53 protein-coding genes and 1 pseudogene (1 of these 54 cut by a window edge) are annotated in these 56,905 nt (G+C 61.9%); 22 read left to right on the plus strand and 32 right to left on the minus strand.

What is annotated here, in order from left to right:
• The 4 genes from VGM61_RS04350 to VGM61_RS04365 form a co-directional block, all read right to left on the minus strand.
• On the minus strand, positions 1 to 877 hold an 877-nt coding region (locus tag VGM61_RS04350; protein WP_331521508.1), incomplete at its 3' end, for a glycosyl hydrolase 115 family protein.
• A gap of 69 nt (positions 878 to 946) precedes the next feature.
• Positions 947 to 2,788 (minus strand): M61 family peptidase, encoded by a 1,842-nt coding sequence (locus VGM61_RS04355; RefSeq protein WP_331521580.1) that lies wholly within the window; start codon positions 2,786 to 2,788, stop codon positions 947 to 949.
• 184 nt (positions 2,789 to 2,972) lie between these two features.
• Positions 2,973 to 4,427, minus strand: coding sequence for a glycosyltransferase family 2 protein (locus VGM61_RS04360; RefSeq protein ID WP_331521509.1), 1,455 nt, complete (start codon positions 4,425 to 4,427; stop codon positions 2,973 to 2,975).
• Between the two features lie 9 nt (positions 4,428 to 4,436).
• The gene (locus VGM61_RS04365; RefSeq protein WP_331521510.1) at positions 4,437 to 5,009 is read right to left on the minus strand and encodes a cytochrome b; all 573 of its coding nucleotides are present in this window, start codon (positions 5,007 to 5,009) and stop codon (positions 4,437 to 4,439) included.
• A 660-nt stretch (positions 5,010 to 5,669) separates the two neighbouring features.
• Between VGM61_RS04365 and VGM61_RS04370 the strand changes: the two genes are divergently transcribed.
• Together VGM61_RS04370 and VGM61_RS04375 are read left to right on the plus strand one after the other, a co-directional pair.
• Positions 5,670 to 6,890, plus strand: a complete 1,221-nt coding sequence (locus VGM61_RS04370) for a PQQ-dependent sugar dehydrogenase (protein WP_331521511.1) — start codon at positions 5,670 to 5,672, stop codon at positions 6,888 to 6,890.
• 108 nt (positions 6,891 to 6,998) lie between these two features.
• Positions 6,999 to 7,853 (plus strand): PA4780 family RIO1-like protein kinase, encoded by an 855-nt coding sequence (locus VGM61_RS04375; protein WP_331521512.1) that lies wholly within the window; start codon positions 6,999 to 7,001, stop codon positions 7,851 to 7,853.
• Between the two features lie 27 nt (positions 7,854 to 7,880).
• On the opposite strand, the gene VGM61_RS04380 is transcribed toward VGM61_RS04375, so the two are convergent.
• The 3 genes from VGM61_RS04380 to VGM61_RS04390 form a co-directional block, all read right to left on the minus strand.
• Positions 7,881 to 8,351, minus strand: a complete 471-nt coding sequence (locus tag VGM61_RS04380; protein WP_331521513.1) for a group II truncated hemoglobin — start codon at positions 8,349 to 8,351, stop codon at positions 7,881 to 7,883.
• Positions 8,352 to 8,727: 376 nt separating this feature from the next.
• Positions 8,728 to 9,498 carry a DUF72 domain-containing protein gene (locus VGM61_RS04385; protein ID WP_331521514.1) on the minus strand — a complete coding sequence of 257 codons (771 nt, stop codon included), beginning with the start codon at positions 9,496 to 9,498 and terminating at the stop codon, positions 8,728 to 8,730.
• A gap of 27 nt (positions 9,499 to 9,525) precedes the next feature.
• Positions 9,526 to 11,094, minus strand: a complete 1,569-nt coding sequence (locus tag VGM61_RS04390) for an SDR family oxidoreductase (protein WP_331521515.1) — start codon at positions 11,092 to 11,094, stop codon at positions 9,526 to 9,528.
• A 168-nt stretch (positions 11,095 to 11,262) separates the two neighbouring features.
• On the opposite strand from VGM61_RS04390, the gene VGM61_RS04395 reads away from it, so the two are divergent.
• Genes VGM61_RS04395 through arsC form a run of 4 tightly spaced genes read left to right on the plus strand, consistent with a single transcriptional unit; the run spans position 11,263 to position 13,212 of the window.
• Positions 11,263 to 11,625 (plus strand): metalloregulator ArsR/SmtB family transcription factor, encoded by a 363-nt coding sequence (locus VGM61_RS04395; protein ID WP_331521516.1) that lies wholly within the window; start codon positions 11,263 to 11,265, stop codon positions 11,623 to 11,625.
• The gene (locus tag VGM61_RS04400) at positions 11,622 to 12,095 is read left to right on the plus strand and encodes an ArsI/CadI family heavy metal resistance metalloenzyme (RefSeq protein WP_331521517.1); all 474 of its coding nucleotides are present in this window, start codon (positions 11,622 to 11,624) and stop codon (positions 12,093 to 12,095) included. The genes VGM61_RS04395 and VGM61_RS04400 overlap by 4 nt, the downstream gene beginning before the upstream one ends.
• Complete coding sequence (locus VGM61_RS04405; RefSeq protein ID WP_331521518.1) at positions 12,038 to 12,796, plus strand: MIP/aquaporin family protein; 759 nt, start codon at positions 12,038 to 12,040, stop codon at positions 12,794 to 12,796. Before VGM61_RS04400 ends, VGM61_RS04405 begins: the two co-directional genes overlap by 58 nt.
• Positions 12,793 to 13,212, plus strand: a complete 420-nt coding sequence (gene arsC / locus VGM61_RS04410; RefSeq protein WP_331521519.1) for an arsenate reductase (glutaredoxin) — start codon at positions 12,793 to 12,795, stop codon at positions 13,210 to 13,212. The genes VGM61_RS04405 and arsC overlap by 4 nt, the downstream gene beginning before the upstream one ends.
• 48 nt (positions 13,213 to 13,260) lie before the next feature.
• On the opposite strand, the gene VGM61_RS04415 is transcribed toward arsC, so the two are convergent.
• Both VGM61_RS04415 and VGM61_RS04420 read right to left on the minus strand, forming a co-directional pair.
• The gene (locus VGM61_RS04415) at positions 13,261 to 15,006 is read right to left on the minus strand and encodes an FAD-dependent oxidoreductase (protein ID WP_331521520.1); all 1,746 of its coding nucleotides are present in this window, start codon (positions 15,004 to 15,006) and stop codon (positions 13,261 to 13,263) included.
• Between the two features lie 204 nt (positions 15,007 to 15,210).
• Positions 15,211 to 16,110, minus strand: a complete 900-nt coding sequence (locus VGM61_RS04420; RefSeq protein ID WP_331521521.1) for a LysR substrate-binding domain-containing protein — start codon at positions 16,108 to 16,110, stop codon at positions 15,211 to 15,213.
• Positions 16,111 to 16,247: 137 nt separating this feature from the next.
• Between VGM61_RS04420 and VGM61_RS04425 the strand changes: the two genes are divergently transcribed.
• From VGM61_RS04425 to VGM61_RS04435, 3 genes are all read left to right on the plus strand, one after another.
• Complete coding sequence (locus tag VGM61_RS04425; RefSeq protein WP_331521522.1) at positions 16,248 to 16,988, plus strand: 3-oxoacyl-ACP reductase family protein; 741 nt, start codon at positions 16,248 to 16,250, stop codon at positions 16,986 to 16,988.
• Between the two features lie 192 nt (positions 16,989 to 17,180).
• Positions 17,181 to 17,927: an SDR family NAD(P)-dependent oxidoreductase gene (locus VGM61_RS04430; RefSeq protein WP_331521523.1), complete on the plus strand. Its 747-nt coding sequence runs from the start codon at positions 17,181 to 17,183 to the stop codon at positions 17,925 to 17,927.
• Positions 17,928 to 18,528: 601 nt separating this feature from the next.
• Entirely contained in the window at positions 18,529 to 18,762 is a 234-nt protein-coding gene (locus VGM61_RS04435) for a hypothetical protein (RefSeq protein WP_331521524.1), read from the plus strand.
• A gap of 99 nt (positions 18,763 to 18,861) precedes the next feature.
• Here VGM61_RS04435 and VGM61_RS04440 read toward each other — a convergent pair whose 3' ends face one another.
• From VGM61_RS04440 to VGM61_RS04450, 3 genes are all read right to left on the minus strand, one after another.
• Positions 18,862 to 20,187: an alginate export family protein gene (locus VGM61_RS04440; protein WP_331521525.1), complete on the minus strand. Its 1,326-nt coding sequence runs from the start codon at positions 20,185 to 20,187 to the stop codon at positions 18,862 to 18,864.
• Positions 20,188 to 20,308: 121 nt separating this feature from the next.
• Positions 20,309 to 21,064: an Ig-like domain-containing protein gene (locus VGM61_RS04445; RefSeq protein ID WP_331521526.1), complete on the minus strand. Its 756-nt coding sequence runs from the start codon at positions 21,062 to 21,064 to the stop codon at positions 20,309 to 20,311.
• A gap of 10 nt (positions 21,065 to 21,074) precedes the next feature.
• Positions 21,075 to 22,307 carry a hypothetical protein gene (locus VGM61_RS04450; protein ID WP_331521527.1) on the minus strand — a complete coding sequence of 411 codons (1,233 nt, stop codon included), beginning with the start codon at positions 22,305 to 22,307 and terminating at the stop codon, positions 21,075 to 21,077.
• Positions 22,308 to 22,414: 107 nt separating this feature from the next.
• On the opposite strand from VGM61_RS04450, the gene VGM61_RS04455 reads away from it, so the two are divergent.
• A complete protein-coding gene (locus VGM61_RS04455) occupies positions 22,415 to 23,311 on the plus strand; it encodes a LysR family transcriptional regulator (RefSeq protein ID WP_331521528.1) in 897 nt (298 codons plus the stop codon).
• Between the two features lie 20 nt (positions 23,312 to 23,331).
• Here the strand turns inward: VGM61_RS04455 and VGM61_RS04460 are convergent, their stop codons facing one another.
• Positions 23,332 to 24,120 (minus strand): pirin family protein, encoded by a 789-nt coding sequence (locus tag VGM61_RS04460; RefSeq protein ID WP_331521529.1) that lies wholly within the window; start codon positions 24,118 to 24,120, stop codon positions 23,332 to 23,334.
• Between the two features lie 304 nt (positions 24,121 to 24,424).
• On the opposite strand from VGM61_RS04460, the gene VGM61_RS04465 reads away from it, so the two are divergent.
• Positions 24,425 to 25,033: a MarR family winged helix-turn-helix transcriptional regulator gene (locus VGM61_RS04465; protein WP_331521530.1), complete on the plus strand. Its 609-nt coding sequence runs from the start codon at positions 24,425 to 24,427 to the stop codon at positions 25,031 to 25,033.
• Between the two features lie 95 nt (positions 25,034 to 25,128).
• Positions 25,129 to 26,046: an NAD(P)H-binding protein gene (locus tag VGM61_RS04470; protein WP_331521531.1), complete on the plus strand. Its 918-nt coding sequence runs from the start codon at positions 25,129 to 25,131 to the stop codon at positions 26,044 to 26,046.
• 27 nt (positions 26,047 to 26,073) lie between these two features.
• Here the strand turns inward: VGM61_RS04470 and VGM61_RS04475 are convergent, their stop codons facing one another.
• Positions 26,074 to 26,364, minus strand: coding sequence for a hypothetical protein (locus VGM61_RS04475; RefSeq protein WP_331521532.1), 291 nt, complete (start codon positions 26,362 to 26,364; stop codon positions 26,074 to 26,076).
• Here VGM61_RS04475 and VGM61_RS04480 point away from each other — a divergent pair.
• The gene (locus VGM61_RS04480; protein WP_331521533.1) at positions 26,363 to 26,518 is read left to right on the plus strand and encodes a hypothetical protein; all 156 of its coding nucleotides are present in this window, start codon (positions 26,363 to 26,365) and stop codon (positions 26,516 to 26,518) included. The genes VGM61_RS04475 and VGM61_RS04480 overlap by 2 nt on opposite strands.
• On the opposite strand, the gene VGM61_RS04485 is transcribed toward VGM61_RS04480, so the two are convergent.
• Together VGM61_RS04485 and VGM61_RS19510 are read right to left on the minus strand one after the other, a co-directional pair.
• Complete coding sequence (locus VGM61_RS04485) at positions 26,515 to 26,931, minus strand: cupin domain-containing protein (RefSeq protein ID WP_331521534.1); 417 nt, start codon at positions 26,929 to 26,931, stop codon at positions 26,515 to 26,517. The genes VGM61_RS04480 and VGM61_RS04485 overlap by 4 nt on opposite strands.
• 161 nt (positions 26,932 to 27,092) lie before the next feature.
• Positions 27,093 to 27,365, minus strand: coding sequence for a LysR substrate-binding domain-containing protein (locus tag VGM61_RS19510; protein WP_414694797.1), 273 nt, complete (start codon positions 27,363 to 27,365; stop codon positions 27,093 to 27,095).
• A 23-nt stretch (positions 27,366 to 27,388) separates the two neighbouring features.
• On the opposite strand from VGM61_RS19510, the pseudogene VGM61_RS04490 reads away from it, so the two are divergent.
• A pseudogene (locus VGM61_RS04490) lies at positions 27,389 to 28,840 on the plus strand (aldehyde dehydrogenase (NADP(+))); the annotation flags it as partial.
• Between the two features lie 136 nt (positions 28,841 to 28,976).
• On the opposite strand, the gene VGM61_RS04495 reads toward VGM61_RS04490, so the two are convergent.
• Positions 28,977 to 30,281 (minus strand): epoxide hydrolase family protein, encoded by a 1,305-nt coding sequence (locus tag VGM61_RS04495; RefSeq protein WP_331521535.1) that lies wholly within the window; start codon positions 30,279 to 30,281, stop codon positions 28,977 to 28,979.
• A 29-nt stretch (positions 30,282 to 30,310) separates the two neighbouring features.
• The gene (locus VGM61_RS04500) at positions 30,311 to 30,727 is read right to left on the minus strand and encodes an organic hydroperoxide resistance protein (protein WP_331521536.1); all 417 of its coding nucleotides are present in this window, start codon (positions 30,725 to 30,727) and stop codon (positions 30,311 to 30,313) included.
• Between the two features lie 264 nt (positions 30,728 to 30,991).
• Here VGM61_RS04500 and VGM61_RS04505 point away from each other — a divergent pair, with 264 nt between their 5' ends.
• The gene (locus VGM61_RS04505; RefSeq protein WP_331521537.1) at positions 30,992 to 31,732 is read left to right on the plus strand and encodes an alpha/beta hydrolase; all 741 of its coding nucleotides are present in this window, start codon (positions 30,992 to 30,994) and stop codon (positions 31,730 to 31,732) included.
• 39 nt (positions 31,733 to 31,771) lie between these two features.
• Positions 31,772 to 32,581, plus strand: a complete 810-nt coding sequence (locus VGM61_RS04510) for an SDR family oxidoreductase (RefSeq protein WP_331521538.1) — start codon at positions 31,772 to 31,774, stop codon at positions 32,579 to 32,581.
• A gap of 12 nt (positions 32,582 to 32,593) precedes the next feature.
• On the opposite strand, the gene VGM61_RS04515 is transcribed toward VGM61_RS04510, so the two are convergent.
• From VGM61_RS04515 to VGM61_RS04525, 3 genes are all read right to left on the minus strand, one after another.
• Positions 32,594 to 33,550, minus strand: a complete 957-nt coding sequence (locus VGM61_RS04515; RefSeq protein WP_331521539.1) for a GlxA family transcriptional regulator — start codon at positions 33,548 to 33,550, stop codon at positions 32,594 to 32,596.
• Positions 33,551 to 33,659: 109 nt separating this feature from the next.
• The gene (locus tag VGM61_RS04520) at positions 33,660 to 34,457 is read right to left on the minus strand and encodes a hypothetical protein (protein ID WP_331521540.1); all 798 of its coding nucleotides are present in this window, start codon (positions 34,455 to 34,457) and stop codon (positions 33,660 to 33,662) included.
• A 3-nt stretch (positions 34,458 to 34,460) separates the two neighbouring features.
• On the minus strand, positions 34,461 to 35,627 hold the full coding sequence (locus tag VGM61_RS04525; protein ID WP_331521541.1) for a hypothetical protein: 1,167 nt from the start codon (positions 35,625 to 35,627) through the stop codon (positions 34,461 to 34,463).
• A gap of 242 nt (positions 35,628 to 35,869) precedes the next feature.
• Between VGM61_RS04525 and VGM61_RS04530 the strand changes: the two genes are divergently transcribed.
• The 4 genes from VGM61_RS04530 to VGM61_RS04545 all read left to right on the plus strand — a co-directional run bounded on the left by VGM61_RS04530 (position 35,870) and on the right by VGM61_RS04545 (position 41,203).
• Positions 35,870 to 37,063 (plus strand): permease, encoded by a 1,194-nt coding sequence (locus VGM61_RS04530; protein ID WP_331521542.1) that lies wholly within the window; start codon positions 35,870 to 35,872, stop codon positions 37,061 to 37,063.
• Positions 37,064 to 37,379: 316 nt separating this feature from the next.
• Positions 37,380 to 37,934 carry a (2Fe-2S)-binding protein gene (locus VGM61_RS04535; RefSeq protein ID WP_414694798.1) on the plus strand — a complete coding sequence of 185 codons (555 nt, stop codon included), beginning with the start codon at positions 37,380 to 37,382 and terminating at the stop codon, positions 37,932 to 37,934.
• Positions 37,935 to 37,944: 10 nt separating this feature from the next.
• Positions 37,945 to 38,943, plus strand: a complete 999-nt coding sequence (locus VGM61_RS04540) for a xanthine dehydrogenase family protein subunit M (RefSeq protein ID WP_331521544.1) — start codon at positions 37,945 to 37,947, stop codon at positions 38,941 to 38,943.
• A 22-nt stretch (positions 38,944 to 38,965) separates the two neighbouring features.
• Positions 38,966 to 41,203, plus strand: coding sequence for a xanthine dehydrogenase family protein molybdopterin-binding subunit (locus VGM61_RS04545; protein ID WP_331521545.1), 2,238 nt, complete (start codon positions 38,966 to 38,968; stop codon positions 41,201 to 41,203).
• Between the two features lie 6 nt (positions 41,204 to 41,209).
• Here the strand turns inward: VGM61_RS04545 and VGM61_RS04550 are convergent, their stop codons facing one another.
• The 8 genes from VGM61_RS04550 to VGM61_RS04585 form a co-directional block, all read right to left on the minus strand.
• A complete protein-coding gene (locus tag VGM61_RS04550; RefSeq protein WP_331521546.1) occupies positions 41,210 to 42,073 on the minus strand; it encodes a MurR/RpiR family transcriptional regulator in 864 nt (287 codons plus the stop codon).
• A gap of 10 nt (positions 42,074 to 42,083) precedes the next feature.
• Complete coding sequence (locus tag VGM61_RS04555; RefSeq protein WP_331521547.1) at positions 42,084 to 43,406, minus strand: peptide MFS transporter; 1,323 nt, start codon at positions 43,404 to 43,406, stop codon at positions 42,084 to 42,086.
• 24 nt (positions 43,407 to 43,430) lie between these two features.
• Positions 43,431 to 44,450 carry a dipeptide epimerase gene (locus VGM61_RS04560; protein WP_331521548.1) on the minus strand — a complete coding sequence of 340 codons (1,020 nt, stop codon included), beginning with the start codon at positions 44,448 to 44,450 and terminating at the stop codon, positions 43,431 to 43,433.
• Between the two features lie 4 nt (positions 44,451 to 44,454).
• On the minus strand, positions 44,455 to 46,581 hold the full coding sequence (locus VGM61_RS04565; RefSeq protein WP_331521549.1) for a TonB-dependent receptor: 2,127 nt from the start codon (positions 46,579 to 46,581) through the stop codon (positions 44,455 to 44,457).
• A 261-nt stretch (positions 46,582 to 46,842) separates the two neighbouring features.
• Entirely contained in the window at positions 46,843 to 47,670 is an 828-nt protein-coding gene (locus VGM61_RS04570) for an SMP-30/gluconolactonase/LRE family protein (protein ID WP_331521550.1), read from the minus strand.
• Complete coding sequence (locus VGM61_RS04575; protein ID WP_331521551.1) at positions 47,667 to 48,590, minus strand: 2-dehydro-3-deoxygalactonokinase; 924 nt, start codon at positions 48,588 to 48,590, stop codon at positions 47,667 to 47,669. The genes VGM61_RS04570 and VGM61_RS04575 overlap by 4 nt, the downstream gene beginning before the upstream one ends.
• Before the next feature lie 6 nt (positions 48,591 to 48,596).
• Positions 48,597 to 49,337: an SDR family NAD(P)-dependent oxidoreductase gene (locus tag VGM61_RS04580; RefSeq protein WP_331521552.1), complete on the minus strand. Its 741-nt coding sequence runs from the start codon at positions 49,335 to 49,337 to the stop codon at positions 48,597 to 48,599.
• Between the two features lie 34 nt (positions 49,338 to 49,371).
• Positions 49,372 to 52,086, minus strand: coding sequence for a TonB-dependent receptor (locus VGM61_RS04585; RefSeq protein ID WP_331521553.1), 2,715 nt, complete (start codon positions 52,084 to 52,086; stop codon positions 49,372 to 49,374).
• 213 nt (positions 52,087 to 52,299) lie between these two features.
• On the opposite strand from VGM61_RS04585, the gene VGM61_RS04590 reads away from it, so the two are divergent.
• A complete protein-coding gene (locus VGM61_RS04590) occupies positions 52,300 to 53,232 on the plus strand; it encodes a dihydrodipicolinate synthase family protein (RefSeq protein ID WP_331521554.1) in 933 nt (310 codons plus the stop codon).
• Entirely contained in the window at positions 53,229 to 54,401 is a 1,173-nt protein-coding gene (locus tag VGM61_RS04595) for a mandelate racemase/muconate lactonizing enzyme family protein (RefSeq protein WP_331521555.1), read from the plus strand. The genes VGM61_RS04590 and VGM61_RS04595 overlap by 4 nt, the downstream gene beginning before the upstream one ends.
• Here VGM61_RS04595 and VGM61_RS04600 read toward each other — a convergent pair.
• The 3 genes from VGM61_RS04600 to VGM61_RS04610 all read right to left on the minus strand — a co-directional run.
• Positions 54,380 to 55,648 (minus strand): MFS transporter, encoded by a 1,269-nt coding sequence (locus VGM61_RS04600; protein WP_331521556.1) that lies wholly within the window; start codon positions 55,646 to 55,648, stop codon positions 54,380 to 54,382. The two genes, VGM61_RS04595 and VGM61_RS04600, sit on opposite strands and share 22 nt — an antisense overlap.
• Positions 55,649 to 55,723: 75 nt before the next feature.
• A complete protein-coding gene (locus VGM61_RS04605; protein ID WP_331521557.1) occupies positions 55,724 to 56,443 on the minus strand; it encodes an IclR family transcriptional regulator in 720 nt (239 codons plus the stop codon).
• 168 nt (positions 56,444 to 56,611) lie between these two features.
• Positions 56,612 to 56,905, minus strand: the end of a protein-coding gene (locus VGM61_RS04610; protein ID WP_331521558.1) for a YkgJ family cysteine cluster protein. Its footprint extends 468 nt past the window's final position; 294 of the gene's 762 nt are visible here — the last part of the coding sequence; its start codon lies beyond the right edge, outside the window; it ends in the stop codon at positions 56,612 to 56,614.

Consider the following 56,905-nt stretch of genomic DNA (forward strand, 5'->3'; position numbering starts at 1 on the left):
ACAGTCCACGAAGGCCAACCTCCCACAGGATCTGCTGGTCCACCGGATAGGCGGCGACGGCGTTTTTCCAGGCGTTCTCGATGTATTGGGGATCGTTTGTCAGGTTGTAAGGGACATCCGCAGGCCAGCGCGAAAAGTTAACGCCGACGGGCGTCGCGTGGTGTTGATTCAAAAGCAAACCCCGCTCCGCGACGAGCCGATCCTGCGGTTCGTTGGCGAATGGCCATGTGCCCGCCACCACCATATTCCCCTTAAGGCGAAGAATGGTCTCGAAGATCTTGTTCCAGACCTCGAGCGAGATGCCGGTGTGATCCGTCGCCTCCCCGGGAGCCCATCCGGTAAGCAGATCCTCGTCATTGATAAAGAAGCCGCGATAACGGAAGACGGGTGGTGCAAAGCGCCTGTCGAGTCTCGCTGGCAGATGGATAGCGGTCTGGTGCGCAGGCTCGTGATCGGTCCAGTAGTACATCGGGTCGACGCCGAGCACGTCCTGCGAGAACTGATAGATCGCATAGAGCGTGCCGCGCATGTCGGCGCCGGCGAGGCGAATGACCTGGACCGTACGCGCGTTGTCGAGGGTAACCGGCCCACTGGTGATCGAGAAGGCCTCCGGGGTCGAGTCATGATCCGCCGGCGCTCCGGTCGCCTCATTCCCGAGTGCGATAACGACCGGTCCGCCGTCCTGTGCTCGTGCGACGATTTGGGGCGCTTTGCCGAAGACCTTGCGCATGTCTGACGCGAGGTCCTCGGCAGCGTGACGAACGGGCGCCGGCTGGTCGGCCTCGACCAGGATCGTCGCGTTGCCATTGAAGAGAATGTCATTGCTGACGGGTTGTGCCCGCAGGGTCGTGACACCAGCAACGAGCAACGCAACCATCGCAAGAATTCGGCACTTAGGCATGCCGACTCCAAGCATTCCCCGCCATATATGCGCCCACATCGGCGATCAGCGAGCCTTGATGAGCTGTGCGAGCGTGTCGGGCTTGCTCGTGTCTCGTTCCAGATGCGGGTACTTCAGGCCGTCGTGGTAGTCCACGCGAAGGGTCTGGAACTCGTTGAAGTTCTTCACCAGCAGCTCCACCGGCTGGCTCTTGTCCTTGGCCGCGGCGGTGATGGCGTCTTTGATGGCATCGCCGGAGAACTCCTTGCCGTTGACCGCGACGATCTTCATGCCGGGCGAGAGGCCGGCCTTGAAGGCGGGCCCATCCCACAATACGTCGCTGATGTCGCCGCCCTTACCGATCAATACACCCAGCGAGTAAGTGAGCTCGGAGACGCCGCGCTGCTTCTCCATGGCATCGATCGCGGCAGAAGGCTTGTCGTTGTAGACCAGCTTCCAGCCGTGCGAGGCCAGTCCGCCGATCAGCGGGCCATGCCCGTCCAGGCGCTCACGCAGGTACTTCGCCCAGTCGAACGGTTCGATGGTGTTGAGCGTCTTGACCACGTCTTCAAAGGTGTAGGGATTGACGTCCCACTTGCCGTTCTCCATGCCGAAGAACGCCTTGGCGAAGTTGTCGATGGTCTTCTTGTTGCCGCTGAGTTCGCGCAGCTTGCCGTCGACGTCCAGCCAGATCATCTGGCCGGCGGAGTAGTACTCCTGGCGGCCCTGATAGTTGTGGTACGGCTGTCCGCCGCGCCCGCCGATGATCGGATCGTTGGTGGTGTCCTGTACATTGCGCCAGCTGGCGAGGCCCGGACGGCCCTTGTCATAGACCGAGGCGGTATAAGCCCACATGTCACGCGCCTGCTCGTCGGTCCACAAGCCCGAACGCGCCGCCATCACGTGACCCCAGAACTGGGTCTGGCCCTCGTACACCCACAGCAGGGTGTCGCTCATCGGCACGTTAAAGCTCGGCGTGGCCAGATCCGCACCCCGGCGGTACTTGCCGTCCCAGGAATGGTTGAACTCGTGCGAGAACAGGTCGCGGCTCATCGCGCTCTTGTTCCATTCGGTGAAGAAGTCCGCGCCGGTGCCGTCTTCGCTGGAGCGGTGGTGCTCCAGGCCATTGCCGCTCATCTTGTCACTGAGCGAGACAAGGAAATCGTAGTGATCGTAGTGATGCGCGCCGTACAGCTTGTACATCTGCTGCACCAGGTCGCGGAACGGCTTGATCTGCTCGGGTTTCATTTCCAGGTATTTCGGATCGTCGGCGACGAAGTCCATGTGCACCGGGGTTTGCGCACCGGGATCAAGGTCCACGCGCTTGAAGTACTTGCCGGCATAGATGGGTGAATCGACCAGGTCGTCGTAGTCAATCGGCTTGTAGGTCACCGTGTTGCCACTGGTGGATGCCACTTCCAGCGCGGTACCGGCCTGCCAGCCGGCTGGGTAGGTCACGCTGGCCTGGGACATGATGCGGTTGGCGTTGTACCCGGCCGGGTACAAGGTGACAGCGTTCCACTGCAGGTTGAGCATCTCCGGCGTCATCACCACGCGGCCCTGCTTGGTGTCTTGCGGCGAGAGGTACTCGAAGTAAGCCTGCACTTCGGTCGCGCCCTGCGGCACGTCAACATGGAAGGCGTAGACGTTGAGCGGATCGCGCGTCCACGGCAGTACCTTGCCGTTGGCCTTGACCACCAGCCCGGCGAGCTTGTCGATCGGGCCGCCTGGCGAATGCGCGCCGGGCAACCATTGCGGGTACAGCAGGGTCAACGGGCCGGCCTGGGCCGGAATCGTTTCGTTGATGCGGAACACGCGATGGGCGATATCAGTGGCGTCCACGGCTATCTTGAGGCTGCCGTTGAACGGGACATCCTGCGGCGGCGCAACGTCGGCGAAGGCGGGCATGGCGGCGAGCGCCAGTAAGGTGCAAGCGAAGGATGTGGTTTTCAACGAAGGCTCTCCGGGCAGGTCTGCGCTCAGGGTGAAGGATCCCGGTCAGATGAACGGAGCCCCTACCCGACATGACAGCCATCCTATGGTAGGCCGAAGGTCATGCCCCTCCTCCTGCCATAGGTCACGTCGCCGTGAACTAATGTCCTTCCTCGGCCGAATTGAGCCCTTCCCGGTGCTGGGTGCCCCACTCGCTACGCCTGAGTAAAAAGTATAGCCAGCCAAGTGCCGCACCGCCGTGACGCATCAACTGGAATGAAAATGGCTCCAGGACCGACGCGAGCAATGCCATGCCGAAACTTGAGGTTGTACTGTCGCCAGTCCAGCGTCGGTACAAATGCACGGACCAGGACTGAAACGTCAGATCGATGGTGATCTTGCCGAGGATGATGAACAACACCGGCAGCACGATCGCGACGTGGCCGCCAAAGAGAAAGGCGAGCAGCAAGAAGAAGGCAGTCAATCCATAGAGCGGCTGCACCGTGTCAAAAGCCTTCACCGGCAGCATCAGCGTACCGAGCAGACCGTACCGCCGGTTGCCGATCATGCTGCGATACCAATACTGCGTCTGCAAAAAGCCTGCGAACCAGCGCCGCCGCTGACGCAGAAAACTGGGCAATGTGCTTGGTGCATCAGTGCGCGCCCTGGCGCCGCCGATCACGCGTACGTCCCAGTCCAGACCGCAGTCGAGGGCATAGCGACGCAGCCGGTGAATCAGCTCATAATCCTCCACCAGACAATCCGGATCGAAACCACCGACAGTCAACAAGGGCTCGCGTCGAAAGCACGCAAACGCGCCGGATATCAGCAGAAGGCTATGCGCTCGCATCCACGCATAGCGGGAAATAAAGTTGCGGATATATTCATAGGTCTGGAACCACTGAAAGAAGCGACCGCTGGCCGTGCGGCTGCAGACTGGCGACAGCAGCCCTGCCGCGACCACCAGGTTTGGCGATACGGCGAACGCGTGGGATATCGCCGCACATGCTTCTGGTTCGAGCAGCGTATCCGCATCGACGGTCATCACCGTCTCGGTATTTATCAAGACGATCGCCGCATTCAAGGCGCGCGCCTTGCCACCGTGTGGCATGCGCAACCAGCGCAACGTGGGAAAGGACGGACTCGGTTCGCTCAACCTGCCCTCACCGGGGTCGACCAGGCCGTAGCGCTCAGCCAGCAGTGCGCCGGTACCATCGGTCGATCCATCATCGGCGATCACGATCTGGGTTGGCACGAAGGTCTGGCCGAGCAACGCATTGAGTGTGATCGGCAATACCGCCGCTTCGTTATGCGCGGCAACGACCACGCCCAGCGTCGGTGCGGGGTGACTGGCCGCAACCGGTGACAGCGGCCTCACCAGCGAGAGTGATTGCCACGCTACGAAGACCAGCAGCAGCGTGTCGTATGTGGCATACGCAATACCGGTGGACCAGGCAGCAACGCCATTCAGAAAAAACGCCCGCACGAACAACACCAGCCACAGCGCCATCACGCCACCGTGGATCAGTACGCTGATCGGCGGAGTACGCACGGGCGAGATGCGTGGCGAGGTCATCGCCCGCGCACGATCGAGAGCAGAAAGGGACGCTTCCATCAACATCCTTTACAGCATCCGCCCCAGCACCGGGTGGCGGTCAATCCACTGGTGTTTGAGCGCGCCCAGAATATGCAGCGACAGCACCGCGTAAAGCGCATAACCGCACGCCGTATGCAACGTCCCCAACTGCGTATGCAGCTGATCTTTCAGGGCAGGATCCAGATGCAGCAAAAAGCCGATACGCGGCCATGGCACCAGACCGAACAAGTACATCGGATGCGATTGGGCGGCTATCCACGCCGAGTCGTGCATCCAGCCGCTAAGGGGCAGTGCGAATATCAGCACATAAAGCGCGACGTGCGCGGCGTGCGCCATAGCCTTTTCCCAGCCAGCAAATACGCTCGGAAGCGGCGGCGGCCGATGCGTCAACCGCCACAGCACGCGCAAGATGGCCAGCCCCAGCACCGTGATGCCGATGGACTTGTGCGTGTCGATCACCATGCGCGCACCCCTATCGGACAATATCGATGGTGGCAGCAGTGCAGCACTCAGGCCGAGGGCGATATTGGCGATGATCAACAGTGCAATCGCCCAGTGCAGCAGCATCGCAACACGCGTATATCGAACCCTGTTTTCCATCAACGCTCACCTGGTGACACTGCAAGCAATCAACACCGGGGGCGCGATAAGTTACAGTCGAAGACGGGTAGTGCCCGAATAAACACAAATGGTTGCATCCACGCTCCGAGGATCACCGCCACCCCTTGAACGTGTAGGTAAGGTCAGCCCGGAATATCGATTCGAACCCCCGGTACGGAAGAGGCGAGGCGTCAAATACGGCCTTCCGAGCGGCTTCTAACCGCTCGCTGGTAAACGTACAGCCCGGGTCCGCATGGACGCTCAACACCTCGCCACCCAGAGCCTGCTTGATGTATACCCTGCAGTGTCCACGGTCGCTATCGGTAGGTACCCAGTGCCGCATGACGCTCGACTGGAGCGCATCCGCGTACCTGCCCTCAAGGGTTTTGCGGTCCTCCCCCGAACTGGCACGCTGCAGGCCCGCAGCGGCGGCAGCGATAGGCGTCGCGGCAAGGATGGTCGCGAGCGTGACCGCCAGGTATGCATTTGCACGGACGCGGATGGCGCGTCGTTGAACATCGTTGGCTTCCATATTCCCCTCGACTAGGAATGTCCCTCGGCCCCTGACGAGTATGCGCGCTTTCCAAGAAACCATCACACCGAGGCGGCATCCAGAACGCTATGATGTCCCGGGTCATTCGTTCGCAAGGAAAGATGCAAATGATGAAGCTGGCAAGCGGGTTTTTTCTTGCGGTTCTGCTAACAGGCGCCGCCCATGCGCAGACCAATGCGGGCGAACAGAAATCCGACCCCGACCTTCCCTTCACCATCACGAAAGTGGCGAGCTTCAATCTGCCTTGGCGCATCGCGTTCCTGCCCGATGGCCGCATGCTTGTGACCGAGAAGGTCGGCCGCGTCGATCTGGTGACTCCGCAGGGCGCCAAGACCGAAATCAAGGGCGTCCCATCCAGCTATTTTGAAGGCCAGGACGGCATGCACGGCGTCTTCCTTTCACCCCATTACGCCACGGACCACCATGTGTATCTCACCTATGTCGAACCGGGTGCCTATGGTGGGGGCCTGGCGTTGGGCCGGGGTCGGCTCGTGCTCGATGGCGAGCAGCCGCGGCTGGATGGCTTCGAAGTGCTGTGGCACCAGATGCCCCCGGGCAAGGGTGGTCAACCCGGCGCCCAGGTCGCCTTTTCACCGGACGGCAAGTATCTGTTCCTGACGGTGGGCGACCGCCAGCGCTTCAAGCCCGCGCAGGATCCGGACCAACCGGTAGGCAAGATCTTGCGGCTGACGCTGGACGGCAAACCCGCGCCAGGCAATCCGTGGGCAGGAAAGGTCGGTGCCCGCACCATTCCGCTGATCGATCCGCCAGCCAATACCGAGGCAGCCAAGACTGCGCCGGTGGTCAGCACCTATACGTTCCCCGGTCCAAACCTGACGCCGGCGGAAACCTGGAGTACCGGCCACCGTACACCTTATGGCCTCGCCTTCGGTCCCGATGGTCGACTGTGGGAACTCGAGCATGGGCCGCGCGGCGGCGACGAACTGAACCTGATCCAGCGTGGCAAGAACTACGGCTGGCCGCTGGTCTCCTATGGCGTCAACTATGACGGCGTACCCATTCCCAGCCCTGATACGCGGCCAGACCTGGTCAAGCCAGTGATCTATTGGACGCCGGTGATCGCGCCGGGCAACCTGATGTTCTACAAGGGCAGCCTGTTCCCTCACTGGAAGGGCAGCGCCTTGATCAGCGGCCTTGCCAGCCTCGGAATCGTTCGCGTCACGTTTGACGGCAAGGGCGGCGCCACCGCGGTCCAGCGCTGGAGCATCGGAAAACGCATCCGCGATATCGAAGAAGCGCCGGACGGCTCGCTCTGGCTACTGGAAGACGCCAGTTCCGGCGGCCTGTACCACCTCACACCGAAATAATTCGACGAATCAGGCGCCGCCCATCTCACGATGGCAACTCGCACCCGAAAATGCGAAACTTGGCGGTTAATGGCCGCCCTCGCGGCGCCAATCGCTCCCAGAGACACCGTGAAGACCCCCCAAGGCTTGCAGGCGCTGATAGAAGACGGCGTCATCGATGAAGTGCTGCGACCACTCAAGAGTGGCAAGGAAGCGGCGGTATACATTGTCCGCAGCGGCGACGACATACGCTGCGCGAAGGTTTACAAAGACCTGGCCCAACGCAGCTTCCAGCAGCGCGTGCAGTATCAGGAAGGTCGCAAGGTACGAGGCAGCCGGGAGGCGCGTGCGATCGGCAAGGCCAGCAAGTACGGTCGCAAGCAGCAGGAAGTAGCCTGGAAGAACACCGAGGTCGATGCGCTCTACCAATTGCGCCTCGCTGGTGTACGTGTGCCTGAGCCGTATGGCTACTTCCACGGTGTACTAGTGATGGAACTGGTTACCGACGCCGAAGGTTTCTCCGCACCACGCCTGGGTGAGGTTGAACTCAGTGCGCAGACGGCGCGTGAATACCATCGTGTGCTGGTGCGGCAGGTGGTACGGATGCTGTGTATCGGGCTGATTCATGGGGATCTGTCCGCGTACAACGTATTGGTCGGCCCGGATGGGCCGGTAGTAATCGATTTTCCCCAAGTGGTCAGTGCCGCGGGCAACAATGCGGCGCGCGCGATGCTGTTGCGTGACGTCAACAACCTCACGGCGCATCTTGGACGTTGGGCACCGGACCTATTTGAGACGTGGTACGGCGAAGAGATGTGGGCGTTGTTCGAAGCGGGTGAGCTGCGACCGGATTCGGAACTGACCGGCGAGTTCGAGCCAGACGAATCCGAGGTGGATCTCGACAGTATCCGGCAGTCCATCAACGATGCCCGTGAAGAAGCGCTGATCCGACAGCAGGGTCGCGAAGCGGCGGCGGAAGAATAACCTGACCCTGGCGCCCGCGGCCTGGCATCACCCCTGGTAAGGGCCGCCCACGGGTCCCCAGCCCCAGGCGGGCATGGCGGAATCGACGTCAGGCAGTGAATCCAGCTGGGAATTGATCACTGCCAGCCGTGTGCCCCATTCGAGATAACCCACGAAGGCCGAGCGGAACTCCGGGTCGTCCGGCAACCCAATGGCATCCGCACACTCCAGCATCAACGACATCCATCGCGTGCGCTGGCTTTCCGTCAGATGCTTGCCCAGATGTTGCAGGATCATCGCGTGGTGTCCGCCCCGCTCCTGACTGTAGAACGCCGGGCCACCGAGCACCTCGGCGATGAAAGCAGCCACCAGCCGCGGATGATCGGCCGCCATATGGGCGAACAGCGGAGCCAGCAAGGGCTCCGTGGTGACACGCTCGTAGAACACTGTTGTCAGCCGCTCGAAGGCCTCGTTGCCGCCGGCCCATTCATAAAGGGTTGGCACTGATGGCTGAGTCATGCTTCGGCGTCCTGTGCAGGGGTGTGGTAGCGGATATATTCCACAATCATGCGGCACACTCGTGTCGATGGCGGAAGTTTGCCGCCGAAGCTTACGCACCAACGGACCGGCCAGCGCACGTCCAGATGAGGGTTCTCCACCCCGTCCGGCACGAAGAACCCGAGATGCCCATCGTTGAAGCTGGCGGTGTAGTCACGCAACGCGTAGAGGTAGCCGGCGTAGTTCGTGGTGGTCTTCGCCCTTTCCAGCGCCAGCGCCAGGCCCTTGTCATTCCTGGCCGCGAAACCGGGGTTCTCAGGATCATTGGGTGCCGGGGAGCATCCGGGCTATTCGGCCACCGCTTCGGCACATAGCCTGGCATGAAACGCGAACCATCTCACGATGGGAACACGCTCTCGTCAAGTAGCTCCAGCAAGGTCAACGCATTGGGCACGGCTTCACCGCGGGCCGTATTATCGAAGATGCACCAGACGTCACGTTTCATCTTCCGGGCCAGACGTATCTGCGCAGCTACGCCCTCGAGAAATGCTTTGTCGTAAGCTGAGTAATATACGTGTGGCGACCCGTGCAGGCGGATGTAGAGCAGCCCTGGATCTCCTTCGCAGTCGCCACCGGGTACTGGCGAAGGATCCGCTTGTACGCATGCAACGCCCCCGTCTTTTAACACGGAGCTGCCAAGGGATGTGAACCAGCTCGAGTGGCGCGGTTCGCAAACGATGGGGACTGAAGTGAAGTCACGTAGCAAGGAGAAAAAGACCGTAGCGTCATTTTCATCCATCGCAAGGCTGGGGGGCAGTTGAACGAGTATGCAGCCCAACTTATTCCCGAGGGAAGTTACCTCCTCGAAGAAAATGCGTACGGGCATTTCGCATTGCCGTAACCGTAGATCATGAGTGATGGTACGCGGCATTTTTATGCTGAAGCGGAACGTATCAGGCACACTGTTCGCCCAACGAACATACGTTTTTTTCTGGTGCGAACGATAGAACGATGTGTTGATCTCCACGCAGGAGAAGACCTGCGCGTAGCGTTCAAGGTGACTGCCGTCCGTCGCAAAAAGGCCTGCTTCCCTGGAAGGGATCGACCAGCCGGCGCTACCGATGCGGATGCCGGGGCTTACCGTCGCAATCGTTTTTGGCTTTTTCATGCCAGTGAACGCCTATGCCATCCAGACTTACCAGTCGGTCGGTCGATAATCCTTCAGGAACTGCCCCCACACGTGTTCGCCGGTGTTGATGCCACTGATGATTGGATCCACGATACGCGCAGCGCCGTCCACGATGTCCAGCGGCGGGTGGAAACGCTCTTCCAAAACTTTTTTCGCTGCCAGCCCGGCCGGATCCTCATCGGTCACCCAGCCGGTGTCGACGCTGTTCATGTGGATGCCGTCGTTGTGGTAATCGGTAGCCGAGGTGCGCGTCATCATGTTGAGCGCGGCCTTCGCCATGTTGGTGTGTGGATGGCGCGTGGTCTTGAAGTTGCGGTAGAACTGGCCTTCCATCGCAGACACGTTGACGATGTGCTTGTCGCGTTCGGATGTGCGCAGCATCAGCGGCTTCAGTCGCGCATTGATGATGAATGGCGCGATGGCATTGACCAGCTGCACTTCCAGCAATTCCACCGAGGGTACTTCGGCCATCAGCAAACGCCACGAATTGCGTTCGCGCAGGTCGATCTGCTGCAGGTCCTGGTCGAGCCTGCCCTCGGGGAACAGGTGGCTCTGCGCCAGAAGCTCTTCGGGCAGCAACGGCATCTGGGATAGTTCGGCAGCGCGGGTCAGGCCGGGAAGGTCCGTGGCGCGGCTGGCCAGCGGGTTCGCCGTAACACCGGCCTCTGGCAGGATATTGGAGCCGCGCAAGCCCTCGTAGTGACCCACCAGTTTGCGAACGTGTTCGGGCATGTCGTGCAGCGCTGCCGTCTCCCCTTCCATCATGTGAGCGTAGAAATCGGGTGGGCGGCGCACGGTTTGGCAGGCGTTGTTGATGATGAAGTCCAGTCGCGGCCGCGTGGCAACCAGTTCATGGCAGAATGCTTCGACGCTTGGCGTGTGGCGCAGGTCCAGTCCGTAGACTTGCAGGCGATGGCCCCATTCGCCGAAATCCGGTTCCTCGGCGTAGCGTGCCGCCGAGTCGCGCGGGAAGCGCGTGGTGACGATCAGTTCCGCGCCAGCGCGCAGCAATTTCAGACCGGCTTGATAACCGATTTTCACGCGACCACCGGTCAGCAGCGCGACGCGACCGCGCAGGTCAACCAGTTCCGTGCGCTTGGCGTAGTTGAACGCGGCACAGGTGGGGCACAGCTGATCGTAGAAGAAATGGATCGCCGAATATTTCTGCTTGCACACATAGCAGTGCTTGGGCTCGATCGATTCGCGCGGTTGCGCGGCATCGGCATCGGGCGTGATGTCGTTCGCCTCGAAGCCCTGCGGAGCAAACACGTTCGGCGTGGTGAATACCGGTTTGCGGCGCAGAGCGCGAATGCCGGTCTGGTTCAGCACGGTGTCCTCGGCCTGGATCTTCGACGCATGCCTCGCCTTCTGGGCAGCCTTCAACTTGATCCGACGCTCACCCGGGTCGGGGTGATAGACCTGTGCCACCGCCTGATGCAGGCGTTGGCGGTCTTCTGCCGGGAGCCTGTCCAGCAATAGTCGATCGGCCGCAACCGATTCAAGCAGCTGCGCCGCTTCGCGTAAGCGTTGCAGCAGTGCGGTATCGGCGTCATCAGCCGGTGGTGTGGTGGTCAAGAGCGTGATCCGTATCGAGTAAAGCGGCACGATGTGGGATGCCCGGAGGGGAATCGCACGTGGTCAGCCGCTTATTTTGCCTGTTATGGTCGTTTTGCGGGGATCCGGTAGTCGCCACTCGCTCTGATCAAGGTTGACTTGTTTCTATATTTCAATATTATTGGAAATATGGAATCAAATGAAGCCATCAAACGCCTGTCCGCCCTCTCCCAGGAAAGCCGGCTCGCCGTTTTCCGCCTATTGATCAAGGCCGGCCGGGACGGCCTCGCCGCTGGGGAGATCGCCCGAACGCTTGAAATCCCCCCAAACACCTTGTCGGCCCAGCTAACGATCCTGGCAAACGCCGGCCTCGTAGCCAGTCGACGTGACGGCCGCTCGATCATCTACGCCGCCGACTACGACTGCATGAGTGATCTGCTGGTCTATCTGATGGAAGACTGTTGCCAGGGCCGGCCGGAGGTGTGTGCGCCCATCGCCGATGTGGCGGCCCGCACCGCCTGTTGCACCCAACCCGAAGGAGCCATTTCGTGAAGCGCCTGCATGTCCATGTCGCCGTCCAAGACCTCGCCACGTCCATCGGCTTTTATTCCACACTATTCGGCGCCGAACCCGACGTTATAAAAGACGACTACGCCAAGTGGATGCTCGACGATCCACGGGTCAACTTCGCCATTTCCGATCGTGCCCGTGTCACCGGTGTCGACCATCTGGGCATCCAGGTGGAGAGTTCGGAAGAACTGGGGGAGCTAGCGGGCAGACTGAAGGCCGCCGGTGAGGTCACCCGCGACCAGGAGGCGACCACCTGCTGCTACGCTCAATCGGACAAGGCCTGGGTCAATGATCCGAACGGCCTGCGCTGGGAAACTTTCCACACCTTCGGCGAGGCAATCACCTACGGCGAAGACGAGCCGGACGTCGTTCTCTCTGCCCAATCGAAGGTGGCGTGCTGCGCGCCCCCGGTAACCGACGCGAAACCTGCGCGCGCACCAGCCTGCTGCTGATGGCCCCGGCCAGCCTGGAACCGCCGCTGAGGGCTTTCTCTATGCTTCGTCGCGTTACAGGCGAAGCGCTCGGCACGGCAATGTTGCTGGTGGTCGTGATTGGCTCGGGGATCATGGGCGAGCGGCTGGCGGGTGGGAATGTCGCCATTGCGCTGCTGGGCAACACGCTCGCCACCGGCGCGGGCCTGGTCGTGCTGATCACGATCTTCGGCCCGCTGTCCGGCGCCCATTTCAACCCGGGCGTGACGCTCGTTTTTGCCCTTCGGCGGGAGATCACCTGGCCTATGGCCGGCATCTATATTGCCGCCCAGGTCATCGGTGGAGTTCTCGGCGTCTGGATGGCACATGCCATGTTCGCCGAGCCGATCCTCCAGGTATCGACCAAACTGCGCGACGGTCCGGCCCAGGCATTCGCTGAGTTCGTGGCGACGTTCGGCCTAATCGCCGCGATCCTTGGCTCGATCCGCTTCAAGCCGGATGCGACACCAATGATCGTTGGGCTCTATATCACTGCGGCCTATTGGTTTACTGCCTCGACTTCCTTCGCCAACCCGGCAGTGACGATCGCGCGATCGCTGTCCAATACCTTCGCCGGGATCGCACCGGGTTCGATGCCGATGTTCATCGTGGCCCAGCTGGTCGGCGCCGTCACGGCGAGCATTCTGTTCCAGTGGCTTCTAAAGGAGCAACAAGCAGCATGAGCGACAACTTCTCCATCACGATCTATCACAACCCGGACTGTGGCACCTCGCGCAACACCCTGGCGATGATCCGCGCTGCCGGGTACCAGCCGACCGTCGTTGAGTACCTCAAGACCGGCTGGACACGGGCTCAGCTGGACAAGCTTCTGAGTGCCATGGCCAAGGCGCCGCGCGATCTCCTTCGTGCAAAAGGCACGCCCGCCGCCGAGCTTGGTTTGCTCGAGCCAGGTGTCAGCGACGATCAGATCTTGAACGCAATGGTCGCCCATCCCATCCTGGTCAACCGACCGATCGTGGTCACGCCCAAGGGCGTCAGGCTGTGCAGGCCATCGGAGTCAGTGCTCGATCTGCTTGACCGACAGCCAGCATCCTTCATCAAGGAAGACGGTGAGATGGTTCTTCCAGCGGCACGTTGATCTCTATCGTGCACGACGTGCCACGCATGTGCTCCTCACTGGCATCTTTCATGCGATCCCGTTTCGCACCATGAATATCCCTTCGGGGTCGTACTTCCGCTTCACTGCAGCCAGGCGCGGAACGTTCGTACCCCAGTAAGCCTTCTTATAATCCTTCTGGAAAAAGTCGCTTTCAGAGAAGTAGGCCCCTGCCCCGGGGGCGACCTGGGTCAGCCTGGCGTACGACTTTTGCGTTGCCTCGGCGCCCCGCTGCGCTTTCGCCTCGTCGCGATGGACTCCCGGCAAGCCCTCGAACACGGGCGGGCCGCCGTTGGCGATGATGGCCAGGGCAAAAGCATTCAGCACCTCGGGGTTCATGGCAGTATCGCGGGCCTGGGCGAGCGTTTGCGCAGACGCCCCGTACAGGCCTTTGTTGAAGTGGAGGGCGAAGCCCAGCTCGCGCGATGCCTCGACGATCGCCGTGGCCAGGGTTTCCACTTTGTTACCCTGGAGCAACTCCGAGGGCAGCCATGCCGAGGTGTAGGCATGCAGGTACGTACCTACTTGTTCCCTGTCGCCCGCCCACATCATGTGATAAGCCGGCGTCCCCGGCCTGTCGTCCGGCACCGCGAAGTTGAGGCCAAGCTTCTGGTAGAAGCCGAGGTCCCAGAAGTGCCGCGCAGGCATGGCCTTCAACCAGAACGGCTTGACCCACGTGTATGACGGCCGTGCCGCCACCCAGTCCAGCAACGGCTGCCATGCGGCCTTCGCTTCATCTTCGCCCAGGCCCTGAAACATCATCGAAAGGTCCAGGTGGCCGTCACCGTGGAATTCGATCGATTCACCCCAGTGCGTGTTGCACAGGTGGTCGCGGAAGTGGCGCAGCAGCTGCGCCACGAGTGCCTGGTATGTCTCGTCGCTATCCGCCTTGAGGGTTCCCCGCACCCCGCCGATAAGTTCGGGCAGTTCGTGGGTTCGGAAGGTCAGCCGGGTGATCACCCCGAAGCTGCCACCGCCGCCGCCTTTCAACGCCCAGAACAGGTCCGGATCCTGGAAGGCGTTCACCACGCGGATGTTCCCATCCGCGGTAACGACCTCGGCCTCCAGCAGGTTCGACGCGCCGGTACCGAAGCCTTTTGAAAGGCTTCCGAAGCCGCCGCCGTTGGTGAAGCCTGCACACCCCACGGTGGTGCAGCCGCCGCCCTGGACATAGCGGCCGCCGACCGTGGTGACCGCGTGATAGGCATCGATCCACATGGCGCCGGCACCCACGTGGACGGCCGGCTGCGTGGCGAAGCCTGCCCGCGCACCTTGCGGAACGAAGGCGTCGGCCATCTGCACTGCGTTCATCCGGCGGGTCCAGATCAGCAGCGAATCAGGTGCATTGGATGCGCCCAGATAGCTGTGGCCGCCGCCCCGGATCACCAGCCGTACGCGGTGACGCCGCGCCCAGGTGACTGCCGTGGCGATGTCCTGCGCGCTCTCGGCAGCCAATACCCGCGCGCTGGGGGTGGATGTCCATGCCCGGTAATACGCGCCGGTCTGGGTAAGGCCAGGCTGGTCGCCCACGTAGAACTGGTTACCGATGTGGGCCAGCGCTTCCTCGCGGGTGACTGGGTCCAGTAGCGGGTTCTTCGGAATGGAAAGGCGCCCACCCACCTGGCTGTTCAGTGCATCCCAGTCAGCGTCCGTGGGCCATCCCCGGGCGCCCGGTTTCAGCCAGCGACCACCGCCGGTGACGAAGGCATCCACCTTCGTGGCCAGTGGCCATAACGGCAGGACGAGGGCAGTCTTCAGCAGGGTGCGGCGGTCCATGATCGGTTCTCCGGTGGTTGCCGCCGATCATGTGGTGCCCTGGCCATGGTTTCATCCGCGAAGGGATGAAAAACACAGGCCCGGGGACGAGTCGCGGGTTTCCGGGGATGGGCCTGGCGCGTCGCCGGGGCCGGGGACTGGTATCCCCACCTTCACCATCGTCATAAGCGTAATCGTGGGCGATCCCTGACTTTTGCTTTCAACTCACTTCTGCAGCTTTGACACCCGCGCGATCAAGTCGTCCAAATGCGCCAGAAACATCTTCAGGATGGGGGAGGTGTTCGTTTTGCTGTAGCCCACCACCAGGTCAATGGTGGGCACTTCGCCGGCCAGCGGACGGCTAACCACGGACCACGGCATCAGGTTCTCCACATACGTGGGGATGAGCGCCACACCACGCGTTGAAGCCACCAGCGACATCACCATCGCCGGATTGTCCACCAGCTGCCCGGGCGTCATTTCCACACCTGAGCGCGTCAGGTAGTCGCCGATCACCGCTTGCAACACCGTCGCTTTTTTTCCGATGCCGATGAAAGGTTCACCGACCAGATCCCTGGGGCGAATCGTCTTGCGGGATGTGAGGGGATGATCACTGGGCATCAATACGATCAGTGATTCGTGTGTGACCGGGTGATACGCGAGATCGTAATCGGGCTCGGCACGCAGGAAGGCGAGATCGAGTTTGCCGCGCACCAGCGATTCGGCCAGGTCCGGGGAGTAATCGCTTGAAACGGTGACCTCGATGTTGGGCAGTTCGGCGCGGAGAATGTGCATGGCTTCCGGCAACCAGGTCATTTCCTGCCCAGTGAGAAACCCGAGCGAAAAGCGTTGCTTACTCGGTTGCGCGGCCCTGCGTGCCGCCTCGATGGCGATGTCTACCTGGCTCAACACCATCCGCGCGTGCTCGAAGAACACCTTGCCCGCTTCGGTAAGGGTGATTCCACGCGCGCTGCGGATCAGCAGGTCCGCGCCAACCTGATCTTCCAGATCCTTGATTTGCCGGCTCAACGAGGGCTGCGATGTGTGTAGTCGCCGTTCGGCGGCCACCGTCAGGCTGCCCGTTTCGGCGACCGCGATGAAATAGCGCAGATGACGCAGTTCCATGGGCCCACTCCTATGCCATGCCTTTCAGGCATGGGAGTCAGCTTACAAAGTCTTTTTAAAGCGCGCCATCCAAGCTCATATTTCGGGCCGTGGCGGAATAGCCGCGTTGCCCCAACTGCTTTGAAAGGATCACCCTCATGGCAAACCTGACCCACAAGACCGCCCTTGTTACCGGCGCCTCCCGCGGCATCGGCGCGGCCATTGCCAAGCGGCTGGCCGCCGATGGCGCCAGCGTCGCGATCACCTATAGCAAGGGTTCCGCTGCCGCGGCCCAGGTGGTAAAGGACATCGAAGGCGCCGGCGGAAAGGCCATCGCGATCCACGCGGATGCGACCGATGCCAAGGCTGTCAACGCCGCGGTGGAACAAGTCATCAAGGCTTTCGGCCGACTCGACATCCTGGTGAACAACGCCGGTACCGCCATCCCCAAGCCCTTCGAAGAAGCTACCCAGGAAGAGCTGGACACGGTGATCGATATCAACCTGCGCGGCGTGTTTATCGCCACGCAGGCGGCACTCAAGCATCTATCGGATGGTGGTCGCATCATCAGCATCGGCTCCTGCGTGGGCGAGCGGAGTATGACGCCCGGCCTGGCGGCTTACGCCGCGACCAAAGGCGCGGTGAAAATGTTCACGCAAGGACTGTCGCGTGAGGTTGGGTCCCGCGGCATCACGGTCAACAATGTCCAGCCTGGTCCCATCGACACCGACCTGAATCCCGCCGAAGGCGACTGGGCAACACCGCAGATCGCCAACACAGCACTGAAGCGCTATGGTCAGGTTGCGGACATCGCTGCGATGGTGGCGTTCGTCGCCGGCCCCGAGGCGGGTTACATCACCGGCGCCAGCCTGACAGTTGACGGCGGCACTAACGCCTGACTCCCGTCCCGCCCACAGCCACACGACCCCTGGCGAAATGAGCCACTTCGCCCGCTCAGGAGGATCAATCATGAACCAGCAAGCGCAACCCTCCGTAATGATCAAAAGCCACCTTGCCTTTTATTCGGATCGCGTCGATTCAATCGAAGAAACGGCCTGACGCGCCTCTCATCAACGACAGGAACCCTTCACATGACTACGCTTGCCGGAAAAACCGCCCTGGTGACCGGGGCATCGCGCGGCATCGGCCGTGCCACCGCCATTGCACTTGCGAAGGCAGGCGCTCAGGTCATCGTCCACTACGGCAGCTCGCAGAAAGAAGCCGATGCCGTGGTCAACGACATCATTGCCACCGGCGGCCGTGCCCAGAAGGTTGGCGCCGACCTGAGCAGGCCGGATGGCCCACATGATCTGGCAAAGCATGTCCGCGGCATCGTGGGCGATCGCCTGGACATTCTCGTGGCTAATGCCGGTGTGTCCAAAGCAGCATCCATCGAAGAGTTGACAGTAGAAGACTTCGATCAATTATTCGCAGTCAACGTACGCGCACCTTATTTTCTGGTCCAACAGCTGTTACCGACCATGTGCAAGGGCGGTACCATTATCTTTACCTCGTCGCTGGTCGCGCGCGCGGTCGCCGGAACGCTGTCGGCCTACGCCGCCACGAAGGGCGCCGTCGATACGCTGGTCAAGCACTTTGCGGCGGCCCTGGGCGAACGCGGCATCCGCGTCAACGCAGTGGCACCTGGCGTGGTCGACACCGACATGTCCAACTTCACCAAGACCGAAGCCGGTCGCGAAGGCGCCTTGTCCATGCAGGCACTCAAACGCCTCGCCACCCCGGAAGACATCGCCGGCGTCATCGCATTCCTGGCATGCGACGATGCCCGCTGGATCACGGGCGACACCATTCGGGTGGATGGCGGCTCGAAGCTGTAATTCCATGGACCACCGCCAGGCTGCAGGATCACGATCATGCTTCGCGGATCAGGCTGTGCATCGACGTGGTCGCCCGAAATGAAGGAAGTGTTTCTCCCCATGCATGTGGTCTATCGCAAAGACGCGCTTCCCGGGCCGGCTGGCCGCGCCCTCATCTCACAATTGCAGTCGTGACGGCGCATGGCCAGGTGAACCGTCCGGGCTTTGCCGAAATCGTGTAATGGAGAACGTCTGCCAGCCACCAGGTCACCGGTTGGCGCACGTTTCCAATTGACAGGTGCTGGTTTGGGGCGGAGGCTATGAATACGGGCCGCGGCTGCGAGCAACGACCATGAGAACCCTCCCTACCGTATTTGCCGCTACTTCCATGGCGACGTTATTCGTCGCTCCCCTGTGCCACGCACAGACATCCCTAACCGACGTTCGGAAGATTGGAGGTTCAATCGCACCCACGACGGTTCAGCAGGCGCGCCAGAACTGGCAAGCACCGCACCTGAGCGCCAGCAGTATCGCAACTACGGAGGTCGAAGCTGTCTGCATGGGGACTGACCCCTCCGCCTGTACCGCCAAAACCACGCCCATTGTCGCTGGCGCGACGCGCATGGCTTACTGTGACGTGGACGACGTTGGGTTCTCAGCCTGCCTGGCACGTTTTTCTTCCGCGGTCGTTCGCCATCCAGAGCCCGCTCGCCAGGTGGTCAATGTGACCCTTCGCAGCGGTGCGGGCACCAGCCGCACGATCACCGTCTTGCTGAACGGTGCACAGACTGCCGCGGACGCCGCCACCATGGCATTGCAGGGCACATCGGATGAGACGGTAGTGGCGACGAACTGATGATGGCCGAATCTTCGTTGTAATTGGCCCATTGCAGCGTGGCTCCTTCGAGTCGGATGTGGGCGTCAATCAGCACGCGCTTTCGTCCGCTTCGGATCATCACCACGTGAATCTCCCTTCGACACCAACATAATCGCCGTCACGTCCACCGGCCATGCGTATCGTGCGACCGACGTCGTAGTGCACGGCTTCCACCGTGCCAGTAACGTTGGCGTTGAAAGCATAGTCGACACGCACTTGCCCATAGGCGCCAGTCCAACGACCGCCGCTTCCCGCCGTTCCGGGTAGTGAAATATCTGGCTGTACATAGATGGCGTCCGCTGTCGTTTGCCTCCACTGAAAACCGACCGCCCCCATGACGACAAGCTCCGTCGTGGGTTTTACTGTCAGCCCCGACTTGATGTGAACAAGATTGGTGTAGCCGGTAAAGGCCGCCGCCGTGAAGTAATAGCCATTCGGGAACAGTGGATTGAAGGTGCTGAGCGTGCCATCGCCACGGCGGCGGTTGCCCGAGGCTGCATCGACCTGCAGCCCGAGCCTCGGCGACAAGGCGCTCGACCAGGTGTAGCCCACACGCGCTCCCGTGCCCCAAGCATCGATGTCCTTTGCACCGACGCGACCACGTTGTGCCATGCCCTCCAGATCCCAGTCCACGCCGGATTGCTGACCCGCGTAGCGAACATCATAGATATCGCGCCGTTCATTGCCGACAGCATCTAGGTACCGTGGGTTGTCGCGACTATACAACGCGTAGTACGCCGACAACTCCCCACCGCCCTGCAGCCAGCGCTCCACACGCAGGATGTTCAAGCGAAAGTGCCGGTTGGACGTGTCATCGAACGGGTGCCCGTCCTTGTATTGCACTGGCTGGCTCAGGAGACCAATAAACCGCCACGGCCCGATTTCCAAGGCAGCCCAGATCGCGTCGAACGACTGCCGCACGTTCGGGCCGTCGCGCAACGACAAAAAGCGCTGGAGATCAAAGGCGAAATCCTGCCGTCCGACGCGGGCCTTGAACATGCCGTCAGCCAATGGACGAGCGTAGGCGACGAACGCAAGCCGCAGATCCCGGGAATTGCGATCAGCGCCACCGATCACCTGCTTGCCCAACGTGTGCGCATCCTCGAACTGAACGAAGGCTTGCCAGTAATTGGCGAAGCGTATATCCGCATGAAGTTGGAAACGCTTGAGCAGATAGGTAGCGTTGGGACTGCTACCGAGGCCGAAGGCCACCGCGTCTGACATTTCGGTTCGCTCACGCAAGTTCACGCCGAGCGAAAGATACGTTTTCGGATCGCCCGAACTCAGTGAAATGTACTTCAGCGTGTCGCCCCCTTGTGTACGCAACGACGGATCAGCCAGCGCAGACCAGTCTTCCTGCCAACGATTGCCGAGCAATGCTGGCCGCTCCGCGACACTCTGCACCGACGAACCCTGAGTGGAGTTGGAGCTCGCATCCTGAGCGCCAGCCGCGGCCGACGTAAAACCCGACCACAAAATTATCCAAACCGTCAAGGAACGCATCGGAGAGAGTCGGACGAGGGGCCTAGTCCTGCCCAACCGCTAGAGGGATGGAGAGGTCGGCAGCTGCCGACTCAGGCGTAGTCCCGGGCGACTCGAAATGTCCGTTCAAGCGGTTTCCGGAGGCGTCCTCGAGGTTGCCAAAGACGGCCAGCGTGTACCGCGATTCAGCCCAGGGATCGTCGGGCGTAAAGGTCCATCTTTTTTCGCCAACGTCTAGCCGGGCATGCCCCTGGATTCGGAGATTACTCGAGTTCGTAACCACGAGGTAGTCGACATCCCGACCGTCGATGGGTGCATCCAACTCCACCACGAGCGGCGCGCGCGTGCCCGCAAGAAGACTACCGACATGCCAGCCAGATGGGCGCGGGCCATCGTGGTCGTTCGAACCCACGTTCCAGCGCTTGACTTCCTGACCGTCCAACGTCAGTACCACCAACTCACCAGCGTGGAGTACAGGCCCGACGGTGTCATGGGCGACAAGACCGCTCTTTACGCGCCCTGGATGTAGAAGCACCGTCAAAATCCTGCCGCTGGGGGACCAGAGTTCCTGTTCCAAAAAAGGCTTGTCGATGACACTGCCGCTGGACTGACGCAGTGCCAACCGCGGCAGAACTGGCTCTCCAACAGGCTGCGCGAATACCAGGGAGATACGCAACAGGTTCGCTGGTACTTCTTGCCCTGACGGTTGGACGGCAACCGGCGCCGCCTGGGCAGCGACCAACTGAGCGGAGGCCGCTGTCCACAGGATCAGAGTGCACAGAGCGAGCGACGCCTTCATCAGACCTTCCTTAATTGTGCGTATTGATGAATTCGGGAAACCCTTCCTGCTTCATCAGCATGTCATGGGCAGGCCTGAAGTACTTCAGTTGGAACGCATTGTTGTTGTATTTGTACTGCGGAAAGTCGTACTCGGAGACGAAATCTGTCAGCCGGAAAAGCATGGCCTTGTCAATCGACACCAACTGCAGGTCATCCGTCTCCAGCGCCCGGCGCACCACAATGAAAAAGTGGTCGTCGAGGTTGTCGATGCGGGTGGCCCCTACCAGCGCTGCCTGGGCCTCCTGCACACCAGCGATTTCACCGGCCGGCACGGGCTTGTCGATGCCAGGCTTCTCATTCGCAGCCTCAACCTCGGAGACCGGGATGATGTTGGCCGAGCGTTGGTAATTCAGCAGCATAAGCATGTCTTTCGGCTTACCGCCCGGGTCATTTGCGCTGTACGAAATCATGTCCGCGGGCGTGTTTCCGTAGCCCAGTTCTGCGATGGATTTTCCCTTGACGTGCGCACCGTCCTTCAAGTCCTCTAGCGGGATGGTCACGAGCGGCGTACAAGTATACGCGGCGACGACGTAAGGCTTTCCGCCAAGCGTTGCGAACGACATCGCGCGAATGGGAGCGCGCGTTTCAACCTGGTTGTGCGTGGTGTGGTAGATCTCCACCGACGTCATCGTCTGCTTGTCGGTGAACGGGTACGGGATGCGACGAAGCGTCGACGCGAAGTTCTGGTTCGACAGACCTGCCACGAACAACTCGCCGTTGTGCCATTTCATGTCCGTGACCGTGAAGCTGCGCTCCGGCGTTTGCTTCCAGAACTCGTACTTGGATTCGTCCGAATCCTTCAGTGTTACCGCCGTCGACTTCATGCCCGCAAGGTCGAGCTCGCGCACTTTTTGGTCGGAAGTGACTACAACGATCGCTGGCGTCTTGTTCGCGCCGATACTCACGGCAAGGTACACCTCGCCCGAACCCGGGCGAGCCGCCATGTCTTCGACCGTGATCTTGCCGGCACCGAGCGACTTGGACAGCAACGCCTCCAGGTCGACGATGTTGAAGGTTCCTTCGCCCATCTTGGGCAAAGGCGCCGGTAACGTCAGTGCTTCCACCTGGGAGCCTTTCCAGTCGGCGACAAAAAGAATATTGTCGGGGCCGAATGCGAGCCTCGATATGGACTTCACGTCGGCAGCAAAGGTCCCGGTGGACACCAAGGTGGCCGCGACAGCAACGAGTATCTTCGAATTCATCTCACGACTCCTACAGGGGGTTAAGTGGCGCCTGAAGCCACGTGGGTAATACTCAGGCCGTTGGAACTTCATCTAGCGTCCTTCAACCGGCCCACAGGAGAAGATCCATGGACAGACATCTGGCCCTGCAATGCTTCTGTCGAGTTGTCGAGACGGGCGGGTTCGCCGCGGCGGCACGCGATCTCAACTACTCGCCGGCAATGGTGACCAAGTACATCCAGCATCTCGAGGAGTGCACTGGGAGCCGCCTGCTTGCACGAACCACGCGACGCATGCAGCTCACCGAGGCCGGTGAGCGCTTCTATGCTTACTGCCGGCGCGTGCTGGACGACACTGAGCGCACGCTGGGTGCGATTCGCGCGGCTCGTGATGAGCTCTCCGGCCGGCTGGTGCTGGCGGTGCCGGTGTCGCTCACACTGACCTTCCTCAAGGACCACCTGCATGCCTTTCACGTGGCGCAGCCGGGCATTGAGCTTGAGCTGAGGCTGGCGGACCGGCCCGTCGACCTGGTACGTGACGGCATCGACATAGCCCTGCGCGGCCAGGCGCGGCTCGATGATTCCTCGCTGGTCGCGATGCCGCTGATGGTGATACACCGCGTCCTGGCTGCGGCACCGGACTACTGGCGCCAGCAGGGCAAGCCCGAACATCCGTCGGGCCTGTCCACTCATAACTGCCTGCCCTATCTGTTCGGCAGTGACGCCATGCGCTGGCACTTCGACGGACCTGGCGGCCCGCAGACCGTGGATATTCACGGCAACTTCCGCACGGACAACAGCCTGATGCTGATCGACGCAGCGCTGCGAGGCGTGGGCGTGGTGCTGGCTCCCCGCGTGATGATGCGCGCAGAAATCGCCGAGAGGCGGCTGGAGACCGCGCTGGACGACTGGCGTGCCGAGCCGCGCCAACTGTTCGCGATCTACCCGAGCCGGGAGCACCTGCCGGCGCGGGTGCGTACGTTGTTGAACTTCCTGAAGGAGCGACTGGCCAGCTCGGACGGTTGAGCGCAGGATGAGGACGCGGGTCATGACAGGCGCTCCTTCATGGGTTCATGTGAAGCGTGGGCCGCTGTCAGGCCGGTTCGTGGGTCGACCGCGGCGGTGTCGAAACGCAGGAGCTCGGAGGGAGACTCCGCCTGCAGTTGCAGCTGAGGCACGCCATCGAAGAACACAATGGCGTCGCCGTTCTGGAGGACGACGTCTTCAAGACCCTCGCCGTGCACTTCGAAGATCCCCTGCATCGTGTGCAGGTAGAGCCCGCCCGTAGCGCGTGCGGGTATCTGGAGTGCCCTGCCCGGCACGGCCAGGCCGAGAGCGAGCACCACGTCGACGCCGATGTCGAGCTCACCATCCCCCGGCAACGGCGATACCAGCGTGCGCCATGCGCCAGGTGTGGACGCCTTGTACGGCAGCCGTTCGACGGCCGGTTCGAGACCCAGGGTGGAAGGCGCGAACCAGAGCTGGAAATGATGGTCGACCTGGTGCAGCGAGGTGTTCCACTGCCGATGGCGGATGCCGCGCCCGGCGCGCATCCACTGCAGTTCGCCGGGCCGTACCAGCATCTCGCGGCCCTGGCTGTCGCGATGCTCGATGGTGCCGCTGCGCGGCAGCATGACGATCTCGAGATTGCGGTGCGGATGCATCTCAAAGCCAGTGCCCGGCTGCACGCGGTCTTCGTTGAGCGCCAGCAGTGGGCCGAAACGCGGGCGACGCGGATCGACGTGGTCAGCGAAGTTGAAGCTAAATCTTGCGTCGAGCCATGTGGTACGCATCATGCCGCGGTCCGCGCCGCGGCGGATTTCGAACGCGTTCATGCCGGCGTCTCCCAGCCAAGGCCGAGCGTGACGCCGGCGCCCAGCAGCGGCAGCCAGTGGCGGAATAGGTTCATGGTGTGAAGGCTCCTCGACGATGTCCAGCTCAGTCTATGAACCGGGTTGCTGCCGATCGAGATGCGCCGTGGAAATTCACCGTTTTCGCTAGGTGGGGGAATCGATGGCCGCTGTTGGGTTCCCAGCCTGTCTGGCTCGGGTCGGTCGCATCACCGTGCTACTCGCAGCGAAGGGTTGGAGTCCAAAAGCTCTGCCAAGCCTAGGTTTTCCCTTGTAGCTGAAATCGGCGATGAGCACTCCGAGACAAGAAAAAGGCGAATTTGACGAGGTCAATTACTGCGACTGCCCCGCAATCCTGGCTGGTACCTTGGCCTATCCTTCAAGGCAAGTTGACACTATGGTGTATATGCACTATATTAACTTGATGAAGACAGGAAGGGCCCCTGGAAACAATACCATTGCCAGCATGGTGGACGATGTCACGGTGCATTGCCTTATGACACGAGCGCGTCGCATCTCACGCGTCGTGACCACCATCTTCGAACAGGAACTCCGTCCCTTCGGCCTGACGCCCTCGCAGTTCTCGTTGCTGGTAATTATTGCGCGCCTGGATGGCGCGAGCCGCGCGGAAATTGGTCGCGCCAATCACCAGGAGCGCTCCACCTCAACTCGAAATCTTCAGCTCGTGCTGGACCAGGGCTGGGCCAGAGAGTCGGTGCCGGAGAAAGGACGTGCCCGACCCATCAGGATCTCCCCGGCGGGCCGTGACTTACTTGTGAGCGCCATGCCCGCCTGGCGTGCCGCACAGGTCAAGACCCGGCAAATGCTGGGCGGTGACGGCGCATCCGCCATCGTCGAATTGTCCGCCGCGCTTCCGATCGAGGAGCAGCCCGGTTGATCGCTTTTTATATCCACAATGTTGCATATACACCACACTGAAAACCCAGTTATGACCATCGTTAAAGCCGTGCATTCCACTCAAGCGGGATACCCATGAACATGTCCAGCATCAATCCCATCCTCGTCACCGGTGCGGCCGGCGACGTCGGTGCCATCGGCCGTCATGTCACGGCCATGCTTCTCGCCAAGGGCCATAGGGTTCGGGCGCTTGTCCGCCGCGAGGACGAACGCGCCGAGAGGCTGCGCAAGCTGGGTGCGGAGGTGATCGTCGGCGACCTCACCGACCTTCAGACGGTGCATCGTGCCATCGAAGGGTGCAAGCGGATCTACTTTGGCATGTCGATCTCGGCAGCCTACCTGGAGGCCACTGCGAACGTAGCCGCAGTCGCGCGCCACCATGGCGTTGAAGCTATCGTCAACATGTCGCAGATGACTGTCTCGCAGATGAACATCAGCGAGACCACCGCCAGTCCCCAGCACAAGCTGCATTGGCTGGCAGAGCAGGTGCTGGCATGGTCTGGACTGCCGGTAGTGAACGTGCGTCCGACGGTCTTCATCGACGGCTTCTTCCTGCGCCTGGGTGCCATGGGCGTCCGCGGCAACAACGAACTGGCGTTGCCCCTGGGCAATGCCAAAACCTCTCCCATCGCCGCCTATGACGTAGCGCGTGTCGTCGCCACGATTCTTGACGATCCAGTCCCGCACATCGGACAGATTTACAACTTGACCGGCCCGGAATCCGTCGACGTGGAGCAGCACGCACGCGCCTTCTCCGAAGCGCTGGGCCGAACGATCCGCTATCGCAACGTGCCGGTGGCCCCGTGGAGCGAAAAACTCCGCGAGTTCGGCTTACCTGCGCACCTGATCGGTCATCTGGTCGTGATGGCCGAGCTGCATGCGGAAGGCCGCTACGACCGGACCACGGACGACGTAGTCAAGCTGACGGCCCAGGAGCCCATGAGCACTCGCGATTTCGTGAAGCTGCATGCCGCCGAATTCTCGCGGTCCTGACAATCCCTCCGACACCGCGATCGCCGGTCAAACACCACGAGGCCCAAAGCCTGAGTAAGGGCGCAACTGGCTGACGAGTGGCTGCGCAAGATAACCAGCTTTCACCAATGGAAGATCGGACAAGATCTGCTTCAGACCGGCCTCATCGTCGGATTCGGCGATCATGCACGCACCGCCTTCTGCTCTCAGCCAGATCTGGCGCACCCTCCCATCCACATAAAGGCGGCGGACAAATTCGGCTTCTGCTTCGACCTGCTTCTTCTGGAGCGTCATGGATAACGACTTTTCCGAGCGGGGGATGAGTACGAGGTATTGCATGTCGTTCTCCTGGGAAGGGACATGGGATTCAAGCGTCGACGTCGACAACTGTTCGTCCCTGAACCTTACCTTCCAGCATCCGGTGCGCAACAGTGGGTATATCGGTCGGGCCGACCAGTCGGGCCGTCCGGCGATTCCTCCGCACGGCGCTTAGGGAGCCAGCTCGAACAGTGGCTTGCCCTTCGGTACGACATAGGTACCCAGTTCAGCGCCATTGCTCGTGCCCAGGTTCTTCACGATATGGGGAACACCCGCGGGAACGGTCAGACCGTCGCCAGCCTTGAGCACCGCCGGCGGCCTGCCCTGGAGATCGTATTCCAGCGCGCCTTCGATGACATAGACGACTTCCTCGCCAGGATGGCGATGATTCGGGGCAACGACACCCGGTTCGATATCGACGCGATCCTGGATCACTTCGTAGCCGGGAATGCTTGAATCGTGCCGTTGGACATCGGTCCGGTAGAGTCCCGGAATTCCCTTTTGCGATGCCTGTGCCAGTGCGGCGCCGGATGCAAGGGTCGTGGAAAAAACTGTCGCGGCCACTGCGATGATGATGTTAAATTTCATTTGTTTATTTCCGTCTGTGTTGGGGGCTGATAGGCGATGCCCTGGCGCCTGGAGAACACGCCCTGAAGGGATCGGCACCGAGCGACAAATTAGTCGCGATCTGCCACCTCAACTAGACGTTCTTTTTGGGAACCCCCTTCTAGATAAAGGGGGAAATACAGTTAAGAGCCGGTATAGCCCAGCCGTTCGCGTAGCCGTGTCGTGGCGAAGTCTAAGAACGCGCGAAGCTTCAGCGGGACTTGCCGATGGCTTGGATATACCAGGCTCGCAGGCATCGGTAGCGGTTGGAATGCCTGTAGCAGCCGAACCAGCGCACCTGACTCCAGGTAGCTTTCCACTTGATCCGAAAGCACCCGGATGATCCCCGCATGGGCGACAGCGGCGGTCACCGCGGCCTCGGCCAGGTTCACGGGGAGTCGCGAAGAAACCTGCACCGTTTGCGCGGGCGACCGAGGGCACGATGAAGGCGCTCAACCCTAGTACGAACCAACTGATCGAGCCTGATTTCGCGCTGGGCGGCTCATGGGAAGTTGATCGGGCAGCCACACTGGCTGACGATGCGTTTGGCAGCTACAACCATACTTCGCTCGTACAGCGTGCGCAATTCCTCGACTGCATTGCCGACAACCTTGAAGCAGCGCGCAAGGAATTGGCCAAGCGAACATCGCTGGAAACCGGGTTGCCGGAAGCACAGCTCGAGGCAGAGACCATCAAAGCCGCCACTCAGTTCCGGCAGTTTGCGGATGTAGTAAGAAAGGGACGCTTCCTCCAGGTTGTCGTCGATCCGGCGTTGCCGGATCGACAACCGAGGCCACGCATGGATCATCGGTTCCAGAAAATGGCGATCGGTCCGGTGGCGATCTTTGGCGCAAGCAACTTTCCGATCAGTTACTCCGTGGCGGACGGCGACACGGCATCGGCACTGGCCTCAGGCGCACCGGTGATCCTCAAGGCGCACAACGCGCATCCTGGTTCATCCGAAATCCAGGGACGCGCCATCCGTGACGCCGTACGGGATTGTGGCCTGCACGAAGGAGTGTTCTCCATGTTGCGAGGTGCCGGCAATGCCATCGGCGAGGCGCTGGTCGATCATCCGCTGGTAAAGGCGGTGACGTTCACCGGTTCAGAAGTGGGCGGCATGGCCCTCTTCCGCCGCGCACAGCAGCGCCTTCCTGAGGCGCAGGCGGCGCGCAGCCAAGCTATCGGTGATGGTTTTACCGAACGCATGCTAGTGAACATTGGACAAGCCTGTCTTAAACCGGCCATCCTGATCGGCATCGAAGGAGCAGGATTTGACTCGATACGTGACGCCATGGCTAAGCGTGTATCCGAAGCATCCGCACGCACCATGCTCACCCCTGGCATTCATGCCTCCTATGCGCGTGGCATGGCGAAGCTGGAGGACGCCGGGGCGCACCGGGTGGCCGAAGGTATGAAGTCGCAGGCGGCGAACGATGGGCAATCGGCCCTGCTGGAGGTCGAAGGAGCCGCATTTCTGTCAAACCCCATGTTGGCGGAGGAAGTGTTTGGCCCGGCCGCCCTGCTGGTCAAAGCACATGATGAAGAGGAATTCCTGGCTATCGCACGCTCCTTCCGCGGGCAGCTTTCCGCTACCATGCACCTGGACGCCGGTGACATGACGTTGGCCCATCGCCTTCTTCCCTTGCTGGAGCGTCGCACTGGCCGCGTGGTGGTCAATGCCTTCGCCCATCCCCAGGAAGTGTCTTTCGCATCTATCCATGGCGGTCCCTTTCCAGCGACTTCCGACAGCCGCTTTACGTCGGTCGGCATGACGTCTATCGAGCGTTTCCTAAGGCCGGTGTGCTACCAGGGCTTCCCCGATGAATTGCTTCCGGAAGCATTACGTGAAGCCAACCCGTGCGATGTTCCCCGGGCTGTAAATGGCTAGACCGACGCCGATATCGGTGAACGCGCGCCCATCAAGGTGTTCCGGAGCATGCATGGCGGCGATTTCCGGGAAGACTAGCGATCGACAGAACAGGCATGAAACACGGACATACGGTCCATGTTCCATGCCATTGGGTTCAACGCAAGGGTCTAAACGCCGCCCGCATTTCTTCCGCGAACAGCTTCGGCTGTTCCCATGCCGCGAAGTGGCCGCCCTTGTCTACTTGATGAAAGTAGACAAGGTTGCTGTAGGCCCGTTCGGTCCAGCTGCGCGGCGCGCGATAGATCTCGCCGGGGAATACGGTCACTGCCACCGGCAGCTTGATCTGGTCGGTCTTTTGGTCCGCCGCGTTGAAGTTATTGTTGTTGTTCTCCCAATACAGCCGTGCCGATGACACAGCGCTGTTTGTCACCCAGTACAGGGTGATGTCGTCGAGCATCTGATCCTTGGTGAGGGATTTTTCAGGATCGCCACCGCTGTACGTCCACTGGGCAAACTTGTCGTACATCCATGCGGCCAGGCCCGCGGGCGAGTCGCTAAGCCCGTAGCCGAGCGTCTGCGGCCGCGTTGCCATCATCGCTCCATAGGCCCCATTCTTCTTGAAGAACGTGCCAAGCGATTCGTACGCGGACTTCTCGTCTGTGGAGAGTCCAGCAGGAGCCGGTTCGCCCGCGGCCATGGCCTTGGCAACCTCAGGTGGCACCGTCGCCGGCATATTGACGTGGATGCCCAGCAGGCCCGACGGCGCCTGGCGTGCCATGGCGTCCGCGACGACCGAGCCCCAGTCACCACCTTGAGACACATACCTCCGGTAGCCGAGCCGCTTCATCAGTACGTCCCATGCCCGCGCGATGTGATCGGGATCCCAGCCGGTGGTTTGCGGCCGGTCCGAGAAGCCATATCCCGGCATCGAGGGAATGATCACGTCGAAAGCATCATTAGCCTTGCCGCCGAATGCGGTGGGATTTGTCAGGGGACCGATGGAATCCACGATCTCCAGGACTGAGCCCGGCCAACCGTGCGTGATCAGCAGCGGCAATGCATGCGGGTTCTTCGACTTGACATGAATGAATTGAATCTCGACACCGTCGATGGTGGTGGTGTACATGGGCAAGGCGTTGAGCCTGGCCTCGACTTTCCGCCAGTCGTAATCGGTACTCCAGTAGCGAACAAGATCCTGGATCTTCGCCAGCTGCACGCCTTGCGTCTGGTCAGCAACGGTTTCCTTGTCCGGCCATCGCGTGGCTTGCACGCGCTGGCGGAGGTCCTTCAGCACAGTGTCGGAAATGTGTACCTGGTACGGCCGGATCGAAGCGTCCGCGGGCGGCGATGCCGTTTGGGCGGCAGCTGCCGTTGAAGCGAGGAAGACCACGGATGTAGCAAGTACACCCAGCCAACGACGGCGCGCCGCGCTAGCGACCCGTGAGAATAGCGATTGCATGATGTTTTCCTGGGAAGTTGAGAGGTTGATCAGATCAGACGGATGTCGACCGCCATGTTGTTGCGCGTCGCCTTGGAATACGGGCAGGCTGCATGCGCCTCGTCGACAAGTGCTTGCGCCATGTCGTGGCTCAAGCCAGGCAAATTGACGTCGAGACGGCCCTGCAGGAAATATCCGTCGTCGCCACTGCATAGACTGACTTCCGCGTCGATGGCCGTACCCTTGGGCAGCGTGATCTTGTGCTTGGCCGCCGAGAGTGCCATCGCACCTTCGAAGCATGCTGACCATCCCGCTGCGAACAACTGCTCGGGATTGGTGCCGTTGCCGTGGCTGCCCGGGACAGAGAGCTTGATGTCGAGCCTGCCGTCGTCGCTGCGCGACGCGCCGTCGCGCCCGCCGGTGGTATGGACCTTTGCCGTGTAAAGCGCTTTCTGAAACTGCTTCATGTTTTGTCCTCTTTGGTGGTCTGTCACTTCGCCTATCCGGCTCCTGTAACGCGCTGGCGCGCCCTGAGCCGGCAACAGAGTGGCGTTCAAAGGCGGCGGCATAAATGTCGTAAAGGGCACCTTTCCTGCCATGAATGACCGATGGCATAAAAGATGGCAAATGCGACGTTTAAGCCGTTTGCGGGCGAGCGTATGTTCTGCACCAGACCCGGCGATTGCGCCGGCAACGCAAGCCGAACTCACCCACTCCCCTCAGGAAACCCAATGAAAAACATCATCCTTGCGCTCGCCGTTCTCGGCGGCCTGTTGACGGCACCGGCATACGCTGCCGTCAAAAGTGTTGTTCTTGTCCATGGCGCTTTCGTCGACGGTTCCGGCTGGAAGCCGGTCGCGGACATCCTGGGACGCGACGGGTATGCCGTCTTTGTCGTGCAGGAGCCGCTAACCTCCCTGGATGCCGACGTGGCGGCCACTCGCCTTGTGCTCGACAGGGCCGGCCCCTCGGTACTGGTCGGCCACAGCTGGGGCGGAATGGTCATCACCGCAGCGGGCGATCACCCGGCGGTAAAGAGCCTGGTGTACGTGGCGGCATTCGAACCTGCGGTCGGTGAAAGCGCCGGCGCCTTGCAGACCCGGACGCCGCCCGCCGCGGCCCAAAGTGTCGTTCCTGTAGGCGGTGGTTTCGTGCAAGTGAAGCCGGAATCGTTCCACCAGGACGTCGCTGCGGATCTTCCGGCGGACGCGGTTCATTTCGCGGCCATTTCGCAGGTGCCGATCGCGGCCGAATCATTCGGCGCAGCGGCTAAAACCGTGGCTTGGTCGACGAAGCCAAGCTATGCCGTGGTGGCGACCCAGGACCGCATGATCAATCCCGACCTGGAGCGCTTCATGAGTCATCGCGCGAAGTCAGAAACGATTGAGCTTGCCGGTAGCCACGCGATCTTCCTCTCACACCCCCGTGAAGTCGCGGCGCTGATCGAGAAAGCGGCAAAAGCCGCCGAGTAAAGTAAATTCTGGATTTAAAAAACTGTTTGAGGAAACGACATGACTTCTTTCAATAACAAGGGCACTGCCCTCATCACGGGCGCCTCCACCGGCATAGGCGCCATCTACGCCGACCGCCTGGCGCGGCGCGGGCACGATCTGATCCTGGTGGCACGCAACCGCGTGCGCCTGGACACGCTGGCGCGGCGCCTCACGGATGAAACGGGCCGCTCCGTGCAGGTATTCCCTGCCGACCTTGGCAACCCCGGCAATGTCGCTACCGTGGAAGATCTTCTGCGTAGCGACCGCACCATCTCGGTGCTGGTGAACAATGCCGGCCTTGGTGCCACCGCGCCGCTGCTGGAATCGGACGTGGCACGCATGGATGAGATGATCGCTTTGAATGTAAGCGCGCTGACACGTTTGACCTACGCGGTCGTTCCAGGCCTGATCGAGCGCGGTGGCGGTACGGTGATCAACATAGGTTCCATCGTCGGCATTGCACCGGAAATACTCAACGGTGTGTATGGCGCGACCAAGGCCTATGTCCTGGCGTTCACTCGCTCGCTGCATCATGAGCTTGCCGACAAGGGCGTGCGCGTGCAGGCCGTGATGCCCGGCGCCACGGCGACGGAGTTCTGGGAGGTAGCCGGCAGGCCGATCGAAGACCTTCCTTCGACCATAGTGATGCGTGCCGACGACATGGTGGATGCTGCCCTCGCAGGCCTGGACCAGGGCGAAGTGTTCACCATCCCTGCCCTGCCGAATATAGGCGACTGGGTGGCGTACGAGGAAGCCCGGAAGAAGCTGTTGCCTCAGCTTTCGCTCTCGGAGCCGGCCGCGCGCTATCTCGCGTCGCAGGCTTCGTAACGTTCGCCGCCGTCAGGCAGCTTGCGTATCCGCTTCGGGCTCTGCCGCATGGCGACGCATCGCCTGCGGCGGTTGCCCAAAGGCACGCAAGAATGCCCGGCGCATGCGCTCACGGTCGGCAAAACCCACTTCGCGTGCAATCACCTCGATGGAATGGCGTGTCTGCTCCATCATCAGGCGCGCCGCTTCCACCCGCAGGCGTTCTACTGCCTTGGCGGGCGACTGGCCGGTCTCCTCGGTAAAGGCGCGACTGAACTGGCGAGGGCTCAAGCTAGCCGCTTCAGCCAGTTCTTCCACCGAGAGAATTGATTTCAGGTGGCTCCTGGCGTAGTTCAGCGCGTTCTGAATGCGGTCGGACTTCGGCTCGAGTTCGAGCAGGGCTGAGAACTGCGATTGGCCACCCGTGCGGCGATGGTAGATCACCAACTTTTGCGCGACCTTACGCGCCACATCGGTCCCGAGGTCCTTCTCAACCATGGCCAGTGCCAGGTCGATCCCGGCCGTCATACCCGCCGACGTCCAGATATCGCCGTCGACAATGAAGATGCGGTCGTCCTCCACCGTCACCTCGGGATGACGCTCGGCCAGTTGCCTTGCGAAGAGCCAATGCGTGGTCGCGCGGCGCCCGTTGAGCAGGCCGGCCTGCGCGAGCAAGAAGGCACCCGTGCAGATGCCCGCCACCCGGCGCGCAGAACGCGGTGCACGGCGCACGATCTCGATCAGGGAATCCGGCACGGAAGGAATACCGGTGCCACAGCCAATAAGCAACGTGTCAAAACACGGCTTGCCGATGGCTTTCGTCTCCACCGGGGCCCCGAGCGAGCTTGCGACGGGGCCGCCGTATTCGGAAACGAAGGCCACATCGTAGTTGGTCTGCTTGAGTGTCAGGTTGGCGAATTCAAACACCGATGCCGCGGCCAGCGTCATGATCTGAAACCCTGGATAGACCAGGAAACCGATGCGCTGCATGACACACCTCGCCGATGGCATGAAAGATTGCAGCAACGACTTTTAAGCCGTCCCGTGGCGGAGCATACAACTATCTCTCGCTGACCACGAAGTATCGTGACCGGTAGCATCATCGTACTGCTTGCTGCGAGGTATTAGCCCCCAAAGCCTCTTTTGAGCCCACCGTGAAGACGATCGTAGCATCGGTTGCGGGTTTCGGCGGCTCGTTCATCGGCGTTTCGAAATGACCACCCAGACGGTTGCCAGCCGGATCTTCCAACGTACCGCGTACGACGATCCGGTACTCACCTGCATTCCACACCTGGTTCGGGGTGAACGTCCAGGTAGCTTCGCCATCCCGTAGCCTGGCGGTGCCATCCATGATGCGATCGTCAGCTGTCACCACCGCCAGATAGTCGGCCTCGCGGCCGTCGATCGGTTCCTTCAGGGTGACGACAAGGGGTTGTCGCGACCCGGGGCGCACGGACGCCACCGTCCATGCCGACGGGGCGGGACCATTCACATCTACCGGATACACATGCCATCGCTTGATGGGTTGTCCGTCGAGCGTAAGGATCACCTCGTCACCCCGATGCAGGATGGGCCCCCATTGTTCCCGCGCGATAAGGCCGGTCTTGACCCTTCCGGGATTCAACAGGAGTGTCAGTATCTTTCCGTCGGGTGACCATAGCTCCTGCTGCAGGAACGGCTCCTGCAAAGGCTCTCCGTTGGCGCGCCGAAGCGCGATCCTTGCTAGTACCGGCCCATCGACAGGCGCTGCGAACACGATGGATAAACGCAGCAGGTTGGCCGGAACACCGGTAGCGGACGGCTGGACCTGGACGACTTCTGCGTCCGGTTGCCCCGCCTGTGCAAGCTGATGCATGGCCGCAAGGGCTGCGCCAGCAAGCAGTCGACGCAGCCACATGGCCTACTCCGACGCCTTGATGAACTCAGGTAGATCTTCATCCTTCAGCAGCATGTTGATGTATTGCTGGGCGGGTCCTTTTCCCTTGTAGCTGAAATCGGGGAATGAGTACTCCGAGACATGGTCGGTCAAGCGGAAGCTCAAGCCCTTGCCCATGGAGACCAGTTGCAGGTCATCGTTCTGGAGGTTCCGGCGAACCACGACGAACGACTTGTCGTCGAGGTTGTCCAGGCGCATCACGCCGGCAAGAGGGGCTTCGGTCATATCGAGCCCGGTGATCTGCCCGTACGGAACCTGCTTTTCGATGCCGGGGCGGCCATGTGCCGCTTCCAGTTCAGATACGGGGATGACCTCCCCCACCCGGTTGAAGTTCACAAGCATGATGAAGTCTTTGGACTTCCCATGTTCGGTCTTCGTGAATGAGACCATATCGGCAGGCGTATTGCCGTAGCCGAGTTCGGCGACGGTTTGACCACGCACGTGGGCGCCATCCTTCAGGTCTTCCAGCGGGATGAGGACCAGCGGCGTGCACGTGTACGCGGCAACGAGGTAGGGCTTGCCACCAAGGTCCGCGAAGCTCATCGCCCGGATCGGCGCGCGCGTCTCGAACTGGTCGTGGCCGCCGTGGAAGATCTCCAGTGAAGTGATCGACTGCTTGGCATCGAAGGGGTAACGAACCCGACGCAGGGTGGAGGAGAAGTCCTGGTTGGAAAGTCCCGCAACAAAGAGCTCGCCGTCGCGCCACTTCATGTCCGTGACGGTAAAACTGCGCTCGGCCGTCTGCTTCCAGAATTTCTCGTTCGTCGTGGGAGCGTCGCGAAGCACCACCGAGTTCGAATGCGCTGCCTTCAGATCCACCCGATGCGCCTTCTTGTCGCTGGTGACGAGGAACAGCGCCGGCGTTTTCCCTGGGCCGTAGCTGACCGCGACATAGACCTGTGCGGTTCCGGGACGAACCACCATGTCCTCGACGTTAACCCTGGCACCGCCGACCTGCTGCGACAGCAGCGTTTCCAGGTCCAGCACGTTGAATGTCGCGCCCGTAGGTTGGTGCGGCGCTGGCGGCAGCTCGATCGCGTGGACTTCCGCGGCTTTCCAGTCGGCGATGAAGAGAATGTTGTCGGGCCCGGCGGCGAGGCGAGAGATTGACTTGACGTCCGCCGCGAACACGTTGGCGGATACCCCCAGCAGACACGCCGTGGCAAGGAGTGAGAGGCGCATAAGTATCCTTTGTTGCTTCAGTGGAATGGAGGTCCAGGCAACCCGAAATGGCAGCCCCGCCCTTGTCTACGAAGACTAGGCGCGGCCACCCTGCCCCGGTAGGCCCCCGCATCGAAACGCGGTGGTGAGCGTTTGGCACCAATGAAGAAAAAAGGACGAGCTCGACGATCGACCGGGTGTAGGATCCCGGGATGGATATTCTCGGTGCCATCGAGCGTGCGTTGTGGCTGTCCTTCACCATGTTCTGGCAGATTTTCTGGGGTTTGAGCCTGGGCTTCGCGCTCTCCGCGGTGATTGAAGTCATGGTCCCCAAGGACACCATGGCAAGGCTGTTGCCTGATCATGGAGCGAAGTCGATTGCGACGGCGGGTATCTTTGGAGCAGCAACGTCGTCGTGCTCGTATGCAGCCGTGGCAATGGCGCGATCGATCATTCGCAAAGGCGGGAACTTCACCGCGGCAATGGCGTTCCAGTTCGCCGCGACCAATCTGGTACTGGAACTGGGCATATTGCTGTGGGTACTGATGGCCTGGCAGTTCGCGGCCGCGGAATTTATCGGCGGAACGATCATGCTTGTCCTGCTGGGGATCGGATATGCGCTGTTGCTTCCGAAAAAGCTGGAGCGAGTGGCAGTCGAGCACGCCAAAGGTAACGCGCGGGGTGCCATGGAAGGCCACGCGGCCATGGCGATGGACAAGCACGCCGGCGGGTGGCGCGAGCGCCTGCTATCACGCGAAGGATGGATCGCCATCAGCCATTTCTATGTGATGAACTGGACCATGGTGTGGAAGGACGTACTTGTAGGTTTATTAGTCGCCGGCGCACTCGGCGCATGGGTGCCGGACAGTTTCTGGCAGGGATTCTTCCTGCATGGCCATGGCGCCTGGACGGTTGCGATCTGGGGCGCATTGATCGGGCCTTTGATCGCACTGGCGGCATTCACCTGTTCAGTCGGTAATGTGCCGTTGGCGGTACTGCTTTGGAGTGGCGGCATCAGTTTCGGCGGCGTGGTCGCCTTCATCTTCGGCGATCTGATTATTCCCCCGATTCTTAATATTTACCGCAAGTACTACGGAGGGAAAGCCACGCTCTTTCTGTTCATTACCTTCTATTTTGTGATGGTGCTTGCGGCATTGGCAGTCGAAGGCATCTTCACCCTGCTTCATGCAGTACCGACCCAACGCATCGGTGCCGTATCGATGGCAACCATCAGCTTTAATTACACCACCGTGTTGAATATGGTATTTGGTCTCGCCGCAGCCGCTCTCATCATGGTCTTTTTCAGAAGTGATGGAATCGAGATGCTGCGTATGATGAAAGATGACGGTCACGGAAACGCTGACGATCATGCCGATACAGGCCACGAGCATAACCACAGGCATTGACGTCAAAATGCCCACGGATACTTTGCGATTGGGAGTATCCCATGCGCCAGGCGGTTGCCTTGGCGCAGCGACGGCCCAGGCGTGAAACACAGACACCGGCACCAGTCACCCAAACTTGACTCTCCCGCGCGTATGCTGATTGCATCGCCCGGGCTCTCGATCCGGTCTGTTTGCTTCGCACGCCAACGACATCAAGCCCGCCCTGGAGCCAGCCATGTCCGAAAAGAAGCCTGGAGACCTTCCAGCCTCGCCGCCGGGGGATAGCGCCGACGTCAGGATACAGATCGGTCGACGGAATTTCCTCCAGATCGTGGGCATGACTGGCGCAGCTTCCGGGTTGGGATTGCCGATTGCCGCCCAGGCGGCCGCTATCGCCGCGGTGTCGCATTCTGCAGCGGAAGTCGATGATCATCTGGTGTCGGTGCGATTAACCGTTAACGGTAAGGTACAAGTGCTGAAGGTCGATTCGCGTACCGCGCTTCTGGATGCGCTGCGTGACCATCTCCAGCTCACCGGCACCAAAAAAGGTTGCGACCACGGCCAGTGCGGGGCCTGTACCGTGCATGTGAATGGCAGGCGGGTGAATTCCTGCCTGAGCCTTGCGGCGATGCATGACGGCGACGATGTCACCACGCTCGAGGGCCTGGGCCAGCCGGGCAACCTGCATCCGATGCAGCAGGCTTTCCTGGAGCACGACGGTTACCAGTGCGGCTACTGCACGTCTGGCCAGATCATGTCGGCGGTTGCCCTGATGAAAGAGCCGTGCGGACCGGCCAATGCCGATGTCAAGGAAGCGATGAGCGGCAACATCTGCCGCTGTGGTGCCTATACCAACATCGTTGCTGCCATCCAGCAGGTTCGCAAAGCCTAAAGGAACGAAGATGGAACCGTTTACCTTTTCCCGCGTCACCGATGCCGGCAAGGCCATCAGTACCGCGGCGAAGTCGTCAACCGCCCAACAGGGCGCCGAGGTGCGTTTTGTCGCCGGCGGCACCACCCTGATCGACCTGATGAAACTCAACGTCGAACGGCCGACGCATGTGATCGACATCAACCACCTGCCGCTGGCCGATGTCGAACGCACGCCCGAAGGTGGCCTTAAGATCGGCGCCCTGGTGCGCAATGCCGACTTCGCCCACCATCCCCTGGTGCAGCGTGATTACGCCGTGCTTTCACAGGCGTTGTTGTCCGGCGCCTCCGGGCAGTTGCGCAACATGGCCACCACCGGCGGCAATCTGCTTCAGCGCACGCGCTGCATGTATTTCCGCGATACCAACATGCCCTGCAACAAGCGTGAGCCCGGCAGCGGATGTTCGGCCATCGAGGGATTGAATCGAACGCTGGCCATCCTGGGCACGAGCGCGAAGTGCATCGCCACCAATCCCTCGGACATGAATGTCGCGCTGACCGTGCTTGAGGCGACTGTGGTTATCCGTGGCACCGGCGGCGAGCGACGCGTACCGGTCGGCGAATTCTTCCTTCTTCCAGGCGACACGCCCCAACGTGAAACGGTGATGATGCCTGGCGACCTGATCACGCACGTCATCCTGCCACCGCCGCATAAAGGTGCGCGGTCGCATTACCTGAAGCTTCGTGATCGCGCGTCCTATGAGTTCGCCCTGGCGTCGGCGGCAGTGGTGATCGCCGTGGACAATGGCTCGATCACCCATGCCCGCGTGGCCCTGGGAGGCGTGGGCACGAAACCCTGGCGGTCGCCCGAAGCTGAGCAGGCGCTGCAGGGCCAGGCGGCGAACGAACACACCTTCGCTGCCGCAGCCCAGGCCGCCCTGCGCCAGGCGAAGCCGCAGAGCGAGAACGGGTTCAAGATCGAACTGGCCAGGCGCTGCGTCGCCCATGCGTTATCCACCGTAACTGCATAAAAGCGACATCGAGGAGCCTTTCATGTCCGAAGCAGCTTCCAGCGTCACTCCCCTGCCCGTCGTCGGACAGCAGTTCGCGCGCGTGGATGGGCCACTGAAGGTCAGCGGAGCCGCGCGTTACAGTTCCGACCACAGCTTTGCCGGCATGCTCTATGCGGTCCCGGTGGGCGCGACGATCGGCAACGGGCACATCGACGCCATCGATACCCGGACCGCTGCAGCCATGCCAGGCGTGCGCAAGATCTACACGCGGGAAAACATCGGCACGTTCTACCGCGTGCCCAAATCCGCCAAGGTGATCATTGACGAGCGCCGGCCACCGCTTGAGGACGACGTGATCCGCTACTACGGACAGTACGTCGCCCTGGTCGTCGCCGACACCTTCGAGCAGGCTACCGCGGCGGCGGACAAGGTGAAGGTCAGCTACAAAGGCCAGCAGACGCCGAACGTCGCGGTGAAGCTGTCGGCTGACGAAAAACCAAAGGTCGATACCGAACGCGGCAATCCCGCTGATGTATTCGCCTCGGCGGCTGTCAAGGTCGATCAGACCTACTCCACCCCCACCGAAACACATAACCCGATCGAGCTGCACGCCAGTGTGGCCACCTGGGACGGCACGCGCTTCACGCTGTATGAAACCACCCAGGCCATCGTCAACTTCCGGGGGGTGATGGCGCAGATGCTTGGTGTCCCGACCGAAAACGTCCGTGTGGTCACTGAATTCCTGGGGTCGGGCTTCGGCGGCAAACTATGGCCATGGACGCAGGCGATGCTGGCAGCCGCTGCCGCGCGGGACCTGAACAAACCGGTCAAGCTCGTGGTGTCGCGGCAGATGATGTTCCATAACGTGGGACATCGCCCGCAGACGCAGCAGCGCTTGAGGCTTGGCGCAACGAAGGACGGCAAGCTGGTATCGCTGCAGCACGACTACATCTATCACCGCGCCCTGGAAGCTGATTATTCCGAGGACTGCGGCGAAGCCACCGGTTTCCTCTACAGCACGCCGAACCTGCGCGTCACCGCCGGTTTCGCTGAGCGCCATGTCGGCCCGGCTACCTCGATGCGTGGCCCGGGGGCGGTTCCCGGGTTATACGCGCTCGAATCGGCCATGGACGAACTGGCAATCGCCCTGGAGGTCGACCCGGTCGAGCTTCGCCTGAAGAATGAACCGGCCATCGACGAGGCGGAGAACGTGCCGTTCTCCTCGCGCCATCTCAAGGAATGTCTCACCACGGGCGCCGATAAATTCGGCTGGGCCAAACGGGATCCCCGCATCGGTTCGATGCGTAACGGCGACCTGGTGCTGGGCTGGGGCGTGGCGGCATGTTCGTGGATCGCCGAGCGCTTTCCTGCCGCCGCCAGCGTCACCTTCAACGCCGATGGCAGCGTGCGCGTGGCCAGTGGAACGCAGGACATCGGAACCGGTACCTATACCGTGCTCGGCCAAATGGTGGCGGAACTCGCGGGTGTTGAGCTTTCAAAAGTGAAGGTCGTGATAGGCGACACCAATCTTCCCCCCGGGCCCATCTCCGGCGGTTCGATGGCTACTGCCTCACTGGTACCGGCAGTAGCACAAGCCACCCGTGATGCGATCGGAAAACTTCTCGCTGCCGCCAGTGAAGGTGACTCCCACTTCGGCCACGCAGCGGCCGACCAGCTTGCTTTCGCCCACGGACGCGTGCATCGCAAGAAGGATTCGCCCGATAGCGGACGCCGCTTCGACGAGGTGCTCACCGCAGCACGGATGGGTCACGTGGAAGGCCAGGGCAAGTCCGAAGGCACCTTCGGCAAGGAGGGCAAGAAGGAGTACTCATCGCACTCGTTCGGAGCGCATTTCGTCGAGGTGACCTGGCAACCGAAGATCGCCCGGCTGCGCGTCAGCCGCGTGCTGACAGTGATCGACGCCGGCCGGATCATCAATCCCCTCACCGGCCGCAACCAGATCGAAGGTGCGGTGGTGATGGGTGTGGGCATGGCGCTGTTTGAAGAGACGCACTACGACAAGCGCAACGGCATGGCGGCGAACAGCAACCTGGCCGACTACATCATGGCCACCCACGCCGATTCCCCGGACATGGATGTGGTGTTCCTCGACTACCCGGACCTGAAGCTCAATGAGATGGGTGCGCGCGGCATCGGCGAAATCGGGCTGGCAGGTATTGCGGCGGCGATCACCAACGCGGTGCATCATGCCACTGGTATCCGCGTGAGCGACCTGCCCATCCATATCGAGGATCTGCTCGCTTCGAAGGTTGCCTGAACCGGGTTATTTATCCCGGGGCTTACGTGCCTTGATGTGCGGCGGGCCCACATATCCGACCAGCTCCTGTCGAAGCTCATTGATCTGGCTAAGCCGCTCCATCACGGCAGCATTCGCCTTGCTTACATCGGCAACGATCAGGCTGAAAAGGCTCGAGACGGCGCTATAGCTGTGCCATACCTCGCTGGCCTGGACCATCAGCACGTGCGGCGTGAGCTCGCGAGCCCAGTAACAGTCGGTGTCGGTAATGAGCACCATGGGAATGTTCCGCTCGGCCACCTTTTCGGCAATGGCGCGAAACTGCTTGAAGTAACGCCGCATGTCGACCAGGACGACACAACTCTTCCGCGTCGAATCCAGCAACAAATCGACATAGGCGGCGTCCGTGCCATCACTGAATGCCACGCGGGGACGAACCTGCTGCAGGAGTTTGGCCAGGCCAAGACCCAGGAAGGTACTGTGCTGGAAGCTGGCCACGGATACCTGGTCGGCTGATGCCAGCAACTTGATGATGCTCTTCCATTCCTTGCTGCGCGCCAGTTCGTGCACCCCGGCGAGCGCCCGCGTTTCCCCCAGCAGATGGGCACTGATGTCGTCGGCGTCCTTGGAGTGTTCCGGCGGCTTGTAGAAATGGCGCCATGTGCTGTCGCCGCGGAACTCTTCCTTGAGCTCGCCGATCCCCTCGTAGCCCAGGCTGCGCACGAAGCGGCTCACCGTCATTGGGCTCACGCCCACCCGCTTGCTGATCGAAGCGGCGGTCTCGAAAGGCAGGTCGCGGATGTTATGCAGAAGGAACGTGGCGAGCTTCCGCTCCGAGGCGGTGAAGCCTTCCCAGTGTTCCTTGACCTTCTGTTTGAGATCCTGGGTCATGGATGCAGGCTCATGGCGTAACGGCGGCGGACGAAGCGGCATTATCACGCCTTTCCGCGCGTTCGACGCGCACGCCGACAAAGAAAAGCATCACAGCCGCCCCGCCAGCCACGCCGCCCATGGCAAGGAAGAACCCGCCATGCGGCAGTTTGCTCCACAGCGTGCCTAGGGCCCCTGCCAGAAGGTTGCCGAAGAAGCCGGCAAAGAACCACAGCGCGATGCAGGTGGCGCGGAGCTTCTCTGGAGCCATGCGACCGAACAATCCCAGCCCAACGGGCAGGATGTAAAGCTCGCCCAATGTCATGAGCACGAACCAGCCGACCAGCCATGTCCAGTGCGCAGGGACGCCTCGCGCCTCGGTCCAGCCGGCGACGGCGGCCAGCAGCGCATAGGAGAGTCCGACGACAGCTGCCCCAAACGCCATTTTGTACAACGATGGCGTGTCCACCCCACGCTTGGCCAGCCTTGTCCAGCGGGCCAGCAGCAGGGGCGTGGCCGCGAAGACGACCAGTGGGTCGATCGCCTGGAACCACGCCATGGGAATGCTCCAGGACGAAGTCACCTGGCGATTCACCCCCACATCCGCCCACAAGGCGATGGTGTTGCCAACCTGCTCATAGGCACCGCGAAACACCACGACAATCGCAGCAATGCCGAGAAGGAACAGCAGTTGCCTGCGTACCGGTTCATCCAGGAGCGGTTCTGTCGACCGGGCACGTGCCATGCGTGCCGGCTCCGGCGGCAAATGGGACGAGCCTGCGACGTAGATCACAAGCGAGATAAGCATGCCTACGCCCGCTGCCGTGAAACCCCAATGCCAGCCATAGGCTTCGCCAAGAAAGCCGCAGACCAATGGCGCCATGAACGCACCGAGGTTCACGCCCACATAGTAGATGTTGTAGGCACTTTTGCTACGTGGGTCGCCATGGCGATAAAGCCCTTCGATCTGACTGGCAAGGCACGGCAGAAAAAGGCCGTTGCCCAGTGCAATGGTGATCAGCGCGGGGTAAAACAGCGGCTCGGACGCCATCATGAAGTGGCCCAGGGCCATGGTGGCCCCGCCGATCACGACCGCCCGGCGCTTGCCTAGCCAACGATCCGCAACCCACCCACCAACCATAGGCGTGAAATAGATCAGCGCCGCATAAACACCGTAGATGAGCGACGAATATTCCTGGCCGATGTGCAGGCGCTTGGTCATGTAGTACACCAGCAGCGCGCGCATGCCGAAGAAGGAGAACATCTCCCACATTTCGGTGAGGAACAGGACGGTCAGACCCCTTGGATGACCAAGGAACGTGCGCTCGCCTGACACCGGGGTTGCTGCAGACATATTGGACCGCCCCATGGATAAACCCTATGCCGCAACGCTATGTGGGCCACCCCACACTTGATCAGGACACCACACGTGTCCGTCGGAATAGCTCACGGCCGGGTCGCGGTCGGCGCGGATGAACATCGGTCCGTCCAGATCCGCCACCGCACACAGCGACCCAAGCACGAAGGCTGGCCCCATCGACCATGACGAGCCCCCCATGTTACCGACCATCAGCCGGAATCCAAGATCGCTTGCTTCGCGCGCCAGCGCAAGCCCGGCGGTCAGGCCACCGCATTTGTCGAGCTTGATATTGATGACCTGTACCCGGCCTACCAACCTTGGCAGGTCGTTGCGGTCCTGCACGCTTTCATCGACGGCGAACGGAATGGGGCATTCAATGCCATCGAACCATGCTTCCTGTCCGATCGGGAATGGCTGCTCAATGACGGCCACGCGTGCTGCCACGAAGGCAGGCAGCATCGCGTCCAGGTCTACACGGGTGAATCCCTGGTTGGCGTCCACCATCAACCAGGCGTCAGGACACGCAGCCCGCACGGCCCTGACACGTTCGGCGTTGAGATGGTCGTTGGTCAGCTTGAGCTTGACGGCCCGCACGCCAGGAAGATCGCGAGCCATGGCCTCCACCACGTCTGGCGCCTCGGCACTCAACGTGTAGGTAGTGATCAGGGGTCGTGGCTCGGCGACGCCGGCCAGCTGCCACACCGGCATGTTCTTTTGCTTTGCCTCCAGGTCCCACAGCGCGCAGTCCAGGGCATTTCGGGCACCACCGGCTGGCAGCAGGCTCAACACCTGCTCGCGCGTCACGCCGCCTTCGATGATGTCCCGCAGCGCTTCGATCTGTCCAAGCATCGAGGCGGGCGTGTCGTCCCGATAGTAGACACCCAGCCCTTCCCCCCGGCCGGTGTGCTCGCCGCTGCGCAGGGTCACGACCAGCGCATTGCACGCGGTGAATGTATAGCCGGTGATGCGGAAGGGCTGCTTCAGCGGCAGCGGGTCGATGTGTGTGGTCAATGTTACGGGCAATGCACGGCCTGTCATGTCGTCAAAAATCAACGGTGGCAGATGCGCCAACCGTGCGTGGCGTCTGCAAGGTGGCGTTGAAGGGACTGGCAATGGAGCTTTGCGTCTCCGGCCACACCGAGGTGATGCCGTGCTTGTTCGCCAGGTTCTTGACGTAGATCTTGAACGTCCAGTTGTCCACGCCGGCGCCGGCGTACAAGTTGATATTGTTATAGCCTGGCAGGAAGTAGCGTGGCGACGGGACGGTGTTGAACTCCGCTGCACGGCGGCCAACGTAGCTGAAATTGCCACCCAGGAAGCCGGACCACGTACCCATCGGGAAGGTGTAGTCCACGCCGAGGTTGGCGTTCCACTTCGGCACATAGGGCAGCGGATTGCCCTTCAGGCCATAGACGCCGCCGGGCGGGTTGTCCTGCGCGAGCCTGGCGTTGGTATAGGTGGCGTTGGCCCACAGGGTAAGTCCGCGTGCCGCGTGATATCGCCAGCTCGCCTCTACGCCCTTACTGGTGGCCTTGCCGCCATTGCCCAGGAAGCTGAAACCACCCGCGGTGGATGTGAGCTGCACCTTCGACCAGTCGATGTAGAACGCATTGAGCTCGACACTCATGCGCTTGTCGAGCATCAGTGTCTTCAGGCCCACTTCGTAGTTGGTGAGCCGGTCCGGATCGAACGTCAATGGCGCACCCAGGCCGGGTGGTACACCCACATTGGCGCCGCCTGGGCGGAAGCCGGAGGCGACACGCACATAGGCCATGATGTCTTCGGAGAACTTATAGCTAGGATTGAACAGGTAGGTGACCGGATGATCGCTGCTGCGGGTGGTAAATGCGGTATCACCGGTGAGCAGGCCCGTCGTGGTCTGCGAGTACGTGGTCTTGTCGCTGCTATAGCGCGCACCCACCAGGATGCTGAACTGCGACGTGGCGTGCCAGGTCAGGTCGCCATAGCCTGCCCACTCCTTGAAGATGGCAGGCCCCACTGACACGTTGCCCAGCGTTGGCAAGGCGATCGGCGTACCGGTGTTGAAATCGAAGCTGGTGATGTCCTGGCCATCCACGGTGTGCTCGTGTGTGAAGAACAGGCCCGTGCGCCACTCCCAGGTCTGGTCGGCGGGCGATTGCAGACGCAATTCCTGAGTCACCTTGTTAAGGGAAATGGGCTGGACCTCCGCGTACCCGCCGTTGGGCAGACTGAAGATCGAGTTGAGCACCGATCCGAACAGGTTGGTGATGTCCTGGCTCTCGTTCAGTCGCAAGGTGCCGTAGCTGGTGGTGGAGATAAGCTTGGCCCAGCCCATGTCGTCGCTGACCGAAAGGTCATACAGCCGGTACTTCACCTTGAACGTGCCCGTGCCGGCCGCGCGGTTTTGCTTGTCCCATCCATAGACGGGCCGGAGCGTATTGGGATCGAGATCGATCCCGCCATTGGCAAGACCATCGCTGGTCAGGTTCTGTGCCAACGCCGAAAAACGCACCGATACCTTGTCGCTGGGTGTCCAAAGTAATTGCGCGCGTGCGCCGCGCACCTTGGCCTCGTTCACTTCGTTCTTGCCGGTGTTGACGTTATCGATGTAGCCCGGATCCGTGCGTTCGTAGGCGTTCACGCGCAGGCCAAGCGTATTGGCCACCAACGGGATATTGGCCATGGCATGCGCGCCGAAGCCGTTGCCGCCCCCGGCCACGCTGTTGACGTCGAAGCCTATGCGACCGCTGGCTTGCGTGGTATCTGGCGGCGTAGTGACGAACTTGATCAGTCCACCGAGTGTATTGGATCCATAAAGCGTGCCCTGCGGGCCGCGCAGCACTTCAATACGCTCGATGTCGCTCGGGTCGATGTCCGGCGTCAGCATGCTGCCGGCCGCGTAGATCGTGCTGGAACCGTAAGGCGTGTCGTCAATGTAGGTACCGACGGTCGCATTGGGCTGATGGCTGCCGGTGGTAATGCCGCGTAAAACCAACTGCGTCCAGCCCTGCCCCGTTGAAACCGTGTTTAGCCCGGGCACCTGCGTGGCGTAGTCGGCAAAGCTCGTGGCGTTCTGGCGATCAAGCTGCGTTTCGGTCAAAACCGATACCGCCATGGGGACATCCTGCAGGCGCTCATCGCGCTTGTTGGCCGTCACGATGACCGTGCCGAGCTGGGTCGTGGACACCTCTCCCGGGGTACTTTCCTGAGTCTGGGCATTCGCGGAAAGCGGAATCGCCAGCCCCACGGCGATGGCGAAGCAAATAGCTCGGCGACTGTACGGCAAGCAGCAATAGTCCACGACACGTCCCCCACGTGAAACGGGTATCCCGTTGCCGTAGTGTGATATCACGCTACCATTTTGGTGTCAATGATTGCCCGCTATCATTTCTGACCCGGAGTCTTCAATGATGTTCCGTTCGCGTGGCCAGCCGGAAATAGCAGCCGGTCACTCCCCTACCCTCACCCGGAACAACCCACCTGAACCGGGATTCGCCTCGATCGCGGCATCCGTGAGCCGGGCACGCGAGGTTCCGACATAGGCTTTCCCGTCACCATCGAAGGCAAGGCTGCCCACGTGCGGCGCGGGCAACGTGATCATCTGTTCCACCGCTCCATTCGGAGCCAGGCGAACGATGCATCCGCCTCCCCACATGGCGACCCAGACCCATCCTTCGGCGTCGATCGCCATGCCGTCGGGCTTGCCCGGAATGGCGAGGAAGTCGGTGATCACGAAGGGCTCGGCGAGCACCGACACGCCTTCGCGTGGATAAGCCAATAGCGTTCGGGACAGGGTATCGACCACCAGCAAGGTCGTACCCCCGTCGCGAAAGGCCATCCCGTTGGCAACACCAAGACCGTCGGCCACCCGGGTCACGCTCGCGTGGGCATCGGGCGCGTAGTAGAGCGCACCCCGGCCCGACAACAGCCCCCGATGCATCGATCCGGCCCACAGGCCGCCTTGCGCATCGATGGTCATGTCGTTAAGACGGCAGCCCGGAGCCAATGGTGCCGGCGGCCCTGCGGAGAGGGCTCCCGTCGACACGTCGATCACGTGGAAACCCTCCTCGCCGGCGGCTACCCAGGATCCATCAGGCCGCCGCCCAAGCGACCAGATCGGGACGGCTAATGCGATCTCGCAAAGGCTGCCGTCCGAGGGTGACCAGCGCAGCAAGCGACGTTGCGGCGGATCGAGCCATAGCACGTCATCGCCGTCCATCCGCACCGACTCGCCGACCAGCGCATAAGGCTGGGCGACCAGGCTGACGGTGCTCATGCCTGCATGACGCCCGTTGCGGCATGCAGCGCTGCAAAACCCTGCGTCGTGGCATCCGCCGCGTCGATAGTGACCGACGGTATCGCCAGCACGGCGAGTGCTTCGGCGTAGAGTGCGCAGACGACCGGGGTACCGACCAGGGTGACCTTATTGTCGGGGCCCAGCGGGTAAAGCGAGCGGGCATCGCTGATCTCCGCGCCGATCAACAGGCCGCGCAAGTACGAGGCCGCATCGTCACGCGCGAGGTCGTTGCGCATCACTTGTGCCCTCACCCCGAACAGTTGCGTGCCCAGGCCCAGGGCGCCTTCAACCCCGGATAGCACGCCAGCGGTAAAGGCATCACCGACGCTGGCCGGCGCCGCAACGATGGAACTGAGCATGCCCGCTGCCGTGAGCCGGTCGAAGATCTCACCCGACATCGCCGTCATGAATTCCATGACGTTTCCCTCCACCACGCGCACCCATTTGCTGTGCGTCCCCGGCAACGCCACCACGCCGTCGCGGGGCAGACGGCCTGCGCGCATCAGGCCGAAAAGCTCGACTTCCTCACCTCGCATGATGTCCGGTGCCCCGTCGCCCGCGCGACGACAAGCCAGGCCCGGCACGATATGCATCGTGCGTCCTGCGATGGTCGTTGGATGCAGGTTCGCGGCGAGGTCTTCCACGCCGATCGGGCACTGGGCATAACCGGCTTCCTCCCAACCCACATTCGATCCCACCATGCCGCAGGCGTAGAGGGTGGATGCCACGGGCCAGCGTCGCAGCAGGCGTTCGATCTGCGCCGCCATGCCGTCGCGATCGAGCGAGGCGATGCCCGCAGGTTCGGCGAAGGCGTCTTGCACATGTCCGGTGTGGTCGAGCAGGAAGGCACGAAAATTGGAACTGCCCCAGTTGATCGCTATGAAATCACTTCCCATCATGTCCCCTCAGCGACGCGTCACCGACGCGCCGCCATCCACCGGGAATAGGCCGCCGGTGAGCCATGCACTTTCCTCGCCCGCCAGGAACACAGCGAGGTTCGCGACATCCTCGGCGGTGCCGAGCCGCCCCAGCGGATGGCGCGCGATGTTGCGTAACCGGGCCGCCTGCGGATCGGCGTCGCGCTCGAATGAACCCTGTAGCAGGGGCGTGTCGATGGATGCCGGTGCGATGGCGTTGACACGTACCTGCCACGGTGCGAATTCAAGCGCCGCCGTGCGGGTCAGCGATTCCAGGGCCGCCTTGCTGGCCGCGTAGGCGGCAAGCGTGGGCGTTGCGAAGCGGGCGTTGATGGATGATGTGAGCACCACCGAGCCGCCGCCGGCATCACGCATGGCAGGTATGGCATGACGAAGCAGACGCACGGCGGACAGTACGTTCACGTCGTACGTTTCCCGGTAGAGCGCGTCGTCGGACTCCAGGATCGAGCCCGGCGGGCTGATCCCCGCGCAATGCACCAGGATGGTGGCCACGCCTTGCACCAGCGCCGAGGCCTCCACCGCCTGGCGCACCGCGGAGTCGTCACGCAGGTCCACTTCGAGCGACAGGGCCACATCCCCCGACGGCTTCAGGTCCATGCCTGTCACCGCCGCGCCTTCCTCGCGCAGACGTCGCGCCACCGCGAGGCCGATCCCGCTCGCCGCTCCCGTGACGATCGCCACCCTTCCTGCCAATGCCTTGCCGCTCAACCGCCTTCTCCCCGTTTGCGCATACCTGGCATGGTCAGAACCGCCAGGTCAGCGTGCCCATGTAGTTACGGCCATATACCACATTGGTGCGCAAACCTTCGGTGCTGCCGTCATAGGTACGCTGCTGGCTGTTGAGCAGGTTCGAGGCCTGCAGCTGCACCGATATCTTGTCGGTGAAGTTGTAGGTCACCGATGCTGCCAGGTCTTTATACGTGTCGTTGTAGATGCCGGTGTTGGCAGCGGAGAGGGCCACCAGGTATTGGTTGCGCCAGTTGTACGCAACACGGGCGCTGAAAGGTCCCTTCTCGAAGTAGAAGATGAGGTTGGCGTTGTTCTTCGACAGGCCCGGGAAGGTCAGCGAGGAGCCTGTCACGTCCTTGATGGGCGTGTTTGAGTCGATATAGGTGTAGGTCGCCACCATGCCGAAGCCGTTGAGGGGATCGGGCAGGAAAGTGAACGGCACCTGGGCCAGGAGCTCTGCACCCTTCACCGTGGCCTGGTCGCCATTGACCTTGCGATTGATGAAGTAGCTGACACCGCCGTAATTCTCGATGCTCTGCTGCTGCACGATGAAGGTGGAGATGTCCTTGTAGAACACGCCGGCCGACAGCATGCCGGTATCGTTGTAGTAGTACTCCAGCGACAGGTCGTACTGGCTCGCCTTGAACGGTTTCAGTGCCGGCGCACCGCCGCTGCCCGTGCCTGGGGTGATCTGCACCCCGTTATCGAACACGGCATTATTGTTCAACGTCACGCCGTTGTTGAGGTCTTCGGTATTCGGGAAGGCCACCACTTTCGCCGCGCCGCCGCGCAACAGAAGCTTGTCGGTGATCTCCCACTTGGCAACCGCGGACGGCAACCAGTTTCGGCTGGTGCTGCGGTAGTCGGTCGGAATGGGAGCGCCCGAACCCGAAAGCAGGTTGCCCGATGAATCGAGCTCTCGCTGTACGTAGCGGACGCCGAAGTTGCCCGAGATCGGCATGGAGCCGGCCTCGAAGGCCCAGTCGACCTTCGAATAAGCCTCGTAGAAGTCTTCGTCGATGCTGAAGGTACCCGCATAGGCAAGGGCATTGTTGCGCCCATCCAGGCACTGCGAATTCTGGCTGATGGACGGGAAGCCGGTGAAAGCGTCGCAACCGGTGAATACCGAACGGTAGCTGCCAAGGTAACTGCGCGGCAGGCCGTCGAATTCCCCCTTCATGAAATTATCGTTGGTGTAGACACGCAGGAAGTCGCTTAGGGAGCTTGCCGGGATGCCGTTGGTCGGACGGATATCGGCGCGCAGTGGATCCTGGTCGCTGCGGACCGAGGTGACGCGGGCGCCGAAGTCCAGCGACTGGATATGGTCGGAGTCGAAGGTCCAGGTCCAGTCGGTGCGGGCGGCGGGGGCATCAGTCTTGGCGCGGTAGTCGTTGTCGAACAGGATCGACAGGCGCATCTGCGAGGGATCGATAAGATCCACGCCGCTGACATTGAAGCTGCCGAAGTCGCCCTTGCGCAGGTCGTAGTCGATGACGGAATTCACGCCGGCCACCGGCTGCAGGCGGATGTAGTTCTGGTGGTACTCCGCTTTCGAGCGGTCGAAGGAAACCTCAGCCGAGCCGTCCAGGTGCTCGCCCGCCCTGAACGAAGCGCGCAGCGCGGTGGACCACACATCGGCATCGATGTCGGCAACCTCGGTATTGGCCTGGATAGGGCTGGTGGAGCGGCCTGCTACCAGGATGTTGTTCGGTGAATACACCGCGTTGCTCAAGCCCGCGCTGGGGTTGAAGGCCAGCCAGTAGCGATCACGATCCGCGGTCTGTTTCGAATAGAACGTATCGGCCACGATCTCCACGCCGGGCGCCGGGCGCCACTGCACGATGGCACTCACACCTTTCTTGGTGCGGTCGTCCTGGATGTTCTGCGCACGCGTGTCGGTGCTGCCATAGCGCGTAACGGTGGGTGTCGATGGATCCTTGAACGCGGCGTAGCCGGAGAACGTATCCAGGCCCTGCTGCACCACGGTGCCATGGCTGTACGTAGCGGCGATCATGGCGCCCAGGCGGTTGTCATCGGTGTGGCCGGAAAGCAGCGCGAAGCCGTCTCCGCCACCCTTGCGGGCGAGCTTGCTGTACGTGCCCGACACGCTGACGACGTTCTGGTCGCCGCCGGCGTTCAATGGCATGCGCGTCCGGATATCAATGATGCCGCCAAGCGCGCCGGCAAGCTGGTCGGCGCTGGCGAGCTTGGTGACCGAGAGCTGCGAGATCAGCTCCGACGGCACCAGCGTCAACAGGCCGTAGGTGGACGTGTTGAGCTGGTCCAGGCCATTGCCGCCACGCCCCGTGGCATCGAATATCTCGCGCCCGTTGTACAGGTACACGTTCTGGCTTAGGCCACGAACCAGCACGCTGCTGCCCTCCCCCAGACCACGCTCCAGCTGCACGCCGGCCACTCGACCGAGCGATTCGGCGACGTTGGTGTCCGGGAGCTTGCCGATGTCATCAGCCACGATCGCATCGACGATCTGGGCGGAATCGCGTTTGAGGTCACGTGATTTTTCCAGGCTCTGCCGGATGCCCGAGACGGTGACGCCCTGCAGATCCACCGTGTCCGGTTGCGGCGGTGTGCTCCCTGGCTGGGTCGGCGGCGGCTGTGCCGTCGCCCCGATGTTGTTGTCGCTGCTCGTCTGCGCGACGGCGGGAACAGATGCGAAGAGCACTTGCGCGATCAGGGTCGACAGGATGGTGCGACGAGTAAGAGCCATGGTTGTTATTCCTCCCCCTTCGGTGGTGAGCCTGGGGAAGTGATCGACCCCCGTCGACCCCACTGTCTTTCCCCGTCGCTCGCGGCATGTTTTGCTTGGCTTATCGTCACTATTATAGCAATATAGATGAGCTTGCAAGGGCACCCGCACAAGACGATCACTGCTGCAGAGCAGCATTTCTTGACCACCGACACGCTCGAGGACATTCGCGCAATGACTCCACTCGCAGGTGTTTTTCCCATACTGCCGACGATCTTCGAATCCGGTGGCGCGCTCGATCTCGGCGGTACGCGCAATGTCCTTGAGTACATCGTTGCGGCCGGCGCGGCCGGCGTGGTGTTTCCTGGTTTGGCGAGCGAGTACGACATGCTGTCGGTCGACGAACGCCTGGAGGTCACCGCTTCGCTTGGCCAATGGATCGGTGGCCGCGTGCCGTTTATCGTAGGTGCCAGTCATGCCGATGCGGCCGTGGCGATTCGCCTTGCCCATGCGGGGGCCAATGCCGGTGCGGTGGCTGCGATGATCCTCACGCCACACGCGCACGCTGGTGATGGTGACGCAATGGCGCGTTACTTCAACGATATCCATGCTGCGACGGGCCTTGCCATCATGCTGCAAAATGCGCCCGCGCCACTGGGTGTTGGCCTGGGCGTTACCGAGGTCGCCGCGCTGGCACGCGCGGTCAAGGGCATTCGCTACGCCAAGGAAGAAACCCAGCCGTCAGGCCATCGCATCACGGCCCTCGCCGCGGAAGCCGGTCATGGCGTGGAGGCTGTATTTGGCGGTGCGGGTGCCCGCTACATCATCGACGAACTGCAGCGGGGTGCTACCGGCACGATGCCTGCCTGCGAGGTCACGGAGGTCCATGTCCAGATGCTCGCCCTCTACCGCAGCGGTAACGTGGACAGTGCCCGTGACCTCTTCGAGCGGACGTTGCCCTTGCTTAGCATGCAGGCGGTGTTCCGCTGGCGGTTGACCAAGGCCATCCTGTTACGCCGGGGAATGATCGGCAGCGACTACGTCCGGGCGCCCGGCCCGGCGCTCGACCGGTGGGACCTGCGTGAACTGGACGCCCTGCTAGCCCGCATCGCGGACCTGCTGCCATTGGACAGTTACCCCGGCGAACAAGCGAGAATGCCCCAATGAACAGCGCCGTCGCCAACGTCGAAACCTTCATCGTCACCGTGCCGCGCGATACGCCTTACCTTGGCCCATTGGGCCCGGGCGAGCGGGTGAACTCGCGCGGCTACGTCGTGCGCCACGGTAACGGGACCATCTACCCATCGGTGGATCGCTCCATCGCCGTCCGCGTCACCTGCACTGACGGCAGCGAAGGCTGGGGCGAGACCTATGGCATCTGTGCACCCCGGGCGACCACCGAGATCATCAACGATCTGCTCGTGCCCGAGCTCATCGGGCGCCACCCGGAGGACGTGGAAAGCATCTGGGACGACCTCTACGGGCTGATGCGCGTGCGGGGCTGCACCTCCGGCTTCCATGTCGATGCGATCACGGCGCTGGACATCGCCCTGTGGGACCTTCGTGCCCGCGCGCACGGCGTGCCGTTGTGGCAGATGCTCGGCGAGCGCCGTCGCGACCGCATACCCGGCTATCTCTCCGGGCTTCCCGCCTCGACATTGGACGGTCGCGTCGACATGGCACGGCAGTTTCACGCCCAGGGCCATGACGCCTTCAAGATCCATGCGGTGGTCAGCAGCGAAGGCATCGTCGAGGAAGTCGCCGCGCTGCGTGCCGCGCTGGGTGAGCAAGCGATCATCATGGTCGACCTGCACTGGAAATTCTCGCCCTCCGAAGCGCTCGCCCTGATCGAGCGCATGGCCGAATATCGTCCCTTCTTCGCCGAGGCGCCGGTGAAGCCGGAAGACATCGACGGACTGGCATGGCTCGCCGAACGCTCGCCCACGCCGATTGCCGCGGGTGAAGAGTGGTACACCGAATACGAGGCACGCCTTCGCCTGAACCTGCGCAGTGTCGCCTTCATCCAGCCGGAAATGGGGCACACGGGCATCACCCAGTTTCGTCGCATCAATGCGCTGGCCGAGGCCCATGGTGTCGCCACGGCGCCGCACGCCACCATTGGTGCGGGCCTCTTCCTCGCCGCCAGCCTGCATGCGTCGGCGACGTTGCCGGGGCTATGGCGGCACGAGTGGCAGCACTCGGTATTCGCGCGGTCGCTTGAACTGCTCGATACCGACATGGGCTATGCCGACGGCCATTACAGCCTGCCGACCGGCCCGGGTCTGGGCGCCCGGCCTGGTAAGCGCTTCTTCAATTACGCCGAACTCGTTTCCTGACCCAGCACCGTGTTTGCGGTCGCCGGTGAACGCGGCGCCAGCTTCACGCCCAGCCATGCAACGGCGAAGGCAATCGGATGCAGGAACGCCATGATCACGAAGCAGTGATCGAAATGACCGCTCGTGACCAGGCTACCCACCACCTGCGCGGACAACATGCCGCCCAGGCCACTGCCTGCGCCGATGATCCCGAAAACGGTGGCGATATTGCGACTGGGATAGAGATCGACGACAAGCGTGCTGATGTTGATCTGGTACACCAGGTGGGCGAAGGTCACCGCCGAGCCGATCGCGAACAGGATCGGTATCGCCGGATGCGCCGCGGCGAGCATGCCCACCGGCGCCAGCATGGCGGCACCGGCCATGGCGATCAGGCGGCTGCGCGCGGGCGCCATACCCTTTTTCACCATGGCGCTGGAGATGGCCCCGCCCCCCACGCTGCCGACGTCCGCTGCCAGGTACACCACCCACGCCATGGATGCCACCGCGGCCAGTGTCATGCCACGAACATCATTGAGGTACTTGGGAAACCAGAACAGGTAGAAGTACCAGACAGGATCGGCCACGGCGCGGGAGAGCACCAGCAGCCAGAGCGTGCGGTCCCGCAACAACTGCCCCCACACCATGCCTTCGCTCTTCGCGCCAGGTAGCGTGACCGGGCGCGGTTCGCGCGGATGGATCCACAGCCAGCCGGCCAGCCAGAACAGCCCTGCCACACCGGTGATCACGAACGCCCAGCGCCAGCCATACACCAGGGCCACGCCGCCGATCAGCGGCGGAGCCAGCGTCGCGCCGACCATCGCGCCAGCCGTGTAGATACCGAGAGCCAGGCCGCGTTGCGTCGGCGGGAAGCGTTCTGACACGACCTTGGAGCCAACCGTGTAGTTGCCCGGCTCACCCAGCCCAAGCGCGAAGCGCGCGGCACCGAGCTCGAACGCGCTGCGGGCCATGCCGGTCATCAGGTTGGCCACCGACCACCAGGCGACGAACAGTGCAAGGGCCATGCGCGAGCCAAGCCAGTCGGTGATCCGTCCGGCCAGCAGATAAGCAAGTGTGTAGGCGAAGAGGAACATCTGCACGATGTGCGCGTAGGCCGCATCGGTGATGCTCAGGTCCAGCTGGATGGTCGTGGCCAGGATCGACAGCGCCTGCCGGTCCAGGTAATTGATCACGGTGGAGACAAAAAGGAGGGCCAGCAACGCCCAACGCAACTTCCCCGGCCGCGTGGCTTCTCCATTTTCAATCATGCCATGCGCCCCTCATCACGAACGCTGGACCGTATTACTAATATAGCAACACGTCAATCGCTGCCATGGAACGTGTCAGCCGATCGCGAGCGCCGCACCGCGTAGCGCTTCGACCAGTTCGGTGGTCGCTGTTTCGGGAATCCACCCCGACATCGCCAGTCCCGCGACCACGGGTGCACCTGTCGCCACCGCCACGATGTGGTGGTCACGCTCGTCGGCCACGTGCACGCGGGCGAAGCCCTGTGCGCGGGTGACTGAAAGCGTGGTGAGCAAGCTGTCCACGCCTTCCGGGAACATCGGGATGTCGCGGTTCGCATAGAGCTCACGAACCTCATCGTCGGGCAGCTGCGAGAGCAGCACGATGCCGATCCCGCTGGTGGTGGCGGGAAGCACGCCGATGCGTCCGAGGCCGCGGGCCGCTTCAATTCCTGGCGGCGCATGGAACAGGTAACTCACGCTATCGTTCCAGAGCACGCCCATCGCCACGGTATGGCCGAAGCGGCGAAGACGCTCAAGCTCGGGCAACGCGCGCCGGATCAGGCCGGAGGCGAACAGGCTCTGCGCGGCCAGCACGTGCATGCCGGGCCCCGGCGCATATTTGCGATCGGAGGTCTGCCTGACGATGCCCATATAGGCAAGCGTCTTCAGCAGCCTGTTGATCCGTGTCGTGTCGGCGCCCAGTTGTCGGGCCAGTTCGCGGCAGCGTACCGGCTCGGGTGCCGAAGCCAGGGCCTGCAAGGTGCGAATGCCGTCGATAAGGCTCTGGTTGGGCTGGGCGTTGGGCTTGGCGCGCATGCGGCACAGATTAGCCGTACGGCGGGTCCTTTGCGACAGTCACGCGAGCACAGCCTGTGCATCCTCATGCTCGCGACGACCGGTCGCCCCCTCCCCCACGTGCGACCGGGGTCCTCGGGCTGGAAGTGCCCGCATCGTTCATTCGCCCGATTCGTTATGTCACGGGTGTCATGCCGCCACCATGGGAATGTACAAATGGCGGTGATCCCCATCTTCTGGATATAGCTCGGCTTGCATCTGGCGAAGCTTGTCGGTGAGCCTTTGTCCGTGAACTCGTACAGACCATGGTTTTGCTGACGATGGTTGAAGTGCCGATGCACGGCTGATGGCCGCCATCAAGTCGTCCGCATCTGGCTTATGGATGACAAAGCCGCAACCCTTCCATGCGGTAACCCGCAGGTCCAATTCCTCGCAGATCCGTACCTTTGTCAAAGCCTCCGACTGGTCGGCACGACGAGAGGC

This window comes from Pinirhizobacter sp. (assembly GCF_036499745.1).
Classification (GTDB): domain Bacteria; phylum Pseudomonadota; class Gammaproteobacteria; order Xanthomonadales; family Rhodanobacteraceae; genus Pinirhizobacter.

Excerpts from the sequence above, each read along its gene's own strand:
- VGM61_RS04550 (WP_331521546.1), bottom strand. The coding sequence starts at position 42,073 with ATGACCCAGGATCTCAAACAGAAGGTCAAGGAACACTGGGAAGGCTTC.
- VGM61_RS04510 (WP_331521538.1), top strand. The coding sequence starts at position 31,772 with ATGACTTCTTTCAATAACAAGGGCACTGCCCTCATCACGGGCGCCTCC.
- VGM61_RS04585 (WP_331521553.1), bottom strand. The coding sequence starts at position 52,086 with ATGGCTCTTACTCGTCGCACCATCCTGTCGACCCTGATCGCGCAAGTG.
- VGM61_RS04595 (WP_331521555.1), top strand. The coding sequence starts at position 53,229 with ATGAACAGCGCCGTCGCCAACGTCGAAACCTTCATCGTCACCGTGCCG.
- VGM61_RS04575 (WP_331521551.1), bottom strand. The coding sequence starts at position 48,590 with ATGATGGGAAGTGATTTCATAGCGATCAACTGGGGCAGTTCCAATTTT.
- VGM61_RS04445 (WP_331521526.1), bottom strand. The coding sequence starts at position 21,064 with ATGAAGGCGTCGCTCGCTCTGTGCACTCTGATCCTGTGGACAGCGGCC.
- VGM61_RS04475 (WP_331521532.1), bottom strand. The coding sequence starts at position 26,364 with ATGCAATACCTCGTACTCATCCCCCGCTCGGAAAAGTCGTTATCCATG.
- VGM61_RS04545 (WP_331521545.1), top strand. The coding sequence starts at position 38,966 with ATGTCCGAAGCAGCTTCCAGCGTCACTCCCCTGCCCGTCGTCGGACAG.
- VGM61_RS04360 (WP_331521509.1), bottom strand. The coding sequence starts at position 4,427 with ATGGAAGCGTCCCTTTCTGCTCTCGATCGTGCGCGGGCGATGACCTCG.
- VGM61_RS04485 (WP_331521534.1), bottom strand. The coding sequence starts at position 26,931 with ATGAAATTTAACATCATCATCGCAGTGGCCGCGACAGTTTTTTCCACG.
- VGM61_RS04530 (WP_331521542.1), top strand. The coding sequence starts at position 35,870 with ATGGATATTCTCGGTGCCATCGAGCGTGCGTTGTGGCTGTCCTTCACC.
- VGM61_RS04505 (WP_331521537.1), top strand. The coding sequence starts at position 30,992 with ATGAAAAACATCATCCTTGCGCTCGCCGTTCTCGGCGGCCTGTTGACG.
- VGM61_RS04420 (WP_331521521.1), bottom strand. The coding sequence starts at position 16,110 with ATGGAACTGCGTCATCTGCGCTATTTCATCGCGGTCGCCGAAACGGGC.
- VGM61_RS04480 (WP_331521533.1), top strand. The coding sequence starts at position 26,363 with ATGTCGTTCTCCTGGGAAGGGACATGGGATTCAAGCGTCGACGTCGAC.
- VGM61_RS04600 (WP_331521556.1), bottom strand. The coding sequence starts at position 55,648 with ATGATTGAAAATGGAGAAGCCACGCGGCCGGGGAAGTTGCGTTGGGCG.
- VGM61_RS04450 (WP_331521527.1), bottom strand. The coding sequence starts at position 22,307 with ATGAATTCGAAGATACTCGTTGCTGTCGCGGCCACCTTGGTGTCCACC.
- VGM61_RS04560 (WP_331521548.1), bottom strand. The coding sequence starts at position 44,450 with ATGACAGGCCGTGCATTGCCCGTAACATTGACCACACACATCGACCCG.
- VGM61_RS04455 (WP_331521528.1), top strand. The coding sequence starts at position 22,415 with ATGGACAGACATCTGGCCCTGCAATGCTTCTGTCGAGTTGTCGAGACG.
- VGM61_RS04555 (WP_331521547.1), bottom strand. The coding sequence starts at position 43,406 with ATGTCTGCAGCAACCCCGGTGTCAGGCGAGCGCACGTTCCTTGGTCAT.
- arsC (WP_331521519.1), top strand. The coding sequence starts at position 12,793 with ATGAGCGACAACTTCTCCATCACGATCTATCACAACCCGGACTGTGGC.
- VGM61_RS04465 (WP_331521530.1), top strand. The coding sequence starts at position 24,425 with ATGAGCACTCCGAGACAAGAAAAAGGCGAATTTGACGAGGTCAATTAC.
- VGM61_RS04355 (WP_331521580.1), bottom strand. The coding sequence starts at position 2,788 with ATGCCCGCCTTCGCCGACGTTGCGCCGCCGCAGGATGTCCCGTTCAAC.
- VGM61_RS04370 (WP_331521511.1), top strand. The coding sequence starts at position 5,670 with ATGATGAAGCTGGCAAGCGGGTTTTTTCTTGCGGTTCTGCTAACAGGC.
- VGM61_RS04570 (WP_331521550.1), bottom strand. The coding sequence starts at position 47,670 with ATGAGCACCGTCAGCCTGGTCGCCCAGCCTTATGCGCTGGTCGGCGAG.
- VGM61_RS04540 (WP_331521544.1), top strand. The coding sequence starts at position 37,945 with ATGGAACCGTTTACCTTTTCCCGCGTCACCGATGCCGGCAAGGCCATC.
- VGM61_RS04470 (WP_331521531.1), top strand. The coding sequence starts at position 25,129 with ATGAACATGTCCAGCATCAATCCCATCCTCGTCACCGGTGCGGCCGGC.
- VGM61_RS04425 (WP_331521522.1), top strand. The coding sequence starts at position 16,248 with ATGGCAAACCTGACCCACAAGACCGCCCTTGTTACCGGCGCCTCCCGC.
- VGM61_RS04380 (WP_331521513.1), bottom strand. The coding sequence starts at position 8,351 with ATGACTCAGCCATCAGTGCCAACCCTTTATGAATGGGCCGGCGGCAAC.
- VGM61_RS04515 (WP_331521539.1), bottom strand. The coding sequence starts at position 33,550 with ATGCAGCGCATCGGTTTCCTGGTCTATCCAGGGTTTCAGATCATGACG.
- VGM61_RS04385 (WP_331521514.1), bottom strand. The coding sequence starts at position 9,498 with ATGAAAAAGCCAAAAACGATTGCGACGGTAAGCCCCGGCATCCGCATC.
- VGM61_RS04590 (WP_331521554.1), top strand. The coding sequence starts at position 52,300 with ATGACTCCACTCGCAGGTGTTTTTCCCATACTGCCGACGATCTTCGAA.
- VGM61_RS04365 (WP_331521510.1), bottom strand. The coding sequence starts at position 5,009 with ATGGAAAACAGGGTTCGATATACGCGTGTTGCGATGCTGCTGCACTGG.
- VGM61_RS04435 (WP_331521524.1), top strand. The coding sequence starts at position 18,529 with ATGGCTTACTGTGACGTGGACGACGTTGGGTTCTCAGCCTGCCTGGCA.
- VGM61_RS04500 (WP_331521536.1), bottom strand. The coding sequence starts at position 30,727 with ATGAAGCAGTTTCAGAAAGCGCTTTACACGGCAAAGGTCCATACCACC.
- VGM61_RS04395 (WP_331521516.1), top strand. The coding sequence starts at position 11,263 with ATGGAATCAAATGAAGCCATCAAACGCCTGTCCGCCCTCTCCCAGGAA.
- VGM61_RS04460 (WP_331521529.1), bottom strand. The coding sequence starts at position 24,120 with ATGAACGCGTTCGAAATCCGCCGCGGCGCGGACCGCGGCATGATGCGT.
- VGM61_RS04415 (WP_331521520.1), bottom strand. The coding sequence starts at position 15,006 with ATGGACCGCCGCACCCTGCTGAAGACTGCCCTCGTCCTGCCGTTATGG.
- VGM61_RS04605 (WP_331521557.1), bottom strand. The coding sequence starts at position 56,443 with ATGCGCGCCAAGCCCAACGCCCAGCCCAACCAGAGCCTTATCGACGGC.
- VGM61_RS04430 (WP_331521523.1), top strand. The coding sequence starts at position 17,181 with ATGACTACGCTTGCCGGAAAAACCGCCCTGGTGACCGGGGCATCGCGC.
- VGM61_RS04495 (WP_331521535.1), bottom strand. The coding sequence starts at position 30,281 with ATGCAATCGCTATTCTCACGGGTCGCTAGCGCGGCGCGCCGTCGTTGG.
- VGM61_RS04520 (WP_331521540.1), bottom strand. The coding sequence starts at position 34,457 with ATGTGGCTGCGTCGACTGCTTGCTGGCGCAGCCCTTGCGGCCATGCAT.
- VGM61_RS04535 (WP_414694798.1), top strand. The coding sequence starts at position 37,380 with ATGACTGGCGCAGCTTCCGGGTTGGGATTGCCGATTGCCGCCCAGGCG.